Origin of the sequence: Streptomyces sp. NPDC003077, from assembly GCF_040611095.1 — a bacterium.
Taxonomy (GTDB): Bacteria; Actinomycetota; Actinomycetes; order Streptomycetales; family Streptomycetaceae; genus Streptomyces.
This window is the reverse complement of sequence record NZ_JBEXNM010000068.1, coordinates 1-45,921: the sequence shown is the minus strand read 5'-3', so window position 1 is coordinate 45,921 and position 45,921 is coordinate 1. Positions and strand designations below refer to the sequence as shown.

At 73.9% G+C, this 45,921-nt stretch carries 5 protein-coding genes; 4 read left to right on the top strand and 1 reads right to left on the bottom strand.

Features of this window, described 5'->3' with window-relative positions; translation table 11 throughout:
* Positions 1 to 136: 136 nt before the first annotated feature.
* A complete protein-coding gene (locus ABZX96_RS31330; protein ID WP_355550913.1) occupies positions 137 to 853 on the bottom strand; it encodes a LuxR C-terminal-related transcriptional regulator in 717 nt (238 codons plus the stop codon).
* Between the two features lie 1,293 nt (positions 854 to 2,146).
* Between ABZX96_RS31330 and ABZX96_RS31325 the strand changes: the two genes are divergently transcribed.
* From ABZX96_RS31325 to ABZX96_RS31310, 4 genes are all read left to right on the top strand, one after another.
* Positions 2,147 to 25,846: a type I polyketide synthase gene (locus ABZX96_RS31325; protein WP_355550912.1), complete on the top strand. Its 23,700-nt coding sequence runs from the start codon at positions 2,147 to 2,149 to the stop codon at positions 25,844 to 25,846.
* A 122-nt stretch (positions 25,847 to 25,968) separates the two neighbouring features.
* Positions 25,969 to 37,035 (top strand): type I polyketide synthase, encoded by an 11,067-nt coding sequence (locus ABZX96_RS31320; protein WP_355550910.1) that lies wholly within the window; start codon positions 25,969 to 25,971, stop codon positions 37,033 to 37,035.
* Positions 37,036 to 37,068: 33 nt separating this feature from the next.
* Positions 37,069 to 42,795: an SDR family NAD(P)-dependent oxidoreductase gene (locus ABZX96_RS31315; protein WP_355550908.1), complete on the top strand. Its 5,727-nt coding sequence runs from the start codon at positions 37,069 to 37,071 to the stop codon at positions 42,793 to 42,795.
* A 194-nt stretch (positions 42,796 to 42,989) separates the two neighbouring features.
* On the top strand, positions 42,990 to 45,921 hold a 2,932-nt coding region (locus ABZX96_RS31310; protein ID WP_355550906.1), incomplete at its 3' end, for a beta-ketoacyl synthase N-terminal-like domain-containing protein.

Genomic DNA, 45,921 nt, shown 5'->3' with positions numbered 1-45,921 from the left:
CCTTCGGGGCGGGTGGCTTCACGGGGTGAGGTCCCCAACAAAGCGCGTGGGCCAGCCGAGTCGGCGACGTCGCGGTGCGGTGGCCGGCCAAGCCGACCGCCCCCTCGAACCGAGGATCGAGGGGGCGGTCGTGGGTTCAGGGCTTGATGCAGTCCGGGAGGACCTTCGGAGGCCAGTAACCGATGCTGAGCACGCCCATGGCGTAGGCGCGGGACACCAGTGCCGCCCGGTTGGGAGCGCGGAGTTTACGCAGCATGGAGCTGATGTGGTACTCGACGCCTTGTCTGCTGAGGCAGAGCTTCGAGGCCATCTCGATGGTGGAGGAGCCGGCCGCGACGCCCTCCAGCACCCGGGCGTCAAGGGCTGTCAGAACCTTGACGCGGTCGGCGACGGCGGGGCTGTCCTCGCAGGTGGCCTCGGGCTCGTCCGGCTTCTCGGGGGTGACCACCACGCCGACGGTCGACACCCGGCCGTCGTGTCCGTGCGTGGCGACGGCGGTCACCTCGGCGGAGAAGGTCGACTCGGAGGGCTGGCGGATGCCGACCATCTGCACGGCGATCCGGGACTGACCTTCGGTGAGACGCTCGAACTGCCGGCGGACGCGTCCCTGGATGCCGGGGTGCACCAGGTCATAGAAGCTCAGGTCGCCGGAGTCGCCGCCGGAACCTATGTCGAAGAGGGTCACGAAGTCGGTATTGGCTTCGAGGACCTGGAAGGTTGGGCCCAGTTTGGCCATGCACATGCCGTCAAGGCCGAACGGGGTCTTGGTGGTGCCGAGCCGTGCTCCGTTGATGCCGACGGAGCCGCGACCCGGTAAACCGATGAGGGGGAAGGATGTTCCGGTGTGGTTCACGACGCGTTCTTTTCTCTTCCGGTCATTGCGGCCAGAGCGGGATGGCGTGCGTGACGAAACGGGGCGGTCCATGCCGCACGCCTGTGGCCGCCGAAACGAAAAGTAATGGGAAGCCTACGGTCGGAGATGGGCGACGTCAAAGAATGCTTGGGGTGTTGACTTGCGGGTAATGACGAGGGTCCGCGCGCACGGATTAATGGTGTGGCGTCGAAGCGTCGACGCCGTTGCCCTCGAAGACCCGGCGACGGGAATCTCGCCAGGGAACCGGCGGACAGTTTAGTACGTGACTAAGTCGAACTGAAGGGCCCCCCGTCCGCCGACGGAATCCTGCTGTCGTTCAGGAGTCGGGTCGGCGTTGTCGAGCGGTACGGCACAGTCCTCATGTCTTCCGGGGCGTTGTGGGGGGACGGGGGTACATCCTCCGCTTTGGATGATGAGGCCGCAATGACCGATCGTTTCCTTTTGCCATCGCAATGGCTGGAAAGCGTGCCGCGTTGGCCGGAACCGGGGCGTTACCGGCGGTGTCGCTCCCGTCCCGCCGGAGCACCGGTGCGGCGGTCGGCGGGCACCTCCGTGGGGGCGGGAGGGGGCGGGCCAGGTGCGCGGTGACCTGCCGACCCCGGGGGAGGCCGGGCCGATGGGCGTGGGCGGGGGTGGCAGTGTGGGGGAATTCGGGGCTTCCGGGCGGTTTTCCGGCCCGTTTCGGCTGCCTCGGCGTGGGCGGAGAGGGGATGCGGGCCGGCGGGGCGAGTTGGTTGCTCTCGCGATGCCGTGTGGCGTCGTCGCGTCAAGTGTGTTTCATCGAAGTGTCATCGATGCGTCAACGGATTACCAAGAGGTTACCCGCTCGTGAGAAGGTGCCGCCTCGCGCGGTCGGATGCTTATCCGGCCTTTATGTCCGGCGTGCAGGCGAAGTCTAGGGAATTCCCTAGTCCCCGTGTGGTAATGGTGATCGTGCCGGAAATCTTGACGCATCTCGAACGGCAATGCGGTGGCCGCGTGGCGAAGCGCACCGCCGAACGCCGGACCCACCGCGGGGTTTACTCCCCGGTACGCGCCTTCACGCGCACGAGGAAGCAGGTCAACGCGTCCGCCGGTGCCCGCTAGGGATTCCCCTAGACCTATTCCGAGGCGGCTGTGGAGCATGGCCGCGAGCACCTCGCCGAAGCTAGGGTCGAAGCGCTTATGGTCGCGCGCCCCCCTCGGTCGGGCCGGCCACGAGCGCCGCGAAATGGCCCGGCGCTCCTTGTTCTTGGTGCTTCTTGTTCTAGGTGTGGGTGGGTGGAACGCGATATGAGCGAGTCCGGGCTCAACGGAACTGTGGACCGCGCGGATGCGGCCGGGACAACCGACGGCATAGCCGTCATCGGCCTCGCCTGCCGGCTGCCCGGTGCCCCGAACCCGTCCGCGTTCTGGCAACTGCTGCGCGACGGCGGCCACGCCATCACCGAGGTCCCCGCCGACCGGTGGGACGCGGACCGCGCCGCCGGCGCCGACCCGTCCACGCCGGCGCGCACGGACGTCCGCCACGGCGGCTTCCTCGACCACATCGACCGCTTCGACGCGGGCTTCTTCGGCGTCTCCCCCAAGGAGGCCGCCGCGATGGACCCGCAGCAGCGCCTCGTCCTGGAGCTGGCCTGGGAGGCCATGGAGGACGCGCAACTCCCCGCCGAAACGTTGCGCGGCACGTCGACCGGCGTGTTCGTCGGCGCCATCTGGGACGACTACGCCACCCTGCACTACCGCTCCGGGCTCACCGCGATCTCCCCGCACACCGTCACCGGCCTGCACCGCAGCATCATCGCCAACCGCGTCTCCTACTTCCTCGGCCTGCACGGCCCCAGCCTGACCGTCGACTCCGGCCAGTCCTCCTCGCTGGTCTCGGTCCACCTGGCCTGCGAGAGCCTGCGCAAGGGCGAGTCGGAGATCGCGCTCGCCGGCGGCGTGAACCTCAACATCGTGCCCGAAAGCACCATGGGCGCCGCGAAGTTCGGCGGCCTGTCCCCGGACGGCCGCTGCTACACCTTCGACGCCCGCGCCAACGGCTACGTACGAGGAGAGGGCGGCGGCATCGTCGTCCTGAAGCCGCTGGCCGCCGCGCTCGCGGACGGCGACCCCGTGTACTGCGTCATCCGCGGCAGCGCCATCAACAACGACGGCGGCGGCGACGGCCTGACCGTGCCCTCCCGGGCTGGCCAGGAGGCCGTGCTCCGGGCCGCGTACGGCCGCGCCGGGGTGCGCCCCGACGACGTCGGATACGTCGAACTGCACGGCACCGGCACCAAGGTCGGCGACCCGATCGAGGCCGCCGCCCTCGGCGCCGCGCTCGGCACCCACCGCGCCCCCGGCAACCCCCTGCCCGTCGGCTCCGCCAAGACCAACGTCGGCCACCTCGAAGGCGCGGCCGGTATCACCGGCCTCCTCAAGGTCGTCCTCTCGCTCCACCACCGCGAACTCCCGGCCACCCTCAACCACCGCACCCCGAACCCCGCCATCCCCCTGGACCGCCTCAACCTGCGGGTGCAGACCGAGCACGGCCGATGGGAGCCCGCGAATGCGGGGGAGGCCGCCGGGGACGCCAACCGTCCGCTGATCGCGGGGGTCAGCTCGTTCGGTATGGGCGGGACGAACTGCCATGTGGTGGTGAGCGAGTATCGGGAGGCGGAGGCCGGGGCCGGGGCGACGCCCGCGCCGGTGACGGAAGCCACGGCGGCGGATGCTCCGGTGGCCGCGGAGGACGCCGCGAGCCCGAACGCGGAGGACGGTAACCCCGGGACCCCCGACACCCCGGCCCCGCACGCCGCCGCCGAATCCGCCGCCGACGAGCCCCCCGCCGTCCCCGTCCCCTGGCCGCTGTCCGCCAAGACCGCCGCCGCGCTGCGGGACCAGGCCGCCGAGCTCGTCCGGCACGTCGAGGCGCACCCCGACGCCGCCCCCGCCGACCTCGGCCACTCCCTGGCCACCGGCCGCACCGTCTTCCCGCACCGTGCCGTCGCGCTCGGCGAGACCCGTACGGACCTGCTGCGCGCCCTGCGCGCGCTGAGCACCGGCGACGTCGACGGCGGCCTCACCACCGGGCACGCCGCCCCCAGGCCCGACGGCGCCGCCCCCCACCGCCTCGCGTTCCTCTTCTCCGGCCAGGGCAGCCAGCGCGCCGGGATGGGCCGGGAACTGGCCGCCGCCTTCCCCGCGTTCGCCGCCGCCCTGGACGAGGTCTGCGCCCACCTCGACCCGCTGCTGCCGCGCCCGCTGCGCGAGGTGATGTTCGCCCCCGAGGGCTCCGAGGCCGCCGGGCTGCTGGATCGGACCCGCTACACCCAGACGGCCCTGTTCGCCGTCGAGGTCGCGCTGTTCCGGCTGCTGGAGGGCTGGGGCATCGTCCCCGACGTGCTGATGGGCCACTCCATCGGCGAACTGGCCGCCGCGCACGTGGCCGGTGTCCTCTCCCTCCCCGACGCCTGCCGGCTGGTGGCCGCGCGGGCCCGCCTGATGGACGACCTCCCGGGCGCCGGGGCGATGGTCGCGCTCCAGGCCACGGAGGAGGAAGCCCGCACGCTCATCGCCGACCACGGGGGTGCGGCCGATGGGCCAGAGGGGGCAAACCGGGCCGACCGGGTGAGCATCGCCGCGCTCAACGGGCCCGACTCGGTCGTCATCTCCGGCGACGAGGAAGCCGTCCTCGCCCTGGCGGACATCTGGGCGGCGACCGGCCGCAAGACCAGCCGCCTCAAGGTCAGCCACGGCTTCCACTCGCCGGCCATGGACCCGATGCTGGAGGAGTTCGCCGAGGTCGCCCGCGGCCTGGCCTTCCACCCGCCGCGCATCCCCATCGTCTCGAACGTGACGGGCGAGCTCCGGGCCTTCGACGCCCACGGGGCGGACGCCGACGGGGCGGACGGGGCGGACGGACTCCAAGAGCCGGGCGCTGCCGACAGCGCTGACGGGACGGACGCCGTAGACACCGTCTACGATGGCCAGGACCCGGACTACTGGGTCCGGCACGTCCGCGAAGCCGTCCGGTTCACCGACGGCATGCGGCAGTTGGAGGAACTGGGCGTCGACGCCTACCTCGAACTCGGCCCCGGCGGCGTCCTCACCTCCATGGCCCGCGGCTCCCTGACCGGCGACGCCGCCTGCGTACCGGCCCTGCGCCCGCGCCGCCCCGAACCGCACGCCCTGCTGGCGGCCGTCGCGGCGCTCCACGTCCACGGCCTCGCCCCCCACTGGCCCGCCATCTTCACCGCGAGCGGCGGCCCCCGCCCCCGGCGCGTGCCGCTGCCCACCTACGCCTTCCAGCGCGAGCGGCACTGGCTGGACGAGTCCGGCCGACCGGCCGTCACCGCCCCCAGCACGGCACGGACCCCGGACACGCCGCCGTCCCCGGCCGCCGAGCCCGCCACAGCCTGGGCCCGCGGCCTGGCCGGCCTCCCCGAGGAAGAGCGCGAGGCCGCCGCCCTCGACCTCGTACGGAACCACCTCGCCGCCGTCCTCGGGCACAGCGACCCCCACACCGTCCAGACCGACTGGACGTTCAAGGACCTCGGCTTCGACTCCCTCAGCTCCGTCGAACTGCGCAACGCGCTGACCAGGGCCACCGGCCTCTCCCTGCCCACCGGCCTGCTCTTCGACCACCCGACTCCGGCCGCCCTCGCCCGCCACCTGCACACGGAGGCGCTGGGCGACCACGCCGCCCCCGAGGACGCGACGGCCGCCGCGGACCCCGACGAGCCGATCGCCATCGTGGCCATGAGCTGCCGCCTCCCCGGCGGCGCCAACTCGCCCGAAGACCTGTGGCGCCTGGTGACCGCCGGCGAGGACGCCATCGGCGGCTTCCCCGAGGACCGCGGCTGGGACCTCGCCGACCTCTACGACCCCGAGCCCGGCACCCCCGGCAAGTCCTCCACCCGCCACGGCGGCTTCCTCTACGACGCCGCCGACTTCGACGCGGACTTCTTCGGCATCAGCCCCCGCGAGGCCGCCGCGATCGACCCGCAGCAGCGCCTGGTCCTGGAGACCGCGTGGGAGGCGTTCGAGCGCGCCGGGATCGATCCGGCGACCCTGCGCGGCACCCGCGCGGGCGTCTTCATCGGCGCCACGGCCCAGGACTACGGCCCCCGCCTGCACGAACCCGCGGAAGGCATCGAGGGCTACCTGCTCACCGGCACCACCGCCTCGGTGGCCTCCGGCCGGGTCGCCTACACCTTCGGCCTCGAAGGCCCGGCGATCACCGTCGACACGGCCTGCTCCTCCTCCCTCGTCGCCCTCCACCTGGCCATGCAGGCGATCCGCAACGGCGAGTGCTCCATGGCGCTGGCCGGCGGCGTCGCGGTGATGTCCACGCCCGGCATGTTCGTGGAGTTCAGCCGACAGCGCGGACTGTCGCCGGACGGGCGCTGCAAGGCGTTCGCGGCCGGTGCGGACGGCACGGGCTGGTCCGAGGGCGTCGCTCTGCTGCTGGTGGAGCGGCTGTCGGATGCCCGTCGGAATGGTCATGAGGTGCTGGCGGTCGTCCGTGGCTCCGCCGTCAATCAGGACGGTGCGTCCAACGGTCTGACGGCGCCGAACGGCCCGTCGCAGCAGCGGGTGATTCGTGCGGCGCTGGCGTCGGCCGGTCTGTCGGCCGCTGATGTGGACGCGGTGGAGGCGCACGGCACGGGCACCAAGCTCGGCGACCCCATCGAGGCGGAAGCGCTGATCGCCACGTATGGGCGGGAGCGTCCCGAGGACCGGCCGCTGTGGCTGGGTTCGCTGAAGTCGAACATCGGGCACACGCAGGCCGCCGCCGGTGTCGCGGGCGTCATCAAGATGGTGATGGCCATGCGCCACGGCGTCCTGCCGCAGACCCTGCACGTGGACGAGCCCACCCCGCACGTGGACTGGTCGGCGGGTGGCGTGCGGCTGCTGACGGAGGCGCTTGCGTGGGAGCCGTCGGAGGCGGAGGCGGACGGGGCGGTGCGTCCGCGCCGGGCCGCCGTGTCGTCGTTCGGGATCAGTGGGACGAACGCGCACGTGATCGTGGAGCAGGTGCCCACCGAGCCGGTGCCCACCGAGCCGGCCGTGGAGCCCGTTCCCGTTTCGGTTCCCGTGCCTTGGGTGCTGTCGGGCAAGTCGGAAGCGGCGCTGCGGGCGCAGGCGGCGCGACTGTCGGGCCTGGTGGACGCTTCGCCGGGTGATGTGGCGTGGTCGTTGGCGGCCTCGCGTGCGGTGTTCGAGCATCGCGCGGTGGTGGTCGGGTCGTCGGCGGACGAGTTCCGGCGCGGGCTGGAGGCCGTCGCGTCGGGCGGTGTTCCGTCGCTGACGGGTCGGCTGTCCGGGGGCAAGGTCGGGTTCCTGTTCTCGGGGCAGGGGTCGCAGCGGGCCGGGATGGGGCGTGAGCTGTATGCCGCCTATCCGGTGTTCGCCGCCGCGTATGACGAGGTGTGCGCGCACCTGGATGTCGCCGTGGACGTGGACGCGGACGACCTGAGCCAGACCGGGTTCACGCAGCCCGCGTTGTTCGCTATCGAGATCGCCCTGTTCCGGCTGTTGGAGTCGTGGGGGCTTCGTCCCGATTACGTGGCCGGGCACTCGGTGGGGGAGATCGCGGCGGCGCACGTCGCCGGGGTGCTGTCCCTGGCCGATGCGGCGAAGCTCGTCTCCGCGCGTGCCTCGCTGATGCAGGCCCTGCCTTCCGGTGGGGCGATGGTGGCGATCCAGGCGACGGAGGACGAGGTTCTGCCGCACCTGACGGAGGACGTCGGGATCGCGGCGCTCAACGGGCCGCAGTCGGTGGTCATTTCGGGTGCCGAGGACGCTGTTGCGGCGGTGGCGGAGGTGTTCACCGCCCAGGGCCGGAAGACCTCCCGCCTGAAGGTCAGTCACGCGTTCCACTCGCCGCTGATGGACCCGATGCTGGACGAGTTCGCGGCGGTGGCGGGTGATCTGTCCTACGCCGAGCCGTCGATCCCCGTCGTCTCCAACGTCACGGGCGCTCTGGCCGAGCCCTACACGGCGGACTACTGGGTCCGTCACGTCCGCGAGGCGGTGCGATTCGCCGACGGCGTGCGCACCCTGCACGACCTCGGCGTGACGACCTTCGTGGAGATCGGCCCGGGTGGGGTGCTGAGCGCGATGGCCCAGGGCTGCCTGCCCGACGCCGACGTGCTCACCGTCCCCGTGCTCCGCACCGACCGGCCCGAGCCGCAGGCCCTGGCCACCGCCCTCGGCCACCTCCACGCCCACGGCGTGACCCTCGACTGGTCCGCGTACCTGCCCGGTGCCCGGCGCGTGGACCTGCCGACCTACGCCTTCCAGCGTCAGCGCTACTGGCTCGACGCGCCGAAGGCGGGCGGGGCGGCCGATCCGGAGGAGGCGGAGTTCTGGGAGACGGTGGAGAGCGAGGACCGCGAGTCGCTGGCGGCCCTGCTCGATCTGTCGCCCGACGAACTGGACGTGGTCGCGCCGCGCCTGTCCGCCTGGCGGCGGGAGCGGCGGGAGCGGTCCGCCGTCGACGACTGGCGTTACCGGATTTCCTGGCAGCCGCTCGCGGGCCTGGATGGAATGGCGTCCGGGACCTGGCTGTATGTGACGTCCGAGGACAGCGCGTGGACGGAGGCCCTGCGTTCCGGGCTCGCCGCGCTGGGCGTCGTACTCGTCCCGTTCGAGGTGCCCGAACCGCTGAGCGCGGACGACGGACGGTCCGGTGCGGACCGGGAGTCCCTGGCGCGGCGGCTTGCCGACGCGGGCCCGGTCGACGGCGTGCTGTTCGCCGCGACCGGCGCGGACGCCGCGCACCGGCTGATCCTCCTCGTGCAGGCGCTCGCGGACGCCGGCACCGAGGCGCCGCTGTGGTGCCTGACCAGCGGCGCCGTGTCGACCGGCGAGACCGACCCGCTGACCCGCCCGGAACTGGCGCAGGTCTGGGGCCTCGGGCGCGTGGTGGCGCTGGAGCAGCCGCAGCGCTGGGGCGGGCTCGTCGACCTGCCCGCCGAACTCGACGACGCGGCGCTCACCCGACTCGTCGGCGTCCTGGCGCAGGAGGACGAGGACCAGCTCGCGATCCGCGCCACCGGTGTGTCCGGCCGCCGGCTCGTACGCGCCCCGCGGCGCGTGTCCGGTCAGGACGACTGGTCGCCGCGCGGCACCGTGCTCGTCACCGGTGGTACCGGCGCGCTGGGCGGCCACGTCGCGCGGTGGCTCGCCGCGTCCGGGGCCGAGCACCTGGTGCTCAGCAGCCGCCGCGGGCCCGACGCGCCCGGCGCCGCCGGCCTCCGCGCCGAGTTGGAGGAGCAGGGCGTACGGGTCACCCTCGCCGCCTGCGACGCGGCGGACCGCGAGGCGCTGGCCGCGCTGCTCGCCGAGCACCCCGTCAACGCCGTGGTGCACACCGCCGGCGTGCTGGACGACGGGCTGGTGGACGCGCTGACCCCCGAGCGCCTGGACGGCGTCCTGCGTCCCAAGGCGGACGCGGCCCGTCACCTGCACGAACTCACCCGGGACACGGACCTGGACGCGTTCGTCCTGTTCTCGTCCATGACCGGTGTGTGGGGCAACGGCGGCCAGGGCGCCTACGCCGCCGCCAACGCCTACCTGGACGCGCTGGCGGAGCTTCGCCGCGCCCAGGGCCTGCCCGCGCTGGCCGTCGCCTGGGGGCCGTGGGCCGACGGCGGCATGGCCGATGGCGCCGCCGGCGACCACCTGCGGCGGCGCGGCATCCGCGCCATCGCCGCCGGACCGGCCATCACCGCCCTGCACGCCGCGCTGAACCGGGGCGAGACCGCGGTGACCGTCGCGGACGTGGAGTGGGACCGTTTCGTCCCCACCTTCACCGCCACCCGCCCCAGCCCGCTGCTGCACGGCGTGCCCGAGGCCCGTGCGGCGCTGGAGGCGTCCGCCGAGTCCGCGCGGGACGACCGGCGCCCCGGGGCGGCCTCGCTGGTGCGGCGGCTGTCGGACGCCGCGAGCCGCGGTGACCAGGACCGCATCCTGCTGGAACTCGTCCGCGAACAGGCCGCGGGCGTCCTCGGCCACACGGGCACGGGCGTGGTGGACGCCGCCCGCACCTTCCGCGAGATCGGGTTCGACTCCCTCACCGCCGTCGAACTGCGCCACCGGCTGAGCGCCGCCACCGGCCTCCCGCTGACCGCCACCCTCGTCTTCGACCACCCCACGCCCACCGCCCTCGCCGCCCACCTGCGCGAGGAACTGCTCGGAGCGGAGGACGAGTCCGCCGCTCGGGAGGGCGCGGTCATCGCCGCCGCCGACGCGGACGACCCGATCGTCATCATCGGCATGAGCTGCCGGTTCCCCGGCGGCGTCCAGTCGCCCGAGGACTTCTGGGAGCTGCTGCGCACCGGCCGGGACGCGGTGTCCGGCTTCCCCGAGGACCGCGGCTGGGACATCGACGCGCTCTACGACCCGGACCCCGACCGGGCGGGCCGCACCTACGCGCGCGAAGGCGGCTTCATCGACGGCGCCGACCGCTTCGACGCGGGCCTGTTCGGCATCTCGCCGCGCGAGGCGCTGGCCATGGACCCGCAGCAGCGGCTGCTGCTGGAGACGAGCTGGGAGGCGTTCGAACGGGCCGGCATCGACCCGTCCTCCGTCCGAGCCGCCCGCACCGGCGTCTTCATCGGCACCAACGGTCAGGACTACGCGAGCGGCCTGCGCACCGCCCCCGAGGAGATCGAGGGCTACCTGCTGACCGGCACGGCGGCCTCGGTCGTCTCGGGCCGCATCTCCTACGCCTTCGGTCTTGAGGGCCCGGCGGTCACGGTGGACACCGCGTGCTCGTCCTCCCTGGTGGCGCTGCACCTGGCGGCGCAGTCGCTGCGCAGCGGTGAGTGCTCGATGGCGCTCGTCGGCGGTGTCACGGTGATGACGACGCCGGACATGTTCGTGGAGTTCAGCCGTCAGCGGGGCCTCTCGCCGGACGGGCGTTGCAAGGCGTTCGCGGCCGGTGCGGACGGCACGGGCTGGGGCGAGGGCGTCGGGCTGCTGCTGGTGGAGCGGCTGAGCGATGCTCGTCGGCATGGGCATGAGGTGCTGGCGGTCGTTCGTGGTTCGGCCGTCAATCAGGATGGTGCGTCCAACGGTCTGACGGCGCCGAACGGTCCGTCGCAGCAGCGCGTCATCCGGGCGGCGCTGGCGTCGGCCGGTCTGTCGGCCGCCGAGGTGGACGCGGTGGAGGCGCACGGCACGGGCACCAAGCTCGGTGACCCGATCGAGGCGCAGGCGCTGCTGGCGACGTATGGGCGGGAGCGGTCCGAGGACCGGCCGCTGTGGCTGGGTTCGCTGAAGTCGAACATCGGGCACACGCAGGCCGCCGCCGGTGTCGCGGGCGTCATCAAGATGGTGATGGCCATGCGGCACGGCGAGCTGCCGCCCACCCTGCACGTGGACGAGCCCACCCCGCACGTGGACTGGTCGTCGGGCGCGATGCGGCTGCTGACGGAGACGGTTGCGTGGGAGCCGTCGGAGCCGGAGGCGGACGGGGCTGTGCGTCCGCGCCGGGCCGCCGTGTCGTCGTTCGGGATCAGCGGCACGAACGCGCACGTGATCGTGGAGCAGGCGCCGGCTGCTCTGGAGGCGGCGGAGCCGGCGGGGCCGACCGCCGAGCCCGCGCCGGAGCCGATCGCCGCTCCCGTTCCGGTCCCCGTCCCGTGGGTGCTCTCGGGCAAGTCGGACGCGGCACTGCGGGCCCAGGCGGAACGGCTGCTGGGCGCCCTGGACGCGGACTCCTCGCCGGGTGACGTGGACCCCTCGCCGGGTGACGTGGGCTGGTCGCTGGCTTCGTCGCGGGCGGCGCTGGATGTGCGCGCCGCCGTGGTGGGCGAGACGACGGAGGAACTGCTCGCGGCGCTGCGGGAGTTGGCGTCCGGTCAGTCCTCGCCTGGGGTGGTGCTCGGCCGTCCCTCCGCGGGCAAGGTCGGGTTCCTGTTCTCGGGGCAGGGGTCGCAGCGGGTCGGGATGGGGCGTGAGCTGTATGCCGCTTACCCGGTGTTCGCGGCGGCTTATGACGAGGTGTGCGCGCGGCTCGATGTGGCCGTGGATGGGGATGACCTGTCGCAGACGGGGCTGACGCAGCCCGCTCTGTTCGCCATTGAGGTGGCGCTGTTCCGGTTGCTGGAGTCGTGGGGTATCCGGCCGGATTACGTGGCCGGGCATTCGGTGGGGGAGATCGCTGCCGCGCATGTGGCGGGGGTCCTGTCGTTGGCCGATGCGGCGAAGCTCGTCTCCGCTCGTGCGTCGTTGATGCAGGCGCTCCCGGCCGGTGGCGCGATGATCGCCGTCCAGGCGACGGAGGACGAGGTCCTGCCGCACCTGTCGGACGAGGTCGGCATCGCGGCGCTGAATGGGCCGCAGTCCGTGGTGCTTTCGGGTGCCGAGGATGCGGTTGTGGCGGTGGCGGAGGTGTTCGCCTCCCAGGGCCGTAAGACCTCGCGGTTGAAGGTCAGCCACGCGTTCCATTCGCCGTTGATGGACCCGATGCTGGACGAGTTCGGGGCCATCGCTCGCGGTCTGTCGTACGCCGAGCCGACGATCCCCGTCGTCTCGAACGTGACGGGTGCGTTGGCCGAGCCGTACACGGCCGAGTATTGGGTGCGTCATGTCCGCGAGGCGGTCCGTTTCGCCGACGGTGTCCAGACCCTGCACGACCTGGGCGTCACCACCTTCGTGGAGATCGGCCCCGGCGGTGTGCTCACCGCCATGGCGCAGGGCTGCCTGCCCGATGCCGAGGTGGTCGCCGTTCCCGTACTCCGTACCGACCGGCCCGAGCCGCAGGCTCTGACCACGGCGCTCGCCCGGCTCCACGTCCACGGTGTGTCGCCGGACTGGCGGGCCTTCTTCCCCGGCGCCCGGCGCGTCGAGCTGCCGACGTACGCCTTCCAGCGTGAGCGGTACTGGCTGGACACCCCGGCCGAGGTCGGGGACATGCGGGCCGTCGGCCTGGCGGACGCCGGTGGGCACCCGCTGCTGGGGGCCGCCGTGCCGTTCGCCGATGGTGACGGGCACCTGCTGGCCGGCCGGATCTCGCTGCGTACCCACCCGTGGCTGGCGGATCACGTGGTCGCCGGTGCGGTGGTGCTGCCGGGTACCGCGTTCGTCGAGCTGGCGGTCACCGCGGCGGACGCCGTGGGCTGCGAGGTGCTCGAAGAGCTGACGTTGGAGGCGCCGCTGATCGTGCCGGAGCACGGGGGCGTGGCGCTTCAGGTCCGGGTCGGGGCCGACGACGGTTCGGGACGCCGGCCGGTGAGCGTGCACGCGCGGATCGACCGGGAGGACGCGGACGGGTACGAGCGTCCGTGGACCCGGCACGCCTCGGGCTACCTCGCCGAGGCCGCCGACCGGGCGGCCGACTCGCTGTCCGTGTGGCCTCCTGAGGGGGCCGCGCCGCTGGACGTCGCCGAGTTCTACGAGCGGCTGGCGGGCATGGCGCTGGAGTACGGCCCCCTGTTCCAGGGGCTGCGCGCCGCCTGGGCGCAGGGCGATGACACCTTCTTCGCGGAGATCGAGCTTCCGGAGTCCGAGCGGACGGCCGCCTCTGCCTTCGGCCTTCACCCGGCCCTCTTCGACGCAGCCCTGCACACCGTGTGGTTGGGCGCGGTCGAGCCCGAGGCGGGGACGGGGCGCGGGCTGCTGCCCTTCGCGTGGAGCGGGGTGCGGTTGACGGCCGGTGGAGCCGCCGCCGTGCGGGTGCGGGTCACCCGGACGGGCACCGCTTCGGTGTCCTTGGTCCTCGCCGACGCGGCGGGCGAACCGGTCGCGTCGGTCGAGTCGCTGACGCTGCGGCCGGTCGCCGCCGGGCAGTTGGCGGCGGACGGGGGCGCGGACGGCGCGGAGTCGCTGTTCGCGGTGGAGTGGACGCCGCTTGCCGCGCCTGCCGGTTCCGGCGCGGGCGCCGGCTCGCAGGCGGGTGCGCCGGAGGTGCGTCACTACCCCGACTTCGCCGCGCTGCGGGAAGCCGTACTCCGGGAAGCGGGCGACGACCTGCCGGCCGCCGGTGCGGTGGTCGTCCCCTGCCCGACCGGGGCCCCCGAGACGGACACCGCCGGGCGGGTCCGCGAGGTCACGGCGGATGTCCTGGGGCTGGTGCAGTGGTGGCTGGCGGAGGAGCGTTCCGCCCGTCTGGTGCTGCTGACCCGTACGGGGGACCTGGCCCATGCGGCGGTCGGCGGCCTGGTGCGCTCGGCACAGACGGAGAATCCGGGGCGCCTGGTCCTGCTCGACGTCGACTTCGACGTTGACGCGGATGCGGACGGAGGGGCTGTGGAGGCCGTGCGGTCGCTGCTGCCCGCGCTCCTCGCCTCCGGGGAGCCGCAGGCCGCGCTGCGGGACGGCGCGCTGTTCGTCCCGCGCCTGGTCCGGGCGACCCCGGCCGCGGACGCCCACGACACCGAAGCCCCGGCCCCGGACGCCTCCCCGCTCCCCGCCCTCGGCACCGGCACCGTCCTGCTGACCGGCGCGACCGGCGGCCTGGGCAAGCTGCTCGCCCGTCACGTCGTCTCCGTCCACGGCGTCCGCAGCCTGCTCCTCGTCAGCCGACGGGGCGCCGACGCGCCGGGTGCCACGGAGCTGACCGGGGAACTGACCGCGCTGGGCGCCGAGGTCACCTGGGCCGCCTGCGACACCGCCGACCGGGACGCGCTCCGCGCCGTCCTGGCGGATCAGCCGCTGTCCGCCGTCATCCACACGGCGGGCGTGCTCGACGACGGCGTGATCGGCTCGCTGACCCCCGCCCGCCTGGCCGAGGTCTTCCGTCCCAAGATCGACGCGGCGCTGAACCTGCACGAGCTGACCAGCGGCGACGACCTCTCCGCGTTCGTCCTCTTCTCCTCGGTGGCCGGCACCCTCGGCACACCGGGCCAGGGCAACTACGCCGCCGCCAACGCTTTCCTCGACGCCCTCGCCGAGCACCGCCACGCGCAGGGGCTGCCCGCCACCTCGCTGGCCTGGGGCCTGTGGGCGCAGGAGAGCGACAGCGCGATGACCGACGCCCTCGACCACACCGACCTGACCCGGATCAGGCGCCTGGGCCTGGCCGCGATCCCGTCGGCCGAGGGGCTGCGCATGTTCGACGCGGCCCTGGTCTCCGACCGGCCGGCGCTCGTCCCGGTCCGGCTCGACACGAGCGTCTTCCGTGAGGGACGCGGGACGCCCGTCCCGGCCGTCCTGCGCAAGCTCGTCCGCGGCCTGCCGACCCGCCGCGCGGCCTCGGCCGCCACGGCGACGGCCGCCGCGTCCGCGCTGGGGCAGCGGCTGGCCGGACTGTCCGAGGACGAGCGCCACCAGACCGTACGGGAACTCGTCCGTACGGAGGTCGCCGCCGTCCTCGGCCACAGCGGCGCGCACGCCATCGGCGCCGACGACGCCTTCAAGGACATCGGCTTCGACTCCCTCACCGCTGTCGAACTGCGCAACCGCCTCAACACGGCGACCGGCCTCCGCCTCCCCGCCACGCTGATCTTCGACCACCCGACCCCGGGCGCCCTGGCACGCTTCATCGCCGTCGAGGCCACCGGCGGCGAACCCGCCGCGGAGGTGGCGACCCTCACGCCCACCACGGGCGCGGTGGCGGACGACCCGATCGCGATCGTCGGCATGGCCTGCCGCTACCCCGGCGACGTCCGCTCGCCCGAAGACCTGTGGCGGCTGGTCTTCACGGGCCGGGACGCGGTCTCCGACTTCCCGGACGACCGCGGCTGGGACGTCGAGAACCTCTACCACCCCGACCCCGACCAGTGGGGCACCAGCTACACCCGGCAGGGCGGCTTCCTGCACGACGCGGCCGATTTCGACGCCGAGTTCTTCGGGATCTCGCCGCGCGAGGCGCTGGCGATGGACCCGCAGCAGCGGCTGCTGCTGGAGACGTCCTGGGAGGCGTTCGAGCGGGCCGGTATCGACCCGGCCTCGGTGCGCGGCAGCAAGACCGGCGTCTTCGCGGGCGTCATGTACCACGACTACGGCGGCCGGGTGCAGACTTCCCCGGCCGGACTGGAGGGCTACCTCGTCAACGGCAGCGCGGGCAGCGTCGCCTCGGGCCGGGTGGCATACACCTTCGGTCTTGAGGGCCCGGCGGTGACGGTGGACACCGCGTGCTCGTCCTCGCTGGTCGCCCTGCACCTGGCCGCGCAGGCGCTGCGCAGTGGCGAGTGCTCCATGGCGCTCGTCGGCGGCGTCACGGTGATGGCGAGCCCCGCCGTCTTCGTGGAGTTCAGCCGTCAGCGCGGACTGTCGGCGGACGGGCGCTGCAAGGCGTTCGCGTCGGCCGCGGACGGCACGGGCTGGGCCGAGGGCGCGGGCATGCTGCTCGTCGAGCGGCTGAGCGATGCCCGTCGGAATGGTCATGAGGTGCTGGCGGTCGTCCGTGGATCGGCCGTCAATCAGGACGGTGCGTCCAACGGCCTGACGGCGCCGAACGGCCCGGCCCAGCAGCGCGTCATCCGGGCCGCGCTGGCGTCGGCCGGGGTGTCCGCCGCCGAGGTGGACGCGGTCGAGGCGCACGGCACCGGCACGACGCTGGGCGACCCGATCGAGGCCCAGGCGCTGCTGGCGACGTATGGGCGGGAGCGTCCCGAAGGACAGCCGCTGTGGCTCGGTTCGCTGAAGTCGAACATCGGTCACGCGCAGGCGGCGGCCGGTGTCGGCGGCGTCATCAAGATGGTGATGGCGATGCGGCATGGTCTGCTGCCGCGCACGCTGCACGTGGACGAGCCGACGCCGCACGTCGACTGGTCGGCGGGGGATGTCCGGCTGCTCACGGAGCCCGTGGAGTGGCCGGAGACCGACCGGCCGCGTCGGGCCGCCGTGTCGTCGTTCGGCGTCAGCGGGACGAACGCGCACGTAATCGTGGAGCAGGTGCCGGCCTCGCCGGTGGCTGAGCCGGCCGCCGACACTGTTCCCGCTCCCGTTCCCGTTCCCTGGGTGCTGTCGGGGAAGTCGGAGGAGGCGCTGCGGGCGCAGGCGGCGCGGTTGTCGGGTCTGGTGGACGCTTCGCCGGTTGATGTGGCGTGGTCGTTGGCGGCTTCACGTGCGGTGTTCGAGCACCGTGCGGTGGTCGTCGGGTCGTCGGCGGACGAGTTCCGGCGCGGACTGGAGGCCGTTGCCTCGGGTTCGGTGTCCGGGCTGAGTGGGGGTGCGTCCGGGGGCAAGGTCGGGTTCTTGTTCTCGGGGCAGGGGTCGCAGCGGGTAGGGATGGGGCGTGAGTTGTATGCGGCCTATCCGGTGTTCGCGGCGGCGTATGACGAGGTGTGTGCGCGCCTGGACGTGGCCGTGGATGGGGACGACCTGTCGCAGACCGGGGTGACTCAGCCGGCGTTGTTCGCTATCGAGGTTGCCCTGTTCCGGTTGCTGGAGTCGTGGGGGCTTCGTCCCGATTACGTGGCCGGGCACTCGGTCGGTGAGATCGCTGCCGCGCATGTGGCGGGGGTTCTGTCCTTGGCCGATGCGGCGAAGCTCGTCTCCGCCCGTGCCTCGCTCATGCAGGCGCTGCCGTCCGGTGGCGCGATGGTCGCGGTGCAGGCGACGGAGGACGAGGTCCTGCCGCACCTGACGGATGAGGTGGGGATCGCGGCGCTGAATGGGCCGCAGTCGGTGGTCATCTCGGGTGCCGAGGACGCTGTTACGGCGGTGGCGGAGGTCTTCGCTGCTCAGGGCCGTAAGACTTCGCGTCTGAAGGTCAGCCACGCGTTCCACTCGCCGTTGATGGACCCGATGCTGGACGAGTTCGCCGAGGTGGCGGGTGGTCTGACGTACGCCAAGCCGACCATCCCGGTCGTCTCCAACGTCACGGGTGCGTTGGCCGAGCCCTACACGGCCGACTACTGGGTGCGTCACGTCCGCGAGGCCGTTCGTTTCGCGGATGGCGTCCAGACCCTGCACGACCTCGGTGTGACGACCTTCGTGGAGATCGGCCCCGGCGGCGTCCTGACCGCCATGGCGCAGGGCTGCCTGCCCGACGCCGACGTGCTCGCCGTCCCCGCCCTTCGTACCGACCGGCCCGAGCCGCAGGCCCTGGCCACCGCCATCGGCCACCTCCACGCCCACGGCGTGACCCTCGACTGGTCGGCGTACCTGCCCGGTGCCCGGCGCGTCGAGCTGCCGACGTACGCCTTCCAGCGCACGCGCTACTGGCTCGACGTGCCGCGTACCTCCGGCGACGTCCGGGCGGCAGGGCTGGCGGCGGCGGATCACCCGCTGCTGGGCGCGGCGCTCGCCACCGCGGACGGGGATGGCGTCCTGCTCACCGGACTGCTCTCCCTCCGGACGCACCCGTGGCTGGCCGACCACGCCGTGAACGGCACGGTTCTGCTGCCGGGCACCGCGTTCGTGGAGCTGGCGATCCGTGCCGGTGACGAGGTCGGGTGCGGGTCGGTCGACGACCTCACGTTGGAAGCGCCCCTGGTCGTGCCCGAGAAGACCGGCGTCACGATCCAGGTGACCGTCGGCGCCGAGGACGAGAGCGGGCGCCGCCCGCTGGCCGTCCACGCGCGCCCCGAAGGTGACGAGGGCGGCCCGTGGACCCGGCACGCCTCCGGTGTGCTCGCCCGGGCCGCTACGGATTCGACGGACGACCTGACCTCCTGGCCGCCGGCGGGCGCCGAGGCCGTGGACCTGTCCGCCTTCTACGCAGAGGTGGCGGGGCTCGGGCTGGACTACGGCCCGGCGTTCCAGGGCCTGCGGTCGGTGTGGCGGGCCGGTGCGGAGGTCTTCGCCGAGGTGGCGCTGCCGGACGAGGTGGACGTGGACGGGTACGCCGTGCACCCGGCCCTGCTGGACGCCGTGCTGCACGCCCTCGCCGCCGGTGGCCTGGTCTCGCTGGAGGACGGACCGCAGTTGCCGTTCGCCTGGTCGGGCGTGTCCGTACTCGCGACGGGCGCCGCTGCCGTCCGGGCGAAGCTCTCCCGTGCGGCCGAGGGCGGCACGGTGTCGGTGCTCGTGACGGACGAGACCGGCGCCCCGGTGGCCTCGGCGGAGTCGCTGACCCTGCGGACGGTCTCGGCGGAGCAGGTACGCGGGAACGCGGACGACCTGTTCGGGCTGGATTGGGTGCCGGTGGAGCTGTCGTCGGGCGGGTCTTCCGCGCAGGTGGAGGTGTGTGCGGACTTCGCGGCGGTGCGGGAGTTGGCTGGTGCGCCGGATGCGGTGGTGGTGCCGTTCCCGGCCGGTATCGACGCGGATGGGGATGTTGCCGGGCGGGTGCGTGCGGTGACGTCTGAGGTGTTGGGGTTGGTGCAGTGGTGGTTGGCTGAGGAGCGTCCGGGTCGGTTGGTGCTGGTGGCCCGGGAGGGTGATCTGGCGCATGCGGCGGCTGGTGGTTTGGTGCGGTCGGCGCAGTCGGAGGCTCCGGGCAGGCTGGTGTTGGTGGAGGCGGACGGGGAGTCCGTCACCGATAACGTCCCGGCTGTGCTGGCGGCCGATGAGCCGTGGGTCGCGGTGCGGGACGGGAAGGTCCATGCACCCCGCCTGGTGAAGGAGACGGCGGAGCCCACCGCCGTGGACTTCGGTGACGGAGCGGTTCTCCTCACCGGTGCCTCCGGTTCCCTGGGTGGTCTGGTGGCCCGTCATCTGGTCACCGAGCACAAGGTGCGGCGCCTGCTGCTCGTCAGCCGCCGTGGCGCACAGGCCGACGGCGCCGCCGAACTGGAAGCGGAGCTGACGGCCTCGGGTGCGGAAGTGACCTGGGCGGCCTGCGACGTAGCCGACCGGGAGGCGCTGGCCGGAGTGCTGGCGAGCGCACCGTCCGTCAGCGCGGTCGTCCACACCGCCGGCGTCCTCGACGACGGTGTGATCGCCTCCCTCACCCCGGAGCGCCTGGCGACGGTCCTGCGTCCCAAGGTGGACGCCGTCCTCAACCTGGAGGAGCTGATCGGCGGCAGCGACCTGTCCGCCTTCGTCCTCTTCTCGTCGATATCCGGCATTCTCGGCAGCGCGGGCCAGGGCAACTACGCCGCCGCCAACGCCTTCGCCGATGCCTTCGCCCAGGGCCGCCGTGCCCAAGGGCGGCCGGTGACCTCGTTGGCCTGGGGCCTGTGGGAGCAGGGCGGCGGCATGGCCGACCGGCTCGCCCACGCGGACCTCGCCCGGCTCCATCGGGTGGGCCTCGCGCCGATCGGCGAGGCGGAGGGGCTGCGGCTGTTCGACGCGGCCTTCGCGTCCGACCGGTCCGTCGTCGCCCCGCTGAAGCTGAACCCCGGCGGCGTGCGGGGCACGGTCCCGTCCGTGCTGCGTGGCTTGAAGGGCTTCGCGCGGGCGGCGGGTACGACCCGGCGCACCGCCCGGTCCGCCCCGCAGGGCGCGTTGGGGCAGCGGCTCGCCGCGCTGCCGTCGGCGGAGCGGGAGACGACGGCGCTGGACCTGGTGCGTACGGAGGTGGCCGCGGTGCTGGGCCACACCTCCGTCCAGTCCGTGCAGCCCACGGGCGCCTTCCAGGACGCCGGTTTCGACTCGCTGACGTCCGTGGAACTGCGCAACCGCCTCAACACGGCCACCGGCCTCCGCCTCCCCGCCACGCTCGTCTTCGACCACCCGACGCCCCTCGCGCTGGCCCGCTTCCTGGTGAGCGAGCTGCTGGGCGTCCAGGAGCAGGCCGAGGCCGCCGTGGCGACGACCGCGGCGGCGGACGACCCGATCGTGATCGTCGGCATGGCCTGCCGCTTCCCCGGCGACGTGCGGTCGCCCGAGGACCTGTGGGACCTGGTCGCGGGTGGCCGGGACGCCATCTCCGGCTTCCCGGAGGACCGTGGCTGGGACGTGGAGAACCTCTACGATCCCGACCCCGACCGCTCCGGCAAGTCCTACGTCCGCCACGGCGGGTTCCTGCACCGGGCCGCCGAGTTCGACCCGGCGTTCTTCGGGATCTCGCCGCGCGAGGCGCTGGCGATGGACCCGCAGCAGCGGCTGCTGCTGGAGACGAGCTGGGAGGCGTTCGAGCGGGCCGGTATCGACCCGGCCTCGGTGCGCGGCAGCAAGACCGGCGTCTTCGCGGGCGTCATGTACCACGACTACGGCGGGCGCGTGAAGGAAGCGCCCGAGGGCATGGACGCCTACCTCGGCAGCGGCAGCGCGGGCAGCATCGCCTCGGGCCGGGTGGCGTACACGTTCGGGTTGGAAGGCCCGGCGGTGACGGTGGACACGGCGTGCTCGTCCTCGCTGGTCGCCCTGCACTTGGCCGCGCAGGCGCTGCGCAGTGGTGAGTGCTCGATGGCGCTCGTTGGCGGCGTCACGGTGATGGCGACCCCCTCGACCTTCATCGAGTTCAGCCGTCAGCGCGGGCTGTCGATGGACGGGCGCTGCAAGGCGTTCGCGGCCGGTGCGGACGGTACGGGCTGGGGTGAGGGCGCCGGCATGCTGCTCGTCGAGCGGCTGTCGGACGCCGAACGCCACGGCCACCGCGTCCTCGCCGTGATCCGCGGCACCGCGACCAATCAGGACGGCGCGTCCAACGGCCTGACGGCGCCCAACGGCCCGTCCCAGCAGCGCGTCATCCGCCAGGCCCTGGCGAACGCCGGGGTGTCCGCCGCCGAGGTGGACGCGGTGGAGGCGCACGGCACGGGCACGCGGCTGGGCGACCCGATCGAGGCCCAGGCGCTGCTGGCGACGTACGGGCGGGAGCGTCCCGAAGGACAGCCGCTGTGGCTGGGTTCGCTGAAGTCGAACATCGGTCACGCGCAGGCGGCGGCCGGTGTCGGCGGCATCATCAAGATGGTGATGGCGATGCGGCACGGCGTCCTGCCGCAGACCCTGCACGTGGACGAGCCGACGCCGCACGTGGACTGGTCCGCGGGCGAGGTGAAGCTCCTGACGGAATCCATGCCGTGGCCGGAGGCGGAGCGCCCGCGCCGGGCCGCCGTCTCGTCGTTCGGCATCAGTGGGACGAACGCCCACGTGATCATCGAGCAGGCGCCGGCTCGGGAGGAGGCGGCGGAGTCGGTGGCCGAGTCCGCCCCGGTCCCGGTGCCCTGGGTGCTCTCCGGCAAGACCGAGCCGGCGCTCCGGGCCCAGGCCGACCGCCTGCTGTCCTTCCTCGACGACGCTCCGCACGGCGACCCGGCCGACATCGGCCTCTCGCTCGCCCTCACGCGGAACGCCCTGGACCACCGCGCGGCCGTCGTGGGCGAGACCCGCGACGAACTCCGCACGGCCCTGCGCGCCCTGGCCTCCGGGACGTCTTCCCCGCATGTTGTCGCGAGCGGGCCGCGCCCGGCGGGCAAGGTCGGGTTCCTGTTCTCGGGGCAGGGGTCGCAGCGGGTGGGGATGGGGCGGGAGTTGTATGCGTCCTATCCGGTGTTCGCGGCGGCTTATGACGAGGTGTGCGCGCATCTGGATATCGCTGTGGACGGGGACGACCTGTCGCAGACGGGGGTGACGCAGCCCGCTCTGTTCGCCATCGAGGTGGCCCTGTTCCGGTTGTTGGAGTCGTGGGGGGTTCGGCCGGATTATGTGGCCGGGCACTCGGTCGGTGAGATCGCTGCCGCGCATGTGGCGGGGGTTCTGTCTCTGGCTGATGCGGCGAAGCTCGTCTCTGCTCGGGCGGCGTTGATGCAGGCGTTGCCGTCCGGTGGGGCGATGATCGCGGTGCAGGCGACGGAGGACGAGGTCCTGCCGCACCTGACCGATGAGGTGGGGATCGCGGCGCTGAATGGCCCGCAGTCCGTGGTCATCTCCGGTGTGGAAGCCGCTGTTACGGCGATCGCGGAGACGTTCGCCGCCCAGGGCCGGAAGACCTCCCGTCTGAAGGTCAGCCACGCGTTCCACTCGCCGTTGATGGACCCGATGCTGGACGAGTTCGCCGAGGTGGCGGGCGGTCTGTCCTACGCCGAGCCGTCGATTCCCGTCGTCTCGAACGTGACGGGGGCGCTGGCCGAGCCGTACACCGCCGATTACTGGGTCCGTCACGTCCGCGAGGCCGTCCGTTTCGCGGATGGCGTCCAGACCCTGCACGACCTCGGTGTGACGACCTTCGTGGAGATCGGCCCGGGCGGCGTCCTGAGCGCCATGGCGCAGGGCTGCCTGCCCGATGCCGACGTGCTCGCCGTCCCCGTGCTCCGTACCGACCGGCCCGAGCCGCAGGCCGTGGCGATGGCGCTCGGGCAACTCCACGTCCACGGCGTCTCGCCGGACTGGCGGGCCGTCTTCCCGGGGGCCCGGGAGGTGGAGCTGCCGACGTACGCGTTCCAGTACGAGCGGTACTGGCTGGACGCGCCGGAGGAGTTCGGCGGGGAACAGGCGGCGACCGGGCTCGGGCTCGGGGCGGCCGGGCACCCGCTGGCGGGTGCGGTGGTCGCGCTGCCGGGCGCCGGCGGCTTGCTGATGACGGGGCGGATCTCGCTCCGGTCGCACCCGTGGCTGGCGGATCACACGGTGCTGGGCAATGTGTTGCTGCCGGGTACCGCGTTCGTCGAGCTGGCGATCCGTGCCGGTGACGAGGTCGGGTGCGGGCTCGTCGAGGACCTGACGTTGGAGGCGCCGCTCCTCGTCCCCGAGCGCGGGGGCGTGGCCGTACAGGTGTGGGTGGGCGCCGAGGAGGAGTCGGGTCGGCGTGCGGTGAGTGTGCACGCGCGTCCCGAGGACGCCGCGGAGGACCAGCCGTGGGTGCGGCACGCGGTCGGTTACCTGCTCCCGGAGCCGGAGGACGCCGCCGTCTCGATGGACGACCTCTCCGGGGCCTGGCCGCCCGCCGGCGCCGAGTCGGTGGACCTGGCCGCCTTCTATGCGGAGATGGCGGGGCTCGGCCTGGGATACGGGTCGGCGTTCCAGGGCTTGCGGTCGGTGTGGCGGGCCGACTCGGCGGTCTTCGCCGAGGTGGCGCTGCCGGACGACGTGGACGCGGGCGGGTTTGCCGTGCATCCGGCGCTGCTGGACGCGGTGCTGCACGCGATCGGCGCGGGCGGACTGGTGTCGCTCGCCGACGGTCCGGTGCTGCCGTTCGCCTGGTCCGGGGTCCGCGTACGGGCCGCCGGGGCGCGGACGCTGCGGGTCCGGGTCACGCGGGACGGGGCCGACGCGGTGTCGCTGACGGTGGCCGATACGGACGGTTCGCTGGTGGCGGTGGCCGAGTCGCTGTCGCTCCGGCCGGTGTCGCGGGCGCAGTTGGAGAGCGTCGGTGGCTCCGGTGCGCGGAGCCCGTTGTTCGGGCTGGATTGGGTGCCGGTGGAGCTGTCGTCGGGCGGGTCTTCCGCGCGGGTGGAGGTGTGTGCGGACTTCGCGGCGGTGCGGGAGTTGGCTGGTGCGCCGGATGCGGTGGTGGTGCCGTTCCCGGCCGGTATCGACGCGGATGGGGATGTTGCCGGGCGGGTGCGTGCGGTGACGTCTGAGGTGTTGGGGTTGGTGCAGTGGTGGTTGGCTGAGGAGCGTCCGGGTCGGTTGGTGCTGGTGGCCCGGGAGGGTGACTTGGCGCATGCGGCGGCTGGTGGTTTGGTGCGGTCGGCGCAGTCGGAGGCTCCGGGCAGGCTGGTGTTGGTGGAGGCGGACGGGGAGTCCGTCACCGATAACGTCCCGGCTGTGCTGGCGGCCGATGAGCCGTGGGTCGCGGTGCGGGACGGGAAGGTCCATGCACCCCGCCTGGTGAAGGAGACGGCCGAGCCCACCGCCGTGGACTTCGGTGACGGGGCGGTCCTGCTCACCGGCGCCTCCGGTTCCCTCGGCGGTCTGGTGGCCCGTCATCTGGTCACCGAGCACAAGGTGCGGCGCCTGCTGCTCGTCAGCCGCCGTGGCGCACAGGCCGACGGCGCCGCCGAACTGGAAGCGGAGCTGACGGCCTCGGGTGCGGAAGTGACCTGGGCGGCCTGCGACGTAGCCGACCGGGAGGCGCTGGCCGGAGTGCTGGCGAGCGCACCGCCCGTCAGCGCGGTCGTGCACACCGCCGGCGTCCTCGACGACGGTGTCATCGGCTCCCTCACTCCCGACCGCCTGGCCGCCGTATTCCGGCCCAAGGTGGACGCGGTGGTGAACCTCCACGAGCTGACGCGCTCCCAGGGTTCCCGGAATGCCCAGGGATCCCGGTCTCCCCGGGCTTCCCAGGCTTCCCAGGAAAATGAGCTGGCGCAATTCATCGTCTTCTCGTCGATCGCCGGAATGGTGGGCAGTGCCGGGCAGGGTGGTTATGCGGCGGCGAATTCCTTCCTGGACGCCTTCGCTTCGTACCGTCGTTCCCTGGAATTGCCCGCGGTGTCGCTCGCGTGGGGTGTGTGGGAGCAATCCGGCGCGATGACCGACGCGTTGAGCGAGGCGGACCGGGCGCGGATGGCGCGCAGTGGTGTGCTGCCGCTGGCGGCCGAGGAGGGGCTGCGGCTGTTTGACGAGGCGCTGGCCGGGCCGCGTGCGGTGTACGCGCCGGTGCGGGTCAACTCCGCCGCGCTCGGAAGCGGCACGAGCGGCACGAGCGGCACGAGCGGTACGAACGACGCGGTGCCGGCGCTGCTGCGCGGCCTGGCGCCCGCTCCGGCCCGCCGGAACGCGTCGCCCGCCGGGGCCTCCGCCCCGGCCCCCGCGACGCTCGCCGAGCGGCTGGCCGGGCTGCCGAAGGCCGAGCACGACAAGGCCGTGGTGGACCTGGTCCGGGGCGAGGTCGCCGCGGTGCTGGGGCACGCGTCGGCGCTGGCGGTCCAGCCGGAGCAGGCGTTCCAGGACCTGGGCTTCGACTCGTTGACGGCCGTCGAGCTGCGCAACCGGCTCACGAAGGCGACCGGTCTGCGGCTGCCCGCCACGCTGGTCTTCGACCACCCGACGCCCGCGTTGCTGGCCGCCCATGTGCTCGCGGAGACGGCCGAAGCGGGCACGTCAGAGCTAGTGGATTCCCTACTTGCTGACCTGGACAGGCTCGAACAAGAATTGGTCACGAAGTTGTCAGACGAGCAATCTCGTCAGCACATCGCGGCCAAGCTCCGAACTGTTCTGGCCCTTGCCGGGGAATCCCCGGCGACGGACGCCGGCGCGGAAATCGGTGGTGACCTGGATTCCGCGACGGACGACGAAATGTTCGATCTGCTCGGCAAGGAATTCGGAATCTCCTGACGGAAGTCCGAGGGAACCATGACGGAAGCCCGAGGGAATCCTTGAGGAGCCCCGGCGGAAGTTCGTACCGCACCCTTGCCGTATTCCGGTAGGTCTTCGCGCAAGGGTGAGGAACGAATTCGGTGACGACCAACGAGGACAAGCTCCGCTATTTCCTGAAGCGCGTCACCGCAGATCTCCAGGAGACCCGGCGGCGTCTTCGCGACCACGAGGACGCCGCCGGCGAACCCATCGCCATCGTCGGCATGAGCTGCCGCTACCCGGGCGGCGTCAATTCCCCGGAAGAGCTGTGGGAGTTGGTCTCCGAAGGCCGGGACGCGGTCACCCCGTTCCCCGAGGACCGCGGCTGGGACCTGGACGCGCTCTACGACCCGGACCCGGAGCACCGGGGCACCAGCTACTCCCGTGAGGGCGCCTTCCTGAGCGACCTGGCGCGGTTCGACGCCGGGCTGTTCGGGATCTCGCCGCGCGAGGCGCTGGCCATGGACCCGCAGCAGCGGCTGCTGCTGGAGGCGTCCTGGGAGCTGTTCGAGCGCGCGGGCATCGACGTCACCACGCTCGCCGGAAGCCGGACCGGCGTGTTCGCCGGCGTCATGAACCACGAGTTCCTGGCCGCCCTGCAGAACGCCCCCGAGGACCTGGAGGGGTACCTCGGCACCGGCAGTTCGGGCAGTGTGGCCTCCGGCCGCATCGCCTACACCTTCGGTCTTGAGGGCCCGGCGGTGACGGTCGACACCGCCTGCTCGTCCTCGCTCGTCGCCCTCCACCTGGCCGTTCAGGCACTGCGCAACGGCGAGTGCGAGCTGGCCGTCGCGGGCGGCGTCACGGCGATGGTCGGGCCCGCCACCTTCATCGGCTTCAGCCGTCAGCGCGGGCTCGCCCCCGACGGGCGCTGCAAGGCGTTCGCGGCCGGTGCGGACGGCACGGGCTGGGGCGAGGGCGTGGGCCTGCTGCTGGTGGAGCGGCTGAGCGATGCCCGTCGGAACGGGCACGAGGTGCTGGCGGTCGTCCGCGGCTCCGCCGTCAACCAGGACGGCGCGTCGAACGGCCTGACGGCGCCCAACGGCCCGTCCCAGCAGCGCGTGATCCGCCAGGCGCTGGCCGCCGCGAAGCTGACCGCCGGACAGGTGGACGCGGTGGAGGCGCACGGCACGGGCACCAGGCTCGGCGACCCGATCGAGGCGCAGGCGCTGCTCGCCACCTACGGGCGGGAGCGGTCCGAGGACCGGCCGCTGTGGCTCGGCTCGATCAAGTCCAACATCGGGCACACCCAGGCGGCGGCCGGTGTGGCCGGCGTCATCAAGATGGTCATGGCCATGCGCAACGACGCGCTGCCCCGGACCCTGCACGTGGACGAGCCCACCCCGCACGTCGACTGGTCGGCGGGCGGCGTCCGGCTGCTGACCGAGTCCGTGCCGTGGCCGGGTAACGGCGAGCCGCGCCGCGCCGCCGTCTCGTCGTTCGGCATCAGCGGCACCAACGCGCACACGATCATCGAAGAAGCCCCGGCGGCCGAAGAGTCGCCGGAAGAGCACCCGGCGGAGGACGGCTCCGCGGGGGAGAGCCCGGCGGCAGACCTGCCCGCCGGGAACGGTAAGGGGGACGCGCCGGCGACGGCCGGTGCGTCGGACGCCGGTCCGGCCGCGGAGAACCCCGGCGGCACCGGCACGGGGCGGACCTCCGGGACCACCGGAGACACCGCTCCGCCCACCCCCACCGGCCCGCTCCCCTGGGTCCTGTCCGGCCGGACGGAATCGGCCCTGCGGGCCCAGGCCGCCCGCCTGCTGCCGCACGTCGAGTCGCTGACGGGCGCGGGCGGTGAGGAGGCCCCCGCCCCCCTCACCGACCTCGCCTACTCCCTGGCCGCCACCCGCGCCGCCCTCGAACACCGCGCCGTGGTGGTGGGCGAGACGGCCGCCCAGCTCGCGGACGGCCTGCGCGCCGTGGCCGCGGGCGAGACCGCGCCGGGCGTGCTGAGCGGCCACACGGCCGGGAAGGGCCGGGTCGGGTTCCTGTTCTCGGGGCAGGGTTCGCAGCGCTCCGGCATGGGCCGGGAGCTGTATGCCGCGTACCCGGCCTTCGCCGCCGCGTACGACGAGGTGTGTGCGCACCTGGACATCGCCGTGGACGCGGATGACCTGTCCCAGACCGGGGTGACGCAGCCCGCGCTGTTCGCCATCGAGGTGGCGTTGTTCCGGCTGCTGGAGTCGTGGGGCATCCGGCCGGATTACGTGGCCGGGCACTCGGTGGGCGAGATTGCGGCGGCGCACGTCGCGGGGGTGCTGTCCCTGGCCGATGCGGCGAAGCTCGTCTCCGCGCGGGCGTCGTTGATGCAGGCGCTGCCGTCCGGTGGCGCGATGATCGCGATTCAGGCGACGGAGGATGAGGTCCTGCCGCACCTGACGGACGGGATCGGGATCGCGGCGCTCAACGGCCCCCGCTCGGTGGTCGTCTCGGGCGACGAGGCGGGCGTCACGGCGGTGGCCGAGCACTTCTCCGCTCAGGGCCGTAAGACCTCCCGCCTGAAGGTCAGCCACGCGTTCCACTCGCCGCTGATGGACCCGATGCTGGACGAGTTCGCGGCCGTGGCGCGCGGTCTGACGTACGCCGAGCCGACCATCCCCGTCGTCTCCAACGTCACGGGCGCGCTCGCCGAGCCCTACACCGCCGACTACTGGGTCCGGCACGTCCGGGACGCCGTCCGCTTCGCCGACGGCGTGCGCACCCTGCACGAGCACGGCGTCACCACCTTCGTCGAGATCGGCCCCGGCGGCGTGCTCAGCGCCCTCGCCCAGGGCTGCCTGGAGGACGCCGACGCGCTCACCGTCCCCGTGCTGCGCGCCGACCGCCCGGAACCGGACGCGCTCACGACGGCGATCGGCGAACTCCACGCCCACGGGGTCAGCCCCGACTGGGCCGCCTACTTCCCCGGCGCCCGCCGCGTCCCGCTGCCCACGTACGCGTTCCAGCGCGAGCGGTACTGGATCGCGCCCGCCCCCGGCGCGGGCGACGTGCGCGCGGCCGGGCTGGGCGCCGCCGACCACCCGTTGCTGAGCGCCGCCGTGACGCTGGCCGGTGGCGACGAGCGGTTGCTGACCGGTCGGCTGTCGCTGCGCACGCACCCATGGCTGGCCGACCACGCCGTCCTCGGCAGCGCGCTGCTGCCCGGCACCGCCTTCGTCGAACTGGCCGTGCGCGCGGCCGACGAGGCCGGTTGCGGCACACTGCGCGACCTGACGCTCGAAGCGCCGCTGGTGCTGCCCGAACGCGGCGGCGTCGCGGTACAGGTGTGGGTCGGCGCGGACGACGGCACCGGCCGCCGCCCGCTGACCGTCCACGCGCGCCCGGACGAGGACGCGGACCTGCCCTGGGTCCGGCACGCGAGCGGCTTCGTGGCGGAGGCCGCGTCGGACTCCGTGGAGCCGCTGCCCGCCGCCTGGCCTCCGGCCGGTGCCGAGCCGGTGTCGCTGGACGGTTTCTACGAGCGGCTGCACGGGCTCGGCCTGGAGTACGGGCCGGCGTTCCGCGGCCTGCGCGGCGTGTGGCGCGCGGGCGAGGAGATCCACGCCGAACTCGCCCTCCCGGACGGCACGGACGCGGACGCCTTCGTGCTGCACCCCGCCCTCCTGGACGCCGCGCTGCACGCGCTCGCGGCGGGCGGGGACGGCCGGGAGGACGACCCGGAGCGGTCCGGGGAGGCTGACGGTCCGCTGCTGCCCTTCGCGTGGTCCGGCGTGACCGTACGGGCCACCGGCGCGGCCACCGTCCGCGTACGGCTGACCCCGGCCGGTCCTGACGCTTACGCGCTCCTGGTGGCCGACGCCGCCGGGGAGCCCGTCGCCACCGTCGAGGAACTGACCCTCCGCCGGATCGCCGCACACCAACTCCGCGAGCAGGCGGGGGAGGGGACGGCGGACGACGCGCTGTACGGGGTGGAGTGGGTGCGGCTGCCCGCGCCGACGGAGGAGGGCACGGGCTCCCTGTCCGTCATCCGGTTCCCCGACGTCGCCGCGCTGATGGACGCCGAGCAGCCGTTGCCGGAGAGCGGCGCCGTGGTGGTGCCCTGCCCGGACGTGGTGCCCTGCCAGGACGGCGAGGCCGCACCCGGGCCCGATGGCGCGGACTCCGGCACGCTCACCGAGGCCGCGCGGGTCCGCGCCGTCACCGCCGAGGTGCTGCGGCTGCTTCAGTGGTGGCTGGCCGAGGACCGCGCGGACGCCCGCCTGGTGCTGCTCGTCCGTGGCGACGACCTCGCCCACGCGGCGGCCGGCGGCCTGATCCGCTCGGCGCAGTCGGAGCACCCGGACCGCGTCCTGCTGCTGGAAGCCGGGCCGGAGACAGCCGGTGACGAGGACGGCCCGGCAGGGGCCGGAGACGTCCCGGACGAGCTGGTCGTCGCCGCCGTACGCACCGACGAGCCCCGGGTGGCCGTGCGGGACGGCGAGCTGTACGCCCCGCGCCTGACCCGGATGGCGGCGCAGGCCCCCGCGGACGCCGACGAGGGCCGCCCAAAGACCCCCGTCCTCCAAGGCACCGTCCTCCTCACCGGCGCCTCCGGCGCGCTGGGCCGCCACCTCGCCCGCCACCTCGTGTCCGAACACGGCGTACGTTCCCTGCTGCTCGTCAGCCGCCGGGGCGCGGCGGCGGACGGCGCCGACGAGCTGACCGCCGAACTGGCCGCAGCCGGCGCCGAGGTGACCTGGGCCGCCTGCGACGTCGCCGACCGCGACGCGCTCGCCGAGGTGCTGCGCCGCACCCCGGTCGACGCCGTGGTGCACACGGCGGGCGTGCTGGACGACGGCGTGCTGCACGCGCTCACCCCGGACCGCCTGGACACCGTCCTCACGCCCAAGGTCGACGCGCTGTTCACCCTCGACGAGCTGACCGGCGACCGGACGCCGCTCGTCGTCTTCTCGTCCGTCGCCGGTGTGCTCGGCAACCCCGGGCAGGCCAACTACGCGGCGGCCAACTCCTTTGCCGACGCCTTCGCGCACCGGCGCCGCGCCGCCGGGCGGCCGACGCTCTCGCTGGCCTGGGGGCTGTGGGAGCAGGACGGCGCGATGGCGGACGCGCTCGGCGCGGCCGACCGGTCGCGCATGGCGCGCGGCGGCGTGCTCCCGCTGTCCACCGAGGACGGCCTGCGGCTGTTCGACGCCGCGCTGACCGGGGACGCGGCGGTGGCCGTACCGGTCCGTCTGGACACGGCGGGCCTGCGCCGCCAGCCCGCCTCCGCCGTCCCCGCCCCGCTGCGCGGCTTCGCCCGCGCCGTCCCGGCCCGGCGCGCCGCCGCCCGGGCGGCCGGGGCCGGAACGCCGTTCGACCGGTTCGCCGGGCTGCCCCCGGAGGAGCGGTTGGCGGCCGTGCGGGACGTGGTGTGCGCGGAGGCCGCAGCCGTGCTCGGCCACGCCTCGGCCCGCGCCATCGACCCCACGCACCCCTTCCAGGGCCTGGGCTTCGACTCGCTGACCGCCGTCGAACTGCGCAACCGCCTCCACCAGGCCACCGGCCTGCGCCTGTCCGCCACCCTCGTCTTCGACCACCCCACCCCGGACGCGCTCGCCCGGCACCTGGCGGCCGAACTCTTCGGGGCGGACGGGGAGACGGCGCCGGCCATCACGCGGCAGGCACCGGCCCTTGAGGACGACCCCATCGCCATCGTCGGCATGAGCTGCCGACTGCCCGGCGGCGTGCGCTCCCCCGAGGAGCTGTGGGACCTGGTGCGGTCCGGCCGCGACGGCATCACCGGCTTCCCCGACAACCGGGGCTGGGACCTCGACGCCCTCTACGACCCCGACCCGGCGCACCTCGGCACGTCGTACACCGCGCACGGCGGCTTCCTGCACGAGGCCGACCGGTTCGACGCCGGGTTCTTCGGGATCTCGCCGCGCGAGGCGCTGGCCATGGACCCGCAGCAGCGCCTGCTGCTGGAGACGGCGTGGGAGACCTTCGAGCGCGCCGGGATCGACCCGGCGACCCTGCGCGGCAGCCGGACCGGCGTCTTCACCGGCCTGATGTACCACGACTACGGGCAGGGGACCGGTGAACTGCCGGACGGCGTCGAGGGCCTGCTCACCACCGGCGGCTCCGGCAGCGTCGCCTCCGGCCGCCTCTCCTACACGTTCGGTCTTGAGGGCCCGGCCGTGACGGTGGACACCGCCTGCTCGTCCTCGCTCGTCGCCCTGCACCTGGCCATCCAGGCGATCCGCAACGGCGAGTGCGAGATGGCGCTCGCCGGTGGCGTCACCGTCATGGCGAGCCCCACCGTGTTCGTGGAGTTCAGCCGCCAGCGCGGGCTGTCACCGGATGGGCGCTGCAAGGCGTTCGCGGCCGGTGCGGACGGCACGGGCTGGGGCGAGGGCGTGGGCCTGCTGCTGGTCGAGCGGCTGAGCGAGGCCCGCCGGAACGGGCACCCGGTGCTGGCCGTCGTCCGTGGATCGGCCGTCAATCAGGACGGTGCGTCGAACGGCCTGACGGCGCCGAACGGGCCGTCGCAGCAGCGGGTGATCCGGGCGGCGCTGGCGTCGGCCGGGCTGTCGGCCTCCGATGTGGACGCCGTCGAGGCCCACGGCACGGGCACCACCCTCGGCGACCCGATCGAGGCCCAGGCGCTGCTGGCCACCTACGGGCAGGAGCGCGACGCGGACCAGCCGCTCTGGCTCGGTTCGCTGAAGTCGAACATCGGGCACACGCAGGCCGCCGCCGGTGTCGCGGGCGTCATCAAGATGGTGATGGCGCTGCGGCACGGTGTCCTCCCGCAGACGCTGCACGTGGACGAGCCCACCCCGCACGTGGACTGGTCGGCGGGCGCGGTGCGGCTGCTGACCGAGGCCGTGGAGTGGCCGGCGACGGACCGTCCGCGCCGGGCAGCCGTGTCCTCGTTCGGCGTCAGCGGCACCAACGCGCACACGATCATCGAGCAGGCGCCGACGGACGCCGAGCCGGTTCCGTCGGGCACGGTTGAGCCGGTCTCGTCGGGAACGGATGCGCCCGTCTCATCGAACGCCGACGAGCAGGCCCCGGCGCCCGCCGAAGCCGAACCCGCGGACCTCGACACCGTGCCCTGGATGCTGTCCGGCAAGTCGGAAGCCGCCCTGCGCTCCCAGGCCGCCCGCCTGGCAGCCCTCCTGGAGTCGGCGGAAACCGGCGGCGACCGCCGACCGGCCCTCGCCGACCTCGCCTTCTCCCTGGCCACCACCCGGGCGGCCTTCGACCACCGCGCCGTGGTCGTCGCCGACCAGCCCGGCACCTTCCGCCGCGCCCTGACCGCCCTCGCGCAGGGCACCACCCCGCCCGAGGCCGTCACCGGCACCGCCCGCACCAGCGGCAAGGCCGTCTTCGTCTTCCCCGGGCAGGGCTCCCAGTGGGCGGGCATGGCCGTCGAGATGCTGCGCACCTCGCCCGTCTTCCGCGAGCGGATCGAGGAGTGCGAACGCGCCCTCGCCCCGCACGTCGACTGGTCGCTGACCGAGCTGCTGCGCCAGGAGGACGAGATCCCGGCCGAGCGCGTGGACGTGCTCCAGCCGGTGCTGTGGGCCGTGACGGTCGCGCTGGCCGCCGTGTGGAAGGCGTACGGGGTCACGCCCGCCGCCGTCATCGGGCACTCGCAGGGCGAGGTGGCCGCGGCGGTGGTCGCGGGCGCGCTGTCCCTGGAGGACGGCGCCCGCGTCGTCGCCCGCCGCAGTCACGCGGTGCGCGGCCTCCAGCGGCGCGGCGGCATGGCCTCGGTGACGCTGCCGGAGGAGCAGGCCCGCGACCTGCTCGACCGGTGGGCGGGACGGCTGGGCATCGGCGCCGTCAACGGCCCCGGCTCGGTCGTCGTCTCCGGTGACCTCGACGCGCTGGACGAACTCCTCGCGCACTGCGCCGAGCACCAGATCCAGGCCCGCCGCGTCGCCGTGGACTACGCCGCGCACTCCCCGCAGATCGAACAGGTCGAGGAGGACGCCCGCGCGGGCTTCGCCGGGGTCACCCCGCTCGCCGACGCGGCCCCGTTCTACTCCACGGTGACCGGCGCGGCCCTGGCGACCGAGGAGCTCGACGCCGGGTACTGGTACCGCAACATGCGCCAGACCGTCCGCTTCCACGACGCGATCGGCGCCGCGCTGGACGCCGGGCACGATGTGTTCATCGAGGTCAGCCCGCACCCCGTCCAACTGACCGGCGTGCAGGACGCCATCGAGGCCGCGGGCGCCGACGCGGTGGTCGTGCCCACGCTGCGGCGCGGTGACGGCGGCCGGCGGCGGTTCCTGCTCTCGCTCGGCCAGGCCCACGCGCACGGCGTCGGAGTGGACTGGCGCCCGGCGCTGCCCGGCGCGCGGGCCGTCGACCTGCCGACGTACGCGTTCCAGCACGAGCGGTACTGGCTCGACGCCGGACCGGTCACCGGCGACGTGCGCGCGGCGGGCCTCGGCCCGGCGGACCACCCGCTGCTCGGTGCCGCCGTCGAACTGCCCGACGCGGGCGGCCACCTGCTCACCGGACTGCTGTCGCTCCAGACGCACTCCTGGCTCGCCGATCACGCGGTGCTGGGCACCGTCCTGCTGCCGGGCACCGCCTTCGTCGAACTGGCCGCCCACGCGGCGGCCGAGACCGGCTGCGCCCTGATCGACGAACTCACCCTGCACGCCCCGCTGATCCTTCCCGAACGAGGCGGCGTCGCCCTTCAGGTCCTGGTCGGCGCGCCCGACGAGGCGGGCCGCCGTCCGCTGAGCGTGCACTCGCGGGCCGAGGAGGGGCCGTGGGTGCGCAACGCGTCGGGTGCGCTGGCGAGCGCCGACTCTGTGGCCTTGGAGCCTGTTGCGGACGGGGCCTGGCCGCCGGCCGGTGCCGAGCCGGTCGCGCTGGAGGGCTTCTACGACGGCCTGGCGGACCTGGGCTTGCAGTACGGCCCCCTGTTCCAGGGCCTGCGTGCCGTCTGGCGGCACGAAGACGGTGTCTACGCCGAACTGGCCCTCCCTCAGGACGGCGCCGACGCGGGCGCGTACGGCATCCACCCCGCCCTGCTCGACGCGGCGTTGCACGCCCTCGGCGCGGGCGACCTGCTCCCGGCCGCCGACGGCCCGTTGCTGCCCTTCGCCTGGTCCCGGGCCGCGGTGCACGCGACCGGAGCCGGCACCCTGCGCGTACGGCTGGCCCCGGCCGAGGACGGCGCGGTCTCGCTGACCGCGACGGACGACGCAGGCCGCCCGGTCGTCTCGGTCGAGTCGCTGACGCTGCGCGCGGTGGCGGCGGACCAGCTCCGTGGCCGCGCCCGGGACTCCCTGTTCACGGTGGAGTGGTCCGCGCTCACCGCCCCGGCCACCCCGGCCACCGCGACGGCCCGCGACTGGAGCGTGCGGCTGTGCACGGACATTCCGGAGCTGTTGGCCGATCCGGCCGGGGCGGTGTCCCCTGAGGCGGACGCGGACCCGGAGGCGTACGCGCTCGCCGTCCTGCTGCCGGGTGCGGACACCGCGCCGGACGAGCCGGAGGCACGGCGGGTGCACCACGTCCTCGCCGAGGTGCTGGACCTGCTGCGCTGGTGGCTGGCCGAGGAGCGCCCCGGCCGCCTGGTGCTCGTGACCCGGGGCGCGGTCGCCACCGGGGCCGGTGCGGACGACGCGTCGGTGCCCGACCCCGTGCAGGCGGCGGTGTGGGGCCTGGCCCGGTCCGCCCAGTCGGAGAACCCGGACCGCGTCGTGCTCCTGGACGCCGACCCCCGGGCCGGCACGGAGACCGACGCCCTCCTCCAGACCCTCCCCGCCCTCCTCACCCAACTCACCGACGCCGACGAACCGCAGGCCGCCGTACGCGGCGACGCCCTGCTCGTCCCCCGGCTCGCCCGCCCCACCCAGGGCGCGGAGGCGCAGGCCGCCGTGGACTTCGGCGACGGCGCGGTGCTGCTCACCGGCGCCTCCGGCGCCCTGGGCGCCCTGGTGGCCCGCCACCTGGTCACCGAGCACAAGGTGAGCCGCCTGCTGCTCGTCAGCCGCCGTGGTGCGGAGGCGGACGGCGCCGCCGAACTGGAGGCGGAGCTGACGGCCGCAGGCGCCGAGGTGACCTGGGCGGCCTGCGACGTGGCCGACCGGGACGCCCTGGCCGAGGTGCTGGCGAGCGCACCGCCCGTCAGCGCGATCGTCCACACCGCCGGTGTCCTCGACGACGGCCTGGTCGCCTCCCTCACCCCGGAGCGCCTGGCCACCGTCCTGCGCCCGAAGGTGGACGCCGTCCGCAACCTGGAGGAGCTGGCAGGCGGCAGCGACCTGACCGCCTTCGTCCTCTTCTCCTCCCTCGCGGGCACCCTCGGCACCCCCGGCCAGGCCAACTACGCCGCCGCCAACGCCTACCTGGACGCCTTCGCCCAGCGCCGCCGCGCCGAGGGGCGGCCGGTGACCTCGCTCGCCTGGGGCCTGTGGCAGCGGACCGGCACCATGACGGGGGAGATGGGCGACTCCGACCGGACCCGGCTCGCCCGGGGCGGCGTCACCCCGCTCTCCGACACCGAGGGCCTGGAACTCCTGGACGCCGCCCTCGCCTCCGGACACGCCCTGGCCGTCCCCGCCCGGCTCGACCTCCCGGCCCTGCGCAACGCCGGCACCCCCGTGCCCACGCTGCTCAGGACGCTGGTCGGCACGGGCACCCGCCGCCCCGCCCCAAGCGGATCCAGTGCGGCCGTCCCCCTGACGCAGCGGCTGGCGGGCCTGACCGAGGACGAGCGCGCGGAGGCGGTGCTCGACCTCGTCCGAGGGGAGGTGGCCGCCGTGCTCGGGCACGGTTCGGCGACGGCGGTCCAGCCGGACCGCGCCTTCCAGGAGCTGGGCTTCGACTCGCTGACCGCCGTGGAACTGCGCAACCGGCTCAACCAGGCCACCGGCCTCCGGCTGCCCGCCACGCTCGTCTTCGACCACCCGACGCCCACGGCCCTCGCCCAGCGGGTCCTCAAGGACCTGCCCGGCGACCCGGGACAGGCCTCCGTCTTCGACGAGATCGACCGGCTCGCGGACGCGCTGGCCACCGCCGAGGCGGACGCCGGGACCGACAACGTCACCCGGACCAGGATCACCATGCGGCTCCAGGTTCTGCTCGCCCGCTGGACCGGGGAGCAGCCGACGGATCGCGACGACCACAGCGGAGCCGAGGACGACGACCTCAGCTCGACGAGCGACGACGAGCTGTTCGAGCTGCTGGACGAAGAGCTCGGCGGCTCCTGAACCGCGCAGGCCGTGAGGAGCGGGCAGCACACGATGAACGGCGGGCAGCACATGATGAACGAGGACAAACTGCGCGACTACCTCAAGCGCGCCACCACCGACCTGCGGCAGGCCCGCCGGCGCGTGCGCGAGCTGGAGGGCCGGGACCGGGAGCCCATCGCGATCATCGGGATGAGCTGCCGGTTCCCCGGCGGCGTGGAGTCCCCGGAGGACCTGTGGCGGCTGCTCGCCGAGGGCGGCGACGCGATCTCCGGCTTCCCCACGGACCGGGGCTGGGACGTGGACGCCCTCTACGACCCCGACCCCGACCGGCCCGGCAAGGTCACCACCCGGCACGGCGGTTTCCTGCACGACGCCGCCGACTTCGACGCCGAGTTCTTCGGCATCTCGCCGCGTGAGGCCCTCGCCATGGACCCCCAGCAGCGCCTGCTGCTGGAAACGTCCTGGGAGGCGTTCGAACGGGCCGGGATCGACCCGGCGACCCTGCGCGGCAGCAAGACCGGTGTCTTCGCGGGCCTGATGTACCACGACTACGCCTTCCGGACCGGCACCCTCCCCGACGGCCTCGAAGGACTGCTGAGCACCGGCAACTCCGGCAGCGTCGCCTCCGGCCGCGTCGCCTACACCCTCGGCCTCGAAGGCCCGGCGGTGACGATCGACACGGCGTGCTCCTCCTCCCTGGTGGCGCTGCACCTCGCCGTGCAGTCCCTGCGCTCGGGCGAGTGCTCCCTCGCGCTGGCGGGCGGGGCCACCGTCATGGCGGGCCCCAGCTCCTTCGTGGAGTTCAGCCGTCAGCGCGGGCTCGCCCCCGACGGCCGCTGCAAGTCCTTCGCGGCGGCGGCCGACGGCGCGGCCTGGTCCGAGGGCGTCGGCCTGCTGCTGGTCGAACGGCTCTCCGACGCCCGCCGCAACGGCCACCCGGTCCTCGCCGTCGTCCGCGGCTCCGCCGTCAACCAGGACGGCGCCTCCAACGGCCTCACCGCGCCCAACGGCCCGTCCCAGCAGCGCGCCATCCTCCAGGCCCTGGCCAACGCCCAGCTCTCCGCCGAAGAGATCGACGCCGTCGAGGCCCACGGCACCGGCACCAGCCTCGGCGACCCCATCGAGGCCCAGGCCCTGCTGGCCACCTACGGCCAGGACCGCGAACGCCCCCTGCTCCTCGGCTCGGTCAAGTCCAACATCGGCCACACGCAGGCGGCGGCGGGTGTCGCGGGCGTCATCAAAATGGTCCTGGCCATGCGGCACGGCGTCCTGCCCCGCACCCTGCACGTCGACGCCCCCACCCCCCAGGTCGACTGGACGGCCGGCCGCGTCGAGCTGCTGACCGACCCGGCGGACTGGCCGCAGACCGACCACCCGCGCCGCGCCGGTGTCTCCTCCTTCGGGATCAGCGGCACGAACGCACACGTGATCGTGGAGCAGGCGCCGGAGGAGGACGAGAACGAGGAGGCCGGGGACGCCGCCGGTCCGTCGGAGACGGTGACGGTCGCCGCACAGCCGCCCGTCCTGCCGTGGGTACTGTCCGCCAAGACGGAGGCGGCGCTGCGGGCCCAGGCGGCGCGGCTGCTGGGTGCTCTGGACGCGAGCTTCTCGTCCGGTGACGTGGGCTGGTCGCTGGCCACGTCGCGGGCGGCGTTGGATGTGCGCGCCGCCGTGGTGGGAGAGTCGCGCGAGGAACTGCTCGACGGACTCCGGGAGTTGGCGGCCGACAAGTCGTCGGCCGGTGTGGTCATCGGTCGGCCGCGTCCGGGCAAGGTCGGGTTCTTGTTCTCGGGTCAGGGGTCGCAGCGGGTCGGGATGGGGCGTGAGTTGTATGCGTCCTATCCGGTGTTCGCGGCGGCTTATGACGAGGTGTGCGCGCACCTGGACGTGGCCGTGGACGGGGATGATCTGTCGCAGACGGGGGTGACGCAGCCGGCGTTGTTCGCCATTGAGGTGGCGTTGTTCCGGTTGCTGGAGTCGTGGGGTGTGCGGCCGGATTACGTGGCCGGGCATTCGGTGGGGGAGATCGCTGCCGCGCATGTGGCCGGGGTTCTGTCGCTGGCCGACGCCGCGAAGCTCGTCTCCGCGCGTGCCTCGCTGATGCAGGCCCTGCCCTCCGGTGGCGCGATGATCGCGATCCAGGCGACGGAGGACGAGGTCCTTCCGCACCTGACGGAGGACGTCGGTATCGCGGCGCTCAACGGCCCGCAGTCGGTGGTCATCTCGGGTGCCGAGGACGCTGTTACGGCGGTGGCGGAGGTCTTCACCGCTCAGGGCCGCAAGACGTCCCGTCTGAAGGTCAGCCACGCGTTCCACTCGCCGTTGATGGATCCGATGCTGGACGAGTTCGCGGCCATCGCCCGCAGCCTGTCCTACGCCGAGCCCTCGATCCCCGTCGTCTCGAACGTGACAGGGGCGCTGGCCGAGCCGCACACCGCCGATTACTGGGTGCGGCACGTCCGCGAGGCCGTCCGTTTCGCGGACGGGGTGCGCACCCTGCACGACCTCGGCGTGACGACCTTCGTGGAGATCGGCCCCGGCGGTGTGCTGACCGCCCTGGCGCAGGGCTGTCTGCCGGACGAGGACCCGCTCACCGTTCCCGCGCTCCGTACCGACCGCCCCGAGCCGCAGGCGCTGACGACGGCGCTCGCGCAGCTTCACGTCCACGGTGTTTCGCCGGACTGGCGGGCGTTCTTCCCCGGCGCCCAGCGCGTCGAGCTGCCGACCTACGCCTTCCAGCGCGAGCGGTACTGGCTGGAGAGCACGGAAGCGCTCGACGTGTCGGCGGCCGGGCTCGACTCCTCCGATCACCCGCTGCTCGGCGCGGTGGTGGAGCAGGCCGAGGGGCGGGATGTCCTGCTCACCGGCCAGTTGTCGGCGAGCGGGCAGTCGTGGCTGGCGGAGCACACGATCGGCGGGGTGCCGGTCGTGCCCGCGAGCGTCTTCGTGGAGCTGGCGCTGCGCGCGGGCCGGGAGGCGGGGTGCCCGCGTCTCGACCAGCTCGACCTGCTCTCTCCGCTGGTGCTCGCCGATCAGGGCGCCGTCCGCATTCAGGTGCGGGTCGGGGACGGGGACGGAGATCCCGACCGCCGTCCCGTGAGCATCCACAGCCGCGCGGTCGGCGGCGACGCGGAACCGGACGAGCCGTGGACCTGCCACGCCACCGGCACGGTGACGGCGCAGGCCCCGGCGGCGGAGTTCGACCTGGTGGTCTGGCCCCCGGTGGGCGCGGAGCCCGTAACGGACGAGGCGATCGCGGACGCGCTGGCGGACGAGCCGGGCCGGCACTACGGCACCGCGTTCCCGGGGCTGCGCGCGGCGTGGCGCGCGGATGGCGACCTGTATGCCGAGGTGGCGCTGCCGGAGACGGAACGCGGGCGCGCGGACCGTTACGGTCTGCACCCCGCCCTCCTGGAGGCCGCGCTGTGGACCCTCGCCCTGGGGCGCGCGGACGGCGAACCGGCCGCGCTGACGCTGCCGGTGGCGTGGAGCGGTGTGTCGCTGCACGCCACGGGGGCCGGGGTGGTGCGGGTGCACGTCCGTCCGGAAGGGGACGGGGGCGCGTCGGTGGAACTGGCCGACGCGGACGGCAACCCGGTGGCCTCGGTGGACGCCGTACTGAACCGGCCGACGACGGCCCAGCAGGTGCTGGCGTCCCGGGCGCGGGACCGGCGGTGGCTGTTCGAGGTGGTGTGGGAGGAGCAGGATCTCGGTCACGTGCCTGCTGCCGGCTCGAACGGGCCGGGTGCGGACTCCGATGACGGTCCCGGCTGGGCGGTCATCGGCGGACGAGCCGACGACGCTGCGGGCTCCGGCTCCGGGCCGAGCTCCGACGACGGGTTCCTTCGGTTCGCGGACCTGGAGGCGCTGCGTCGGGCCGTGGACGCCGGGACGCCGCTGCCCGCGTACGTCCTCTTCCCCTGCCCGGTGGATGCCGCGGCACCTTCCGGTGACGACGGCGCATCGCAGGACACCGCCGCCGTGACGCGGCGCGCGCTGAGCGCCGTGCTCGCGGTCGTGCAGGACTGGGTGACCGAGGAGCGGTTCGCGGACGCTCGGCTCGTGATCGTCACCCGGGGCGCCGTCTCCTGTGACGGCGCGACGAACGAGGGCGCGGAGCCCGCGCCCGGCCCGGATTTGGCGCACGCCGCCGTGACCGGGCTGGTGAAGTCCGCCCAGTCCGAGCACCCGGGCCGCCTGCTGCTGGTGGACGCGGACGCGGCGGCGGCCGAAAGCTGGGGCCTCACCGGAAACCCCGGAAACCCCGAGGGGACCGCCCCCGCCACCCTGGCCGCCCTCGACGAACCCCAGCTCGCCGTACGCGGCGGCCGGGTCCTCGCCCCCCGCCTGGACCGCATCCCCGCCCCGGAGGCCCCCGCCCCAGCCGAGGACGCCACCACCCCCGCCTGGAACCCCCACGGCACCGTCCTGCTCACCGGCGCCACCGGCGGGCTCGGGCGGTCGCTCGCCCGGCACCTTGTCGCCGAGCGCGGCGCCCGCAGGCTGCTGCTGGTCAGCCGCCGGGGCCGGGCGGCCGACGGCATCGCGGAGCTGTGCGCGGAACTCTCCGCGCTCGGCGCGCACGTCGACGTCGCGGCCTGTGACGTCGCGGACCGCGCGGCCCTGGCCGAGCTGCTGGCGACCATCCCCGCCGAGCACCCGCTCGTCGCCGTCGTCCACGCGGCAGCCGCGCTCGACGACGGCGTGGTCACCGCGCTGGACGCGGCGCGGCTGGACACCGTCCTGCGGCCCAAGGCCGACGGCGCGCTGTACCTGCACGAGTTGACGCGGGACCAAGACCTCGCGGCGTTCGTCCTGTTCTCCTCGCTGGCCGGGGTGCTGGGGAGCGCGGGCGCGGGCGGTTACGCGGCGGGCAACGCGTTCCTGGACGGGCTCGCCGAGCTGCGCCGTGCGGCCGGGCTGCCCGCCACCTCCCTGGCCTGGGGCCTGTGGACCGACAACGGCGGCCTGGGCGACCGGATCTCCGACGCGGACCGAGGCCGCATGGGCCGGGCGGGCATCGCCCCGCTGACCCCCGCCGAAGGGCTCGCGCTCTTTGACGCGGCGGTGGCCGGCGAAACGCCGGTGGCCGTCCCCGTGCGGCTGGACTTCGCGGGCCTGCGGGCGATGGCCCGTTCCGGCATGCTGCCCGCCGTCTTCCGGGGGCTGGTGCCGCAGGCGCGTACCGCCGAGCAGCAGGCGGACGCCGGCCAGGCGCCCGCGTTCGCCCGCCGACTCGCGGGGATGGCGGAGGCCGACCAGGAGAAGGTGCTGCTCGACCTCGTACGCAACCAGGCGGCGGCGGCGCTCAACATCGCCGACCCGTCCCGGATCGAACCCGGCACCGCCTTCCGCGACATCGGCTTCGACTCCCTGACCAGCGTCGAGCTGCGCAACCGGCTCAACGCCGCGACCGGCCTGCGACTCAAGCCCACCCTCGTCTTCGACCACCCGAACCCGCTCGCCATCGCCCGGCTCCTCCACAAGGAACTCGTTCTCGACGTGACGGCCGCCGCGCTGCCGGTGTTCGAGGACCTGGACCGGCTGGAGGCCGGACTCGCCGCGATCGGCACGGGCGGGACGGACGGGGCGGACGACGAGGCCCGCGCCAAGATCACCGCCCGCCTCAAGTCGCTGCTGTGGAAATGGACCGACGGCCACCAGGCCGCCGAGGCCCCGAGCGGCCTCCCCGGCACCGACGACGACCTGGACGACCTCGACGCGGTCACCGACGACGAGATGTTCGACCTCATCGACCAGGAACTCGGCTCCCGCTGATCCGCCACCCGGCCGGGAAGCAGGTCCCACCGACCCGCTCCCCGGCCGGGCGCCCAAGGCCACCGACCCGCTGCCCCGCTCCCCGATCGACGCCGGCCGTCCCGGCCGGGAACGCGAGCTCCATCGCCCGCTTCCCGCCCGCGAACGGGCCCCTCCCACTTCTTCCACCGCACTGCTCACCGAGGACGAAACACATGTCGAACGACGACAAGCTCAGGGACTACCTCAAGCGCGTGATGGTGGATCTGCGCCAGACCCGCCGGCAGCTGGGGGAGTTGGAGGCCAAGGACACCGAGCCGATCGCCATCGTCGGGATGGCCTGCCGCTTCCCGGGCGGCGTGGCATCCCCCGAGGACCTGTGGCGGCTGGTCTCCTCGGGCGCCGACGCGATCTCCCCGTTCCCCACCGACCGCGGCTGGGACATGGAGACGCTCTACGACCCGGACCCCGAGCGGGCCGGTACGACCTATGTCCGCGACGGCGGGTTCCTGCACGACGCGGGCGACTTCGACCCGGCGTTCTTCGGCATCTCGCCGCGCGAGGCGCTGGTCATGGACCCGCAGCAGCGGCTGCTGCTGGCGACCTCCTGGGAGGCGTTCGAGCGGGCCGGGATCGACCCGGCGACCGTGCGCGGCAGCCGCGCCGGCGTCTTCGTCGGCACCAACGGGCAGGACCACGCCTACCTCCAGGAGCGCGGCAACGAGGAGATCGAGTCCCACCTCGTCACCGCCAACACCGGCGCCGTGATCTCCGGCCGCCTCTCCTACACCTTCGGTCTTGAGGGCCCGGCGGTGACGGTGGACACCGCGTGCTCGTCCTCGCTGGTCGCCCTCCACCTGGCCGTGCAGGCGCTGCGGCAGGGCGAGTGCTCCCTCGCGCTGGCGGGCGGCGCCACCGTCATGGCCACCCCCAACACCTTCCTCGCCTTCAGCCGGCAGCGCGGCCTGTCCCCGGACGGCCGCTGCCGCGCGTTCTCGTCCACCGCCGACGGCACCGGCATGTCCGAGGGCGTCGGCATCCTGCTGCTGGAACGCCTCTCCGACGCCCGCCGCAACGGCCACGACGTCCTCGCCGTCGTCCGCGGCTCCGCCGTCAACCAGGACGGCGCCTCCAACGGCCTGACGGCGCCGAACGGCCCCTCCCAGATGCGCGTGATCCAGGCCGCCCTGGACAGCGCCCGCCTGTCCGCCGCGCAGATCGACGCGGTCGAGGCACACGGCACCGCCACCACCCTCGGCGACCCCATCGAGGCCGAGGCCCTGCTCGCGACCTACGGGCAGGAGCACACCGGCGACCAGCCGCTGTGGCTCGGCTCGATCAAGTCCAACATCGGGCACACCCAGGCGGCGGCGGGCGTGGCCGGGATCATCAAGATGGTCATGGCCATCCGGAACGGCGAACTGCCGCCCACCCTGCACGTGGACGAGCCCACGCCGCGGGTGGACTGGTCCGCGGGCGGCGTCCGGCTCCTCACGGAGTCCGTGCCCTGGCCGGAGACCGACCGCCCGCGCCGGGCCGCCGTCTCCTCCTTCGGCGTCAGCGGCACCAACGCCCACACGATCATCGAGCAGGCTCCGGTGGCGACGGAGGAGGAAGCGGACGAGGACGCGGCGCCCGCCCCCGTCCGTTCGGCCGTGGCGCCCGGGGTGGTGCCGTGGGTGCTGTCCGCGCGGAGCGAGACCGCCCTGCGCGAGCAGGCGGCCCGGCTGCTGGCCCTGGTGACGGCGGACGGCGCGGAGCTCCCGGTGACCGACGTCGCCTTCTCGCTGGCCACGACGCGGGCCGCCTGGGAGCGGCGCGCGGCGGTCGTGGGCGGCAGCCTGGACGAACTGGCCGAGGGCGTCCGGGCGTTGGCCTCCGGCACGCCCTCCGCGTCCGTGGTGGAGGGCTCCACCCGGGGCGGCGGCAAGCTGGGCTTCCTGTTCTCGGGGCAGGGGTCGCAGCGGGTGGGGATGGGGCGTGAGCTGTATGCGTCCTATCCGGTGTTCGCGGCGGCTTATGACGAGGTGTGTGCGCGGCTCGATGTGGCCGTGGATGTGGAGGACCTGACGCCGACGGGGGTGACGCAGCCGGCGTTGTTCGCCATCGAGGTGGCGTTGTTCCGGCTGCTGGAGTCCTGGGGCATCCGGCCGGATTATGTGGCCGGGCACTCGGTGGGCGAGATCGCTGCGGCGCACGTCGCCGGGGTGCTGTCCCTGGATGACGCGGCGAAGCTCGTCTCCGCTCGTGCCTCGTTGATGCAGGCGCTGCCGTCCGGTGGGGCGATGGTGGCGATTCAGGCGACGGAGGACGAGGTCCTGCCGCACCTGTCGGAGAGTGTCGGGATCGCGGCGCTGAACGGGCCGCAGTCGGTGGTCATCTCGGGTGCCGAGGACGCTGTCATAGCGGTGGCCGAGCACTTTGCGGCCGAGGGGCGGAAGACTTCGCGTCTGAAGGTCAGCCACGCGTTCCACTCGCCGTTGATGGATCCGATGCTGGACGAGTTCGCGGCGGTGGCGCGCGGGCTGACGTACGCCGAGCCGACGATCCCCGTCGTCTCGAACGTGACGGGTGCGCTGGCCGAGCCCTACACGGCCGATTACTGGGTCCGTCACGTCCGCGAGGCCGTTCGTTTCGCGGACGGGGTGCGCACCCTGCACGACCTGGGCGTCACCACCTTCGTGGAGATCGGCCCCGGTGGCGTCCTCAGTGGGATGGCGCAGGGTTGCGTGCCCGAGGTGGTGGCCGTGCCGCTGCTGCGGGCCGACCGGCCCGAGCCCCGGGCCCTGGCCGCCGCCCTGGCCGAACTGCACGTTCACGGCATCTCGCCCGACTGGCACGCGCTCTTCCCGGGCGCGCGGCGCGTCGAGCTGCCGACGTACGCCTTCCAGCAGCAGCGGTTCTGGCTGGAGACCCCGGTCACCGAGTTCGTCGAGGACCCGGCCGACGCCGAGTTCTGGGCGAGCGTGGAGCGGGAGGACGCGCAGGCGCTGGCCGGCACGCTGGGGCTGAGCGCCGAGGAACTGGACGTCGTCGTGCCGAAGCTGTCCGCGTGGCGGCGGCAGCGGCGCGAGCGGAACGCCGTGGACGGCTGGTCCTACCGCATGACCTGGCAGCCGGTGGGCCGGATGCTGGCGGGGGAGCGGC

Excerpts from the sequence above, each read along its gene's own strand:
- ABZX96_RS31325 (WP_355550912.1), top strand. The coding sequence starts at position 2,147 with ATGAGCGAGTCCGGGCTCAACGGAACTGTGGACCGCGCGGATGCGGCC.
- ABZX96_RS31315 (WP_355550908.1), top strand. The coding sequence starts at position 37,069 with ATGAACGGCGGGCAGCACATGATGAACGAGGACAAACTGCGCGACTAC.